Origin of the sequence: Amycolatopsis lexingtonensis (assembly GCF_014873755.1) — a bacterium.
Taxonomy (GTDB): Bacteria; Actinomycetota; Actinomycetes; order Mycobacteriales; family Pseudonocardiaceae; genus Amycolatopsis; species Amycolatopsis lexingtonensis.
Map to the genome: position 1 here is coordinate 741,822 of NZ_JADBEG010000001.1, position 55,152 is coordinate 796,973.

55 protein-coding genes (2 of these 55 running past the window's edge) are annotated in these 55,152 nt (G+C 72.7%); 33 read left to right on the top strand and 22 right to left on the bottom strand.

The window, feature by feature from the left end:
- Positions 1 to 44 carry the start of a DinB family protein gene (locus tag H4696_RS03455; RefSeq protein ID WP_086864980.1) on the bottom strand. The gene continues 463 nt to the left of window position 1, outside the view, so the window shows 44 of its 507 coding nt (coding positions 1-44); the start codon lies at positions 42 to 44; its stop codon lies off the left edge, out of view.
- Positions 45 to 98: 54 nt separating this feature from the next.
- Between H4696_RS03455 and H4696_RS03460 the strand changes: the two genes are divergently transcribed.
- The 3 genes from H4696_RS03460 to H4696_RS03470 are packed head-to-tail and all read left to right on the top strand — an operon-like array spanning position 99 to position 2,627.
- On the top strand, positions 99 to 1,178 hold the full coding sequence (locus tag H4696_RS03460; protein ID WP_192782037.1) for an ATP-dependent DNA ligase: 1,080 nt from the start codon (positions 99 to 101) through the stop codon (positions 1,176 to 1,178).
- Positions 1,175 to 2,179, top strand: coding sequence for a DNA polymerase domain-containing protein (locus tag H4696_RS03465; protein ID WP_086864978.1), 1,005 nt, complete (start codon positions 1,175 to 1,177; stop codon positions 2,177 to 2,179). The genes H4696_RS03460 and H4696_RS03465 overlap by 4 nt, the downstream gene beginning before the upstream one ends.
- A gap of 1 nt (position 2,180) precedes the next feature.
- Positions 2,181 to 2,627, top strand: a complete 447-nt coding sequence (locus H4696_RS03470) for a GNAT family N-acetyltransferase (RefSeq protein ID WP_086864977.1) — start codon at positions 2,181 to 2,183, stop codon at positions 2,625 to 2,627.
- Here the strand turns inward: H4696_RS03470 and H4696_RS03475 are convergent.
- Positions 2,624 to 2,887, bottom strand: coding sequence for a hypothetical protein (locus H4696_RS03475; protein WP_086864976.1), 264 nt, complete (start codon positions 2,885 to 2,887; stop codon positions 2,624 to 2,626). The genes H4696_RS03470 and H4696_RS03475 overlap by 4 nt on opposite strands.
- A 59-nt stretch (positions 2,888 to 2,946) precedes the next feature.
- Complete coding sequence (locus tag H4696_RS03480) at positions 2,947 to 3,954, bottom strand: CobW family GTP-binding protein (RefSeq protein ID WP_086864975.1); 1,008 nt, start codon at positions 3,952 to 3,954, stop codon at positions 2,947 to 2,949.
- A 439-nt stretch (positions 3,955 to 4,393) separates the two neighbouring features.
- Between H4696_RS03480 and H4696_RS03485 the strand changes: the two genes are divergently transcribed.
- The 3 genes from H4696_RS03485 to H4696_RS03495 all read left to right on the top strand — a co-directional run bounded on the left by H4696_RS03485 (position 4,394) and on the right by H4696_RS03495 (position 7,527).
- Positions 4,394 to 5,539, top strand: coding sequence for a nitric oxide synthase oxygenase (locus tag H4696_RS03485; protein WP_086864974.1), 1,146 nt, complete (start codon positions 4,394 to 4,396; stop codon positions 5,537 to 5,539).
- 105 nt (positions 5,540 to 5,644) lie between these two features.
- Positions 5,645 to 6,151, top strand: coding sequence for a flavodoxin domain-containing protein (locus H4696_RS03490; RefSeq protein WP_086864973.1), 507 nt, complete (start codon positions 5,645 to 5,647; stop codon positions 6,149 to 6,151).
- 77 nt (positions 6,152 to 6,228) lie between these two features.
- On the top strand, positions 6,229 to 7,527 hold the full coding sequence (locus tag H4696_RS03495) for an MFS transporter (RefSeq protein ID WP_086864972.1): 1,299 nt from the start codon (positions 6,229 to 6,231) through the stop codon (positions 7,525 to 7,527).
- Here H4696_RS03495 and H4696_RS03500 read toward each other — a convergent pair.
- Positions 7,520 to 8,041, bottom strand: a complete 522-nt coding sequence (locus H4696_RS03500; protein ID WP_086864971.1) for an STAS domain-containing protein — start codon at positions 8,039 to 8,041, stop codon at positions 7,520 to 7,522. The genes H4696_RS03495 and H4696_RS03500 overlap by 8 nt on opposite strands.
- A gap of 152 nt (positions 8,042 to 8,193) precedes the next feature.
- Here H4696_RS03500 and H4696_RS49730 point away from each other — a divergent pair, with 152 nt between their 5' ends.
- Together H4696_RS49730 and H4696_RS03510 are read left to right on the top strand one after the other, a co-directional pair.
- Entirely contained in the window at positions 8,194 to 8,661 is a 468-nt protein-coding gene (locus H4696_RS49730; protein WP_225955568.1) for a helix-turn-helix domain-containing protein, read from the top strand.
- Positions 8,658 to 9,512, top strand: a complete 855-nt coding sequence (locus H4696_RS03510) for an IS3 family transposase (RefSeq protein ID WP_086864085.1) — start codon at positions 8,658 to 8,660, stop codon at positions 9,510 to 9,512. The genes H4696_RS49730 and H4696_RS03510 overlap by 4 nt, the downstream gene beginning before the upstream one ends.
- A gap of 64 nt (positions 9,513 to 9,576) precedes the next feature.
- Here H4696_RS03510 and H4696_RS03515 read toward each other — a convergent pair whose 3' ends face one another.
- On the bottom strand, positions 9,577 to 11,070 hold the full coding sequence (locus H4696_RS03515; protein ID WP_192782038.1) for an exo-alpha-sialidase: 1,494 nt from the start codon (positions 11,068 to 11,070) through the stop codon (positions 9,577 to 9,579).
- A gap of 204 nt (positions 11,071 to 11,274) precedes the next feature.
- Between H4696_RS03515 and H4696_RS03520 the strand changes: the two genes are divergently transcribed.
- From H4696_RS03520 to H4696_RS03530, 3 genes are all read left to right on the top strand, one after another.
- On the top strand, positions 11,275 to 11,493 hold the full coding sequence (locus H4696_RS03520; RefSeq protein ID WP_143265528.1) for a hypothetical protein: 219 nt from the start codon (positions 11,275 to 11,277) through the stop codon (positions 11,491 to 11,493).
- 150 nt (positions 11,494 to 11,643) lie between these two features.
- Positions 11,644 to 12,507: a PadR family transcriptional regulator gene (locus H4696_RS03525; protein WP_225955581.1), complete on the top strand. Its 864-nt coding sequence runs from the start codon at positions 11,644 to 11,646 to the stop codon at positions 12,505 to 12,507.
- A gap of 64 nt (positions 12,508 to 12,571) precedes the next feature.
- Entirely contained in the window at positions 12,572 to 13,609 is a 1,038-nt protein-coding gene (locus H4696_RS03530; protein ID WP_192782039.1) for a class I SAM-dependent methyltransferase, read from the top strand.
- Position 13,610: 1 nt separating this feature from the next.
- Here the strand turns inward: H4696_RS03530 and H4696_RS03535 are convergent, their stop codons facing one another.
- From H4696_RS03535 to H4696_RS03560, 6 genes are all read right to left on the bottom strand, one after another.
- On the bottom strand, positions 13,611 to 14,930 hold the full coding sequence (locus H4696_RS03535) for a M14 family zinc carboxypeptidase (protein WP_086865447.1): 1,320 nt from the start codon (positions 14,928 to 14,930) through the stop codon (positions 13,611 to 13,613).
- Between the two features lie 126 nt (positions 14,931 to 15,056).
- The gene (locus tag H4696_RS03540) at positions 15,057 to 15,728 is read right to left on the bottom strand and encodes an ESX secretion-associated protein EspG (RefSeq protein WP_192782040.1); all 672 of its coding nucleotides are present in this window, start codon (positions 15,726 to 15,728) and stop codon (positions 15,057 to 15,059) included.
- Positions 15,729 to 15,742: 14 nt separating this feature from the next.
- The gene (locus H4696_RS03545; RefSeq protein WP_192782041.1) at positions 15,743 to 16,987 is read right to left on the bottom strand and encodes a hypothetical protein; all 1,245 of its coding nucleotides are present in this window, start codon (positions 16,985 to 16,987) and stop codon (positions 15,743 to 15,745) included.
- The gene (locus H4696_RS03550) at positions 16,987 to 17,292 is read right to left on the bottom strand and encodes a hypothetical protein (protein WP_086858168.1); all 306 of its coding nucleotides are present in this window, start codon (positions 17,290 to 17,292) and stop codon (positions 16,987 to 16,989) included. The genes H4696_RS03545 and H4696_RS03550 overlap by 1 nt, the downstream gene beginning before the upstream one ends.
- 124 nt (positions 17,293 to 17,416) lie before the next feature.
- A complete protein-coding gene (locus H4696_RS03555) occupies positions 17,417 to 22,888 on the bottom strand; it encodes an ATP-binding protein (RefSeq protein WP_192782042.1) in 5,472 nt (1,823 codons plus the stop codon).
- 275 nt (positions 22,889 to 23,163) lie between these two features.
- On the bottom strand, positions 23,164 to 23,403 hold the full coding sequence (locus H4696_RS03560) for a hypothetical protein (RefSeq protein ID WP_086865420.1): 240 nt from the start codon (positions 23,401 to 23,403) through the stop codon (positions 23,164 to 23,166).
- A 190-nt stretch (positions 23,404 to 23,593) separates the two neighbouring features.
- Between H4696_RS03560 and H4696_RS03565 the strand changes: the two genes are divergently transcribed.
- From H4696_RS03565 to H4696_RS03575, 3 genes are all read left to right on the top strand, one after another.
- Complete coding sequence (locus H4696_RS03565; protein ID WP_192782043.1) at positions 23,594 to 23,920, top strand: hypothetical protein; 327 nt, start codon at positions 23,594 to 23,596, stop codon at positions 23,918 to 23,920.
- A gap of 99 nt (positions 23,921 to 24,019) precedes the next feature.
- Positions 24,020 to 25,531, top strand: coding sequence for a CehA/McbA family metallohydrolase (locus tag H4696_RS03570; protein ID WP_192782044.1), 1,512 nt, complete (start codon positions 24,020 to 24,022; stop codon positions 25,529 to 25,531).
- Positions 25,532 to 25,618: 87 nt separating this feature from the next.
- The gene (locus tag H4696_RS03575; RefSeq protein ID WP_338078650.1) at positions 25,619 to 26,407 is read left to right on the top strand and encodes a hypothetical protein; all 789 of its coding nucleotides are present in this window, start codon (positions 25,619 to 25,621) and stop codon (positions 26,405 to 26,407) included.
- An 81-nt stretch (positions 26,408 to 26,488) separates the two neighbouring features.
- Here H4696_RS03575 and H4696_RS03580 read toward each other — a convergent pair whose 3' ends face one another.
- Genes H4696_RS03580 through H4696_RS03590 form a run of 3 tightly spaced genes read right to left on the bottom strand, consistent with a single transcriptional unit; the run spans position 26,489 to position 29,200 of the window.
- On the bottom strand, positions 26,489 to 27,514 hold the full coding sequence (locus H4696_RS03580) for an NAD(P)-dependent alcohol dehydrogenase (RefSeq protein ID WP_086861830.1): 1,026 nt from the start codon (positions 27,512 to 27,514) through the stop codon (positions 26,489 to 26,491).
- Positions 27,511 to 28,185, bottom strand: a complete 675-nt coding sequence (locus H4696_RS03585; protein WP_086861831.1) for an iron-sulfur cluster assembly protein — start codon at positions 28,183 to 28,185, stop codon at positions 27,511 to 27,513. The genes H4696_RS03580 and H4696_RS03585 overlap by 4 nt, the downstream gene beginning before the upstream one ends.
- Position 28,186: 1 nt before the next feature.
- Positions 28,187 to 29,200 carry an amidohydrolase family protein gene (locus H4696_RS03590; RefSeq protein WP_086861832.1) on the bottom strand — a complete coding sequence of 338 codons (1,014 nt, stop codon included), beginning with the start codon at positions 29,198 to 29,200 and terminating at the stop codon, positions 28,187 to 28,189.
- 138 nt (positions 29,201 to 29,338) lie between these two features.
- Here H4696_RS03590 and H4696_RS03595 point away from each other — a divergent pair, with 138 nt between their 5' ends.
- A complete protein-coding gene (locus H4696_RS03595; protein WP_086861833.1) occupies positions 29,339 to 30,787 on the top strand; it encodes an AAA-type ATPase lid domain-containing protein in 1,449 nt (482 codons plus the stop codon).
- On the opposite strand, the gene H4696_RS03600 is transcribed toward H4696_RS03595, so the two are convergent.
- The gene (locus tag H4696_RS03600) at positions 30,762 to 31,970 is read right to left on the bottom strand and encodes an MFS transporter (protein WP_086861834.1); all 1,209 of its coding nucleotides are present in this window, start codon (positions 31,968 to 31,970) and stop codon (positions 30,762 to 30,764) included. The genes H4696_RS03595 and H4696_RS03600 overlap by 26 nt on opposite strands.
- Positions 31,971 to 32,052: 82 nt before the next feature.
- On the opposite strand from H4696_RS03600, the gene pdxR reads away from it, so the two are divergent.
- Positions 32,053 to 33,456 carry a MocR-like pyridoxine biosynthesis transcription factor PdxR gene (gene pdxR, locus H4696_RS03605; protein WP_086861835.1) on the top strand — a complete coding sequence of 468 codons (1,404 nt, stop codon included), beginning with the start codon at positions 32,053 to 32,055 and terminating at the stop codon, positions 33,454 to 33,456.
- Here pdxR and H4696_RS03610 read toward each other — a convergent pair.
- Together H4696_RS03610 and H4696_RS51115 are read right to left on the bottom strand one after the other, a co-directional pair.
- The gene (locus H4696_RS03610; RefSeq protein WP_086861836.1) at positions 33,384 to 34,817 is read right to left on the bottom strand and encodes an MFS transporter; all 1,434 of its coding nucleotides are present in this window, start codon (positions 34,815 to 34,817) and stop codon (positions 33,384 to 33,386) included. The two genes, pdxR and H4696_RS03610, sit on opposite strands and share 73 nt — an antisense overlap.
- Before the next feature lie 81 nt (positions 34,818 to 34,898).
- Positions 34,899 to 35,372: an SRPBCC family protein gene (locus tag H4696_RS51115; RefSeq protein WP_086861837.1), complete on the bottom strand. Its 474-nt coding sequence runs from the start codon at positions 35,370 to 35,372 to the stop codon at positions 34,899 to 34,901.
- Between the two features lie 160 nt (positions 35,373 to 35,532).
- Here H4696_RS51115 and H4696_RS03620 point away from each other — a divergent pair, with 160 nt between their 5' ends.
- A complete protein-coding gene (locus H4696_RS03620; protein ID WP_086861838.1) occupies positions 35,533 to 36,048 on the top strand; it encodes a bifunctional nuclease family protein in 516 nt (171 codons plus the stop codon).
- Between the two features lie 48 nt (positions 36,049 to 36,096).
- Complete coding sequence (locus H4696_RS03625) at positions 36,097 to 37,050, top strand: sigma-70 family RNA polymerase sigma factor (protein WP_086861839.1); 954 nt, start codon at positions 36,097 to 36,099, stop codon at positions 37,048 to 37,050.
- Here H4696_RS03625 and H4696_RS03630 read toward each other — a convergent pair.
- Positions 37,014 to 37,493 (bottom strand): DUF2087 domain-containing protein, encoded by a 480-nt coding sequence (locus H4696_RS03630; protein WP_086861840.1) that lies wholly within the window; start codon positions 37,491 to 37,493, stop codon positions 37,014 to 37,016. The two genes, H4696_RS03625 and H4696_RS03630, sit on opposite strands and share 37 nt — an antisense overlap.
- 81 nt (positions 37,494 to 37,574) lie before the next feature.
- Here H4696_RS03630 and H4696_RS03635 point away from each other — a divergent pair, with 81 nt between their 5' ends.
- Genes H4696_RS03635 through H4696_RS03670 form a run of 8 tightly spaced genes read left to right on the top strand, consistent with a single transcriptional unit; the run spans position 37,575 to position 45,712 of the window.
- Positions 37,575 to 38,018 (top strand): MarR family winged helix-turn-helix transcriptional regulator, encoded by a 444-nt coding sequence (locus tag H4696_RS03635; protein WP_086861841.1) that lies wholly within the window; start codon positions 37,575 to 37,577, stop codon positions 38,016 to 38,018.
- Entirely contained in the window at positions 38,015 to 39,406 is a 1,392-nt protein-coding gene (locus tag H4696_RS03640) for an MFS transporter (protein ID WP_249027054.1), read from the top strand. The genes H4696_RS03635 and H4696_RS03640 overlap by 4 nt, the downstream gene beginning before the upstream one ends.
- Positions 39,393 to 39,980 (top strand): cysteine hydrolase family protein, encoded by a 588-nt coding sequence (locus H4696_RS03645; protein WP_086861843.1) that lies wholly within the window; start codon positions 39,393 to 39,395, stop codon positions 39,978 to 39,980. The genes H4696_RS03640 and H4696_RS03645 overlap by 14 nt, the downstream gene beginning before the upstream one ends.
- A 10-nt stretch (positions 39,981 to 39,990) precedes the next feature.
- Positions 39,991 to 41,631: a fatty acyl-AMP ligase gene (locus H4696_RS03650; RefSeq protein WP_086861844.1), complete on the top strand. Its 1,641-nt coding sequence runs from the start codon at positions 39,991 to 39,993 to the stop codon at positions 41,629 to 41,631.
- On the top strand, positions 41,624 to 41,887 hold the full coding sequence (locus H4696_RS03655; protein WP_191984048.1) for an acyl carrier protein: 264 nt from the start codon (positions 41,624 to 41,626) through the stop codon (positions 41,885 to 41,887). The genes H4696_RS03650 and H4696_RS03655 overlap by 8 nt, the downstream gene beginning before the upstream one ends.
- Positions 41,884 to 42,201: a hypothetical protein gene (locus H4696_RS03660; RefSeq protein ID WP_086861846.1), complete on the top strand. Its 318-nt coding sequence runs from the start codon at positions 41,884 to 41,886 to the stop codon at positions 42,199 to 42,201. The genes H4696_RS03655 and H4696_RS03660 overlap by 4 nt, the downstream gene beginning before the upstream one ends.
- Positions 42,201 to 45,329 carry a WXG100 family type VII secretion target gene (locus H4696_RS03665; RefSeq protein ID WP_192782045.1) on the top strand — a complete coding sequence of 1,043 codons (3,129 nt, stop codon included), beginning with the start codon at positions 42,201 to 42,203 and terminating at the stop codon, positions 45,327 to 45,329. The genes H4696_RS03660 and H4696_RS03665 overlap by 1 nt, the downstream gene beginning before the upstream one ends.
- Before the next feature lie 8 nt (positions 45,330 to 45,337).
- Positions 45,338 to 45,712: a hypothetical protein gene (locus H4696_RS03670; protein WP_086865055.1), complete on the top strand. Its 375-nt coding sequence runs from the start codon at positions 45,338 to 45,340 to the stop codon at positions 45,710 to 45,712.
- Here the strand turns inward: H4696_RS03670 and H4696_RS03675 are convergent.
- Positions 45,696 to 46,487 carry a class I SAM-dependent methyltransferase gene (locus tag H4696_RS03675; protein ID WP_249027259.1) on the bottom strand — a complete coding sequence of 264 codons (792 nt, stop codon included), beginning with the start codon at positions 46,485 to 46,487 and terminating at the stop codon, positions 45,696 to 45,698. The two genes, H4696_RS03670 and H4696_RS03675, sit on opposite strands and share 17 nt — an antisense overlap.
- 40 nt (positions 46,488 to 46,527) lie before the next feature.
- Here H4696_RS03675 and H4696_RS03680 point away from each other — a divergent pair, with 40 nt between their 5' ends.
- The 5 genes from H4696_RS03680 to ligD all read left to right on the top strand — a co-directional run bounded on the left by H4696_RS03680 (position 46,528) and on the right by ligD (position 50,768).
- Positions 46,528 to 48,087, top strand: a complete 1,560-nt coding sequence (locus tag H4696_RS03680) for a glycoside hydrolase family 13 protein (RefSeq protein WP_086865053.1) — start codon at positions 46,528 to 46,530, stop codon at positions 48,085 to 48,087.
- A 101-nt stretch (positions 48,088 to 48,188) separates the two neighbouring features.
- Positions 48,189 to 48,377 carry a hypothetical protein gene (locus H4696_RS03685; RefSeq protein WP_086865052.1) on the top strand — a complete coding sequence of 63 codons (189 nt, stop codon included), beginning with the start codon at positions 48,189 to 48,191 and terminating at the stop codon, positions 48,375 to 48,377.
- The gene (locus H4696_RS03690; RefSeq protein ID WP_086865051.1) at positions 48,377 to 48,562 is read left to right on the top strand and encodes a hypothetical protein; all 186 of its coding nucleotides are present in this window, start codon (positions 48,377 to 48,379) and stop codon (positions 48,560 to 48,562) included. The genes H4696_RS03685 and H4696_RS03690 overlap by 1 nt, the downstream gene beginning before the upstream one ends.
- Positions 48,563 to 48,612: 50 nt before the next feature.
- On the top strand, positions 48,613 to 49,164 hold the full coding sequence (locus H4696_RS03695; RefSeq protein WP_086865050.1) for a hemerythrin domain-containing protein: 552 nt from the start codon (positions 48,613 to 48,615) through the stop codon (positions 49,162 to 49,164).
- Positions 49,165 to 49,193: 29 nt separating this feature from the next.
- Complete coding sequence (gene ligD, locus H4696_RS03700) at positions 49,194 to 50,768, top strand: non-homologous end-joining DNA ligase (RefSeq protein WP_192782046.1); 1,575 nt, start codon at positions 49,194 to 49,196, stop codon at positions 50,766 to 50,768.
- A 77-nt stretch (positions 50,769 to 50,845) separates the two neighbouring features.
- Here the strand turns inward: ligD and H4696_RS03705 are convergent, their stop codons facing one another.
- A complete protein-coding gene (locus H4696_RS03705) occupies positions 50,846 to 51,688 on the bottom strand; it encodes a PfkB family carbohydrate kinase (protein WP_086865704.1) in 843 nt (280 codons plus the stop codon).
- Between the two features lie 178 nt (positions 51,689 to 51,866).
- On the opposite strand from H4696_RS03705, the gene H4696_RS03710 reads away from it, so the two are divergent.
- The gene (locus tag H4696_RS03710) at positions 51,867 to 52,634 is read left to right on the top strand and encodes an ANTAR domain-containing protein (protein WP_086865706.1); all 768 of its coding nucleotides are present in this window, start codon (positions 51,867 to 51,869) and stop codon (positions 52,632 to 52,634) included.
- 94 nt (positions 52,635 to 52,728) lie between these two features.
- Positions 52,729 to 53,124 carry an STAS domain-containing protein gene (locus tag H4696_RS03715; RefSeq protein WP_192782047.1) on the top strand — a complete coding sequence of 132 codons (396 nt, stop codon included), beginning with the start codon at positions 52,729 to 52,731 and terminating at the stop codon, positions 53,122 to 53,124.
- Between the two features lie 27 nt (positions 53,125 to 53,151).
- Here H4696_RS03715 and H4696_RS03720 read toward each other — a convergent pair whose 3' ends face one another.
- A complete protein-coding gene (locus H4696_RS03720) occupies positions 53,152 to 54,552 on the bottom strand; it encodes a PP2C family protein-serine/threonine phosphatase (protein WP_192782048.1) in 1,401 nt (466 codons plus the stop codon).
- A 6-nt stretch (positions 54,553 to 54,558) separates the two neighbouring features.
- A protein-coding gene (locus H4696_RS03725; RefSeq protein ID WP_086861884.1) for a GAF and ANTAR domain-containing protein crosses the window boundary here: on the bottom strand, positions 54,559 to 55,152 show its 3' portion. 144 nt of this gene lie beyond the right edge of the window; 594 of the gene's 738 nt are visible here — the last part of the coding sequence; its start codon lies off the right edge, out of view; it ends in the stop codon at positions 54,559 to 54,561.

Sequence of the window (55,152 nt, forward strand, 5' to 3'; positions counted from 1 at the left end):
CGCTCGCCCCCGGTCAAGGGTGGTTCTGGGCGTTCGGTCGTCACGAGTCAGTGTGTATCACGCCCAAAAATGTCGTACCCGTGTTTTAAGCTCGCGCGGTGGACTTGCCCGTGATGCCGCCGGTGCGGCCGATGCTCGCGAAAGCCGTGCACGAGGTGCCTCGTGACCCGGGGCTGCTCTACGAGCCCAAGTGGGACGGCTTCCGCTGCGTCGTGTTCCGCGACGGCGACGAGATCGAGCTGGGTTCGCGCAACGACCGCCCGCTGACCCGCTACTTCCCGGAGCTGGTCGAGCTGCTGGCCGCCGCGCTGCCGCCCCGCTGCGTCGTGGACGGCGAGATCGTGCTGGTCACGCCCGCGGGGCTCGACTTCGAGGCGCTGCAGCTGCGGCTGCACCCGGCGGCCTCGCGCGTGCGCAAGCTGGCCGAGGAGACGCCGGCCAGCTTCATCGCGTTCGACCTGCTCGCCCTCGGCGACACCGACCTCACCGAGGCGCCCTTCCGGGAGCGGCGCGAACAGCTGGAAAGCATCCTCCGCGCCGACGCCGAAGGCCTCCAGCGCGTCCACCTGACCCCGCTCAGCGACGACCCGGCGCAGGCCGAGGACTGGTTCACCCGGTTCGAGGGCGCGGGCTTCGACGGTGTCATGGCGAAGCCCGCGGACCTGCCGTACGAGCAGGACAAGCGGGTGATGCTGAAGGTCAAGCACGAGCGCACGGCCGACTGCGTCGTGACCGGCTTCCGCTGGCACAAGGACGGCGCGGGCATCGGTTCGCTGCTGCTCGGGCTGTTCGACGGCGAGGGCGTGCTGCACCACGTCGGCGTGGCCAGCAGCTTCACCAAGGCGCGGCGGGCCGAGCTGGTCGACGAGCTGGCGCCGCTGCGCGAGAACGCGCTCGAGAACCACCCGTGGCGGTCGTGGGCGGAGTACCAGCCCGAGCCCGGCAGGCAACCGGGCGCGATGAGCCGCTGGGCACCGCAGAAGGACCTCTCCTGGGAGCCGCTGCGGCCCGAGTGGGTGGCGGAGGTCCGCTACGAGCACCTGCAGGGCGGCCGGTTCCGCCACGGCGGGCGGCTGGTCCGGTTCCGGCCCGACCGCACCCCGGAGTCCTGCACGTACGCCCAGCTCGACGAGGCGCCGCCCGCCGAGCTCGCCAAGCTGTTCGGGGAGGCGCGATGAGCGAGGCCGTGCTGCTCGACGTCGACGGCGTCGAGGTCAAGATCAGCAGCCCGGACAAGGTGTACTTCCCGGAGCGCGGCGAGACGAAGCTCGACCTCGTCGAGTACTACCGCGCGATCTCGGGACCGCTGCTGTCCCGGCTCGGCGGGCGCCCGCTGCTGCTGGAGCGCTACCCCGACGGCGCGGGCGGCAAGAACTGGTTCCAGAAGCGCGTGCCGAAGGGCGCGCCGCCGTGGCTGAGCACCACCGTCGTCTCGACGCCGAACGGCACGACGAGCGACGCGCTGGTGGCGAAGGATCTCGCGCACATCCTGTGGGCGGTGAACCTCGGCTGCCTCGGCTTCCACGTGTGGCCCTACCGCGCGGACACGCCCGAGGTCACCGACGAGCTGCGCGTCGACCTCGACCCGTCACCCGGGATCGGCTTCGACGAGCTGCGCGAGGCCGCGGTGCTGACCCGGGAGTTCCTGGCCGAGCACGGCATCGAAGGCCACCTGAAGACGTCCGGTTCGCGGGGCCTGCACCTGTACGTGCTGCTCGAACCGCGCTGGGACAGCTTCCAGGTCCGGGCCGCGGCGGTCGCGCTGGCGCGGGCGCTCGAACGCCGTCACTCGGCGAAGATCACCGCGCAGTGGTGGAAGGAGGAACGCGGCTCGCGCGTGTTCGTCGACTTCAACCAGAACGCCCCGCACAAGACCGTGTTCGGCACCTGGTGCGTGCGGCCGCGGGTGGGCGGCCAGGTGTCCACGCCGATCGGCTGGGACGAACTGGACACGGTGGAGCCGGACACACTCACCCTGAGCACGGTTCCCGCGCGAGTGGCCGAACGCGGCGACCCGTGGGCCGGCGCGGGGGAGCGGCCGCAGTCGATCGAGCCGCTGCTGGCGATGTCCGAAGCGGACCTGGCGAACGGCCTGATGGACGCGCCGTGGCCGCCGGTCTACCCGAAGATGCCCAACGAGCCGCCGCGGGTGGCGCCGAGCCGCGCGAAGAAGGCGTGAAGTGGCCACCGTCGCGGAGTGCCCGGCCGACGACGGGTTGCTGCTCGCCCTGATGACGGCGATGACGGCCGAACTGATCGTGGTCTACGACCTGCCCCCGGACGCCCAGCCCCGCCCACTGGCCCCGGCCAGCCGCTACCTCCTGGCCCGCGACGGCCCCCGCGCGATCGGCTGCTGCGCGGTCGAACCGGTCGAGCCGGGCCTGTCCGAGCTGAAGCGCCTGTTCGTCGCCCCGGACGCCCGCGGCACCGACGTCTCGGGAGCCCTGGTCGCCGAGTCCGAACGCCTCGCCCGCCACCAGGGCGCGGTCCGCCTCCGCCTGGAAACGGGCATCCGCCAGCGGGCGGCGATGCGCCTGTACGAGCGTGCGGGGTACCGGCGGGTGCCGAACTTCCCGCCGCACGAAAGCGATCCCGAGTCGGTCTGCTACGAGAAGGCGCTCGCTTAGACCTCGAGGTCCAGCGACAACTGCGCACGGTCCTCGCCGTCCGCGGACGCGCCCGACAGCGTGGCGACGCACCCCGGGCAGGGCGTGAGCTCCGCCGTCGTCAAGTCGACCGGTTTCCAGCTGCGGGATTCGCGCTCGCCGCAGGCGGAGCGGCGGTAGCGGAGGTCGCCGGAGCGGGTCATCAGGTGGGCCAGGGGGACGTCTTCGGGCAGCACGCCGACCCGGTACCAGCGGGGTGTGCTCACCGCGGTGGTCGTCATGGGCGACAGTCTCCGCCGCGGTGGGCGGGGCGGGAGCGCATTTGCCGGTCGTCGGCGTGTCAGGCCTGGTCGGGGAGGTAGCGGAGGATGTGCAGCAGGCCGCGCTCGTCGACCACCGACGGATCCGGGGCCACGCACCCGCGCAGCTCGGCCAGGACGGCGTCGGTGTCGAGGCCGGCGCCGATCAGCACCAGCTCGGTGCGGTGCGGCTCCCGCGCGGGCCACGGCGAACGCGCCAGCTGCACGAAGCCGCCGACCGTGTGCAGGTGGAAGCGGGCGTCGATGCCGAAGTCGGCCTGGCCCTTCATGCGGTAGAGCCCGGCCGGGCGGCGCTCCAGGAAGTCCACGAACGCGCGGGGCGCCAGTGGCGTCTCGGCCGTGAACGTGACCGTCTGGTAGCTCGCGTGCAGGTGCTCGGCGTGGTCGTGCTCCTCGCGCAGGTCGTCGAACGACAGCTGGCCGACGCGCTCACCGCGGGGTTCGGGGTCGAAGAACAGCCTCGGGTCGACGCGGCCGTGCTCGGTGACCAGCAGCGGACGGCCGGGTGCCAGCTCTTCGACGACCGCCGTCAGCTTCGCGAGCGTTTCGGCGGACACCCGGTCGGCCTTGTTCAGCACCACGAGGTCGGCCAGCCGCAGGTGGTCGGCCAGTTCGGGGTGGCGCTCGCGGGCCGCTTCGAACTCGGCCGCGTCCACGACCTCGGCGAGCCCGCCGTAGCGGATGTCCGGGTTCTCGCTGGCGATCATCAGCCGGATGAGGTCGCGGGGCTCGGCGATGCCGCTGGCCTCGACCACGATGACGTCGATGCCCGCTTCGGCCGAGGAGAGCCGGCCGAGCATCGCGTCCAGGCCGCTCGCGTCGACCGCGCAGCACAGGCAGCCGTTGCCGAGCGAAACCATCGTGTCGACCTGGCCGGCGACCGCGAGCGCGTCGACGTTCACCTGGCCGAAGTCGTTGACCACGACGCCGACCCGGGCGCCTTCGCGGTTGGCGAGCAGGTGGTTGAGCAGCGTCGTCTTGCCCGCGCCGAGGAACCCGGCGACGAGGACCACGGGAATCGGGCTCACGCACCCGACTCTAACGGCGCGCGCGGGCGCGCTGATACATGGGGGACCGCGGCCGCGAAAGGCCGTCCGCCGAAATCCCACGAAAAGGTGAAAGGCCGTTTCCGGGAAAGGATCACGGTGCTCGCGCAGTCCACTGTGATCGATTGACTGGAAATGCGCAGCGCCATGTCCGAATGACGCTTGGTAGCAGTGATTCTCCCGGAGTTTTCCCTGGTTGAAGCCTTATTCAAGCATTGTCGGTGTGGAATTCACGATCGGGGGAGTGCGGCACGCGAATCGTGGGGTACTCTCCTCCGCCTGGCCGGAGGTGCCGGGGGCGGCAGTACCTCCAGGCCCGCTCGTCGTCGGCGACCATCGGAGGAACGGTGAACCTTTTCGTCGGGATGCAGAGCACGATTCCGGAGAGTGGGGAAGCACGGTGACCGTTACACCTGAGCGGGTGACGGCACCGCTGCCGCTTTACCCTCAGCGCGTCTCGGGGGAACAGAGCGTCAATTCCGCGGAAGCGGAAGAATTCCTGGACCGGATGTTCGCGGAGGGCGCCGCCGAAGAAGGCGACCGGTTCGAGAACCGGCTCGCCGAAGTCCGGGCGGAAATCGCCGAAACGGGAACCTACCGCCACACCGCGGCCGAGCTGGCGTACGGCGCGCGCACCGCGTGGCGCAACTCGGCCCGCTGCATCGGCAGGCTGTACTGGCGCAGTCTCCGGATCCGCGACCGGCGGCGGGTCACCGACCCCGCGGCGATCGCCGGCGAATGCGTCGCCCACCTGCGCCAGGCCACCCGCGGCGGGCGCATCCGGCCGACGGTCACCGTCTTCGCGCCCGACACGCCGGGCACGCCGGGGCCGCGCATCCACAACGAGCAGCTGATCCGCTACGCCGGCTACCGCCTCGACGACGGCTCGGTCCTCGGCGACCCCCGGTACACCGGGTTCACCGAACGGGTGCGAAGACTCGGCTGGCGCCCGCCGGAGCGCAGAGGCTCCTTCGACGTCCTCCCGCTGCTGGTCGAGGCGCGCCCCGGGGAGCCGCGGCTGTTCACGCTGCCCGCGGACGCCGTGCTGGAGGTCCCGCTCACCCACCCCGACCACCGCTGGTTCGCCGGTCTCGGCCTGCGCTGGCACGCCGTGCCCGCGATCAGCGACATGCCGCTGGAGATCGGCGGGGTCACCTACCCCGCGGCGCCGTTCAACGGCTGGTACCTCGGCACCGAGATCGGCGCCCGGAACCTGGCCGACGAGCAGCGCTACGACCTGCTGCCGGTCGTCGCCGAGCTGATGGGCCTGCCGACGTCGTGCGAGCGCACGCTGTGGCGCGACCGGGCGCTGGTCGAGCTGACCCTGGCGGTCCAGCACTCGTTCGACGCCGCCAGCGTGACCATCGCCGACCACCACACCGAGTCGCGCCGGTTCCTGGCCCACCTCGAACGCGAGGAGCGGGCGGGCCGCCGGTGCCCGGCCGACTGGAGCTGGATCGTGCCGCCGGTGTCCGGTGGCCAGACCGCCGTGTTCCACCGCTACTACGACGAGCCCGACCCGGCGCTGCGCCCGGCGTTCTTGCCGCCCGCGGCCACCGGAGGGTGAACGGGCGGGGCCACGGAACCACGAAGAGCAACGTAAAAGCGCCCGTATGGCGGATCGTGCCCGTCCCGCGGCGCGGCTCGGTCCGCCAAGGCCGACAATGGGGGAATGTCCCTGGTCCTCGTCGCCTACGCCGGGCGCCACGGCGGAACCCGGCAGATCGCCGAGGTGATCGCCGCCGAGCTCGGCGGGACCGGCCTGACCGTCGACGTGCGCGACGCCGCCGACGTCGCCGGGGTCGAGGACTACGCCGCGGTCGTCGTCGGCAGCGCCCTGTACTACCACCGGTGGCGCCCGGAGGCGGTCCGGCTGCTGGAGCGCAACGCCCGGGCGCTGGCCGAGCGCCCGGTCTGGCTGTTCCACAGCGGACCGTGCGGCCCGGGCGCCGCCGGACGGCAGGTCAGCCTGCCGCCGAACGTGGCGCTGCTGGCCGCGCGCATCGACGCCGAACGCACCGCGACCTTCGGCGGGCGCCTCGACCCGGCGACCGTGCGCGGCCTGGTCCCGCGCCTGTTCGCGGCCGGGCGGCGGGCCGGCGACTTCCGCGACTGGGACCGGATCAAGGCCTGGGCCCGGGACGTCGGGCGCCGGGTCCGCACCCGCGTCTCGCTCTGACCCTTGCCCGCCCCCGGCGGTGAGTGCTAAACCCTGCCTGCGGTCTTCCGGTGAACAACCGACGGGACGGGGCAAACGTGACGGAACGCAAAGCGGAAGCGGAATCGGCTCCGGCGAAGAAAGCGCTTACATCCGATCAGCGCAACGCCTTCCTCGCGGCGCTGCTCGGCTGGAGCATGGACTCGTTCGACTACTTCCTCGTCGTCTTCGTCCTGGCGGACATCGCCAAGGACAAGTCGTTCGGCGCGACGGCGACGCAGCTGGCGTTCATCACCACGGCCACGCTGGTGATGCGCCCGGTCGGCGCGCTGCTGTTCGGCCTGTGGGCCGACCGGGTGGGCCGGCGGATCCCGCTGATGGCCGACGTCCTGCTGTACTCGGTGGCCGGCCTGCTCTGCGCGTTCGCCCCGAACTTCACCGTGCTGCTCGTCCTGCGGTTCGTCTACGGCATCGGCATGGGCGGCGAGTGGGGCCTCGGCGCGGCACTGGCGATGGAGAAGATCCCGGTGGCCCGCCGCGGGTTCTTCTCGGGCCTGCTGCAGGTCGGCTACTCGATCGGCTACCTGCTCGCCGCGCTCGCGTACCTGCTGTTCCACTCGCTGCTCGACCTCGAATGGCGCTGGATCTTCGTGCTCAGCATCTTCCCGGCGCTGATCAGCCTGCTGATCCGGGCACGGGTCCGCGAGTCGGAGGTCTGGGAGGTCGCCCGCGAGAAGCTGCGGGTGACGCGGACGTCGGTCAAGGACATCCTGCTGAACCCGAAGGTCATCCGCCGCTTCGGCTACCTGATCCTGCTGATGACGGCGTTCAACTGGATGAGCCACGGCACCCAGGACGTCTACCCGAGCTTCCTGAAGGCCCACGAAAACGGCGGTGCCGGGCTCAGCGCGTCGACGAGCACGTGGATCGCCGTGCTGTACAACGTCGGCGCCATCATCGGCGGCCTGACCTTCGGCACCCTGTCCGAACGCCTGGGCCGCCGCCGCACGATCGTCACGGCGGCGGTGCTCGGCCTGCCGGTGATCCCGATCTTCGCGTTCGACCACGGCGCGGGGATGCTCGCGCTCGGCTCGTTCCTGGTGCAGATCATGGTGCAGGGCGCGTGGGGCGTGATCCCGGCGCACCTGACCGAAATGTCGCCGGACGCCATCCGCGGCTTCTACCCGGGCGTCACCTACCAGCTGGGCAATCTGCTGGCCGCGTTGAACCTGCCGATCCAGCAGGCCATCGCGGAGGCGCACGGGTACACCTCGGCCCTCGTGTGGACGGTGGTCCCGGGCCTGATCGCGGTCGCGGTGCTGACGGCGATCGGCAAGGAGGCCAAGGGGATCAAGTTCGGTGAGTCGGCGGTGGCCACGGCACCGGCGGCTAAGTAGCGTCGGCCGCCCGCAGCCGGGCCAGGATCCCGAGCCATTCGACGGCGTCTGCCGCGGTGAGGTGCAGCGGCAGCGGCGGGCTCAGCCGGAGGGTCTCGATCGCCCGCCGCACCACCGCGGGACAGCCGGCCAGGGCGAACGGGACGCCGGTGCGCAGGGCGCGGCCGGCCACCTCGTGCAGGAGCGCCACCCCGCGCGCGGAGCAGTGGCGCACCCCGGTCAGGTCCAGGACGAGTCCCCGCGGGGCCAGCCCGATCTCTTCGGCGAGCCGGTCGCGCAGCCGGTCTCCGCAGGCCAGGTCGATGTCCCCGGTAACGGCGACGACGGTGGTTTCGGAGGTCGCGGTGAGCACCAGCGACGCGGCGGGCGGCGCTTGCGGCCGGCTCTCGTAGTGGCGGTCCAGCAGCGCGTCGATGTCGAGCTTGGCGGGGTAGGGAACGGAATCGACCCCGCGCGCCCACTCCCGCAGCGCCGCGACCAGAGCGCGGTGCTGTTCGTCGTCGGGGCGGACCATACTCGTTACATCGCTTTCCGGGGCTCCGGTGCAACACCCGGCTCAGTGGGTACGGTCGAGGGGACCCGGCCAGGTGAACCGCTCCCCGGAAGTTGGACTGGGAATCCAGTTCCGACTTTCCGGGGAGCGGTTTGGTGTATCCAGGAAGTTCGTTGTCTGAGCAGCAGCGGGAGTCCGCTGTTGCGTTGTTCGAGGCCGGGTATGGCGCGAAGGTGGTCGCGACCCGGTTGGGCGTGTCGCCGATGGCGGTGCGACGCTTGCGTGATCGTTGGAGGTTGCGGAGCGCGGGAGCGCTGATGAGGGAGCCGGGTAAGCGGTCGTTCACCTTCGAGTTCAAGCGTGAGGTCGTGCGCCGGTTCGTCGATGGTGAGGCGTCGGCGATGGAGCTGGCGCGTGAGCATGATCTGTCGTCGCCGAAGCTGGTGGAAAACTGGGTCAGGGTGTACCGGCGTGAGGGCGAGGACGCGTTGCGGCCCAAGCCGAAAGGCCGGCCGGGCAAGCCGGTTGACCCAGCCGGGCTCAGCGAGCTGGATCGCCTGCGGCAGGAGAACCTGGAGTTGTCGGCGAAGGTGGCGTTGCTGGAAAAATTGCGGGCCTTGAAGGAGCAGGGGCGAGGGTGAAAACCCAGGTCATCGCCACCCTCAAGGCCGAGTATCCGCTGGCGGTGCTGCTGGCGGCCGCCGGGCTGGCACGCTCGACGTTCTTCTACCACCAGGCCCGGCTGACCCGGCCCGACCCGCAGGTCGAGCTGAAGGCGGCGGTCACCGAGCAGTTCGAGGCCGCCCGCGGCCGCTACGGGCATCGGCGTGTGCACGCGATGCTGCGCCGCGGGGGCTGGCGGGTAGCCAAGAAAACGGTGTTGAAGCTGATGAACATGCTGGGCCTGTTCTGCCAGGTCCGGCGGCCGCGCCGCTATCGGTCCTGGCTCGGGCAGATCGGCACGGTCGCGGCCAACGTGCTGGATCGCCAGTTCACCGCGGCGGCTCCGGACACGAAATGGGTCACCGACGTGACCGAGTTCCGTATCGGCGACCGCAAGGTCTACCTGTCCCCGGTGATCGACTTGTTCGACCGATCCGTGATCGCCTACAGCCATGGCCCGTCCCCGAGTTTGGAACTGACGAACTCGTCGCTGCGCGCGGCGATCGCGACCCTCGACGGCGCCGCCAGGCCGTTGGTGCACTCCGACCAGGGGTTCCAGTACCAGCACGTCTCCTGGCGGAGGTTGATCGAGGACGCGGGCCTGGCCCAGTCGATGTCCCGGCGAGCGAACTGCCTGGACAACTCCATGGCCGAGAACTTCTTCGGTCATTTGAAGGAAGAACTGTTCCACCACAACAGCTTCGACACCGTCGAGGAGTTCACCGCCGAGCTGGACGAGTACATCGACTGGTACAACACGATCCGCATCTCGACCACGCTTGAAGGCCTGAGCCCGGCCGAATACCGAGCCCAGGCCCTCAAGCCCTAGCTTTACCTAGCCAGTCCAACTTCCAGGGGTCAGTTCACCAGGTGGCGGGTCCCCTCGTTCCGCGTCAGCCGCAGTGTTCGAACTCGCTGTTGTAGGCCTGGCCGTCGGCCGCGCCGCCCCACTTCACGCACTTGTCCGCCGCCGCGGCGGAGACCGGGCCGGCGAAGTAGGAGAACGCGCCCGAGTCGGTGAGCCGCGTCGAGCCTTGGACCTCCAGGTAGGCCGAGGTCTGCGTGGCCGTCCCGGCGCTGGCGCTCTTCATCGCGCTGACGCAGTTCTTTCCGGTGGCGGAGTTGTACGACAGGTAAGCCGTGCCCGCCGTGCCGAGCGGCGCCGAATCGATGACGCCGTAACCGAGTCCGCAGGCCGGGGCGCCCAGCGCGGCGTCGGACACCGTGGCGAAGCGGATCGTGTCGTTGGCGTGGAACTCCGGACCGGCTTCGAACAGCACGCCGACCGACGCCTGGGACAGCTGCACCATGTCGGAGTACGCCGCGTCCTGGCCCCACACGAGCAGGCTGCCCGCGGTGCCGGTCCAGTTCGCGCCCTCGTCGAACGACGAGTGCACCCGCAGCTCCTTGCGACGGTCGCAAGTGGACGGTGCGGCGAACACCACCCGGTTGTACTTGCCGCCGGTGTCGGAGGCGCTCATCCGCGCCGTCGAGCCCTGGACGGTCGGCGCGACGAGATCGGTGGCGAAGGCGAACTTGGAACTGAAGCTCGCGCCGCCGTCCGAGCTGATCGCGAAGGCGCGGTTGCGCGTGCCGCCCTCCAGGCACTTGTCGTCGTCGTTGGCCTGGTTGCGCGCGGCGGCGTAGACCCGGCCGTCGAGCAGCTCGGTGACGCTGATTTCCTGCGGGTTGATGGCGGTGGTCGGCGAGTCGGTCGCGCCGCGGTGCCACGTGCCGCCCTGGTCGTCGCTGTAGACCAGCGCGCCGGTGTTCTTGCCGCTGATCGTCCAGCTGACCCCGGCGACGAGCCGCCCGGCGTGCGCGCCGCGGGTGAGCACGATCCCGTGCGACGGCCCGGTGGCGAGCCAGCCCGGGGCGCTCGCGAACCCGAGCTCCGTGGTCAGCACGCGCGGCGCGCCCCACGTCTTGCCGTTGTCCTCGCTGATCGACACGCGCGGGACGCGGCCGCACGAAGGGTTGGTGTAGCACTGCATGGTGGACAGCAGCACGATCCGGTTGCTGCCCGGGATGACGATCGGCGCCGGGTTGCCCTTGGTGTCGCCGTTGGCCTTGATGACCGTCTGCAGCGCGCTCCACGTCTTGCCGCCGTCGGTGGAGCGCTTCATGACGAGGTCGATTTCGCCGAGGTCGTTGCAGAAGCTGGCGCCGCCGTTGCGGCCCTCGGCGAAGGCGAGCAGGTCGCCGTTGTTCGCCTTGACGACGGTCGGGATGCGGTAGCAGTCGTGGCCTTCGGTGTTCTTGTTGAACACCAAGGTGCTGCTGACGTCGGCCTGCGCGGTGGCGGTGCCGATGGCCGCGGGGACGGCCACGGCGGCGCACCCCAGCAGCCCGGCCAGGAGGCCTCTGGCGATCCGGGTGAGGTTCACGGTTCTCCCTACGGGTTCGTTCTACGTCCTACGTCTCGGCGGTAGCGTCGGCGCGGTCCGTACAAGACCCGTACAACCCGGCGTATAACGAACTATTCATGGCCGGGAGGGAAAATCCTGGTGAACGCGGATCAGGTCGCCGGGAGCCGCAGGGCCGCGGCTTCCGGACCGGTCAAATGGGCTTCGAGGGTTTTGCACGCCGCCGTGACCAAGCGGTTGCGGTCGCCGGCGCGGGTGGCCATCACCACCTGGCACGGGTCGACGCCGACGAGCGGCACCGTCGTCACGTCGGGGCGGAGGCGGCTGAACCGCACGCCCGCCGGGACGATCGAGACCAGCTGGCCCGCCGCGATCAGCGGCCCGTCCGGGGCGCGGGCGTTGGGGCTGGTGGCGGACTTGGAGGCTGGTTACTACCTCGAGTAGGTTGCTGGCGATCCAACGGCGATATATCGTGTGAATGTCGGCGATACGACTACACGAGGAGATCGCATGGAGATGTCTGCGGGAGCGGGACGGATCTTCGCCGGGTTCGGCGGGGGGCACTTCGGACACGGGCCGGGTCACGGTCACGGGATGCACGGTGAGCCGGGTCTGCACGGCTTGTTCGGCCGCGAACCGGGCGGGCTGGGCCACGAGCCGGGGCTCCACGGGCTGCCCGGCCACGGGCCCGGGGTGCACGGCGGACCCGGCTTGCACGGCCACGAGCCGGGCGGTCACGGCGGACCGGGGCACGGACCGGGTCCGCACGGGATGCCGGGACACGGGCCGGGTCCGCACGGAGTGCCGGGGCACGAGGACTGGGACGGTGGGCCGGAACTGGCGCGCGGGGGTCCGCCGGGCGGGTTCCCGCCCCAGCCGCCGCAGCCGCCGGGCTTTCCCGGGTTCCCAGGTGGCCCCGGCTCGTTCGGCGGCCCGGGTGGCTGGGGCGGTGGCGGCCCGTGGCAGCGGGTCCGGGAGTTCCGCGGCGGGCGGCCCCCGGCGCGTCCGGTGCGTCCGGCCGTGCTGGCGCTGCTCGCCGAGGAGCCGATGCACGGCTACCAGCTGATGCAGGAGATCCGCCGCCGCACGAACGAGCGGTGGCGGCCCAGCCCCGGCTCGGTGTACCCGATCCTGCAGCAGCTGGAGGACGAAGGCCTGGTCCACACGGTCGAGACGGCAGGCCGCCGCGTCGCCGAGCTGACCGACGCGGGCCGCGAGCACGTCGCCGGGCGGGAGGTGGAGTTCGCCGAGCTGTGGGCCGAGCCCGAGGAGGAGCCCAACGCCGATCGCTTCGCGACGCTCTGGCACGCCTTGGGCGAGCTGTCGGGCGCGGCCGCCCAGGTGGGGCACAGCGGCACCGAGGCCCAGGTGGCCGAGGTGAAGAAGATCCTCGCCGACGCCCGGCGCCGGGTGTACGCGGTACTGGCCGACGCGGGCCTCGAGGACGAGGAAGCCTGACGTCACCCGCACGGCCGGATTGTCCACATCGGACACTTCGGCCGTGCGGGTAAGCTCACCTCCCATGGAGGAAAAGGACTTCGCCGCCCACCTGACGGCGACCATGACCGGCAGCGCGCTCACCATGCTGATCGGCGTCGGCCACCGCACCGGGCTCTTCGCGGCCGCCGCGCGTGGGCCCGCCACCAGTGCCGGGCTGGCCGAGCGGGCCGGGCTCCAAGAGCGTTACGTCCGCGAGTGGCTCGGGGCCATGGTCACCGGCGGCATCTTCACTCACGAAGCCGGCGAGTACACCTTCCCGCCCGAGCACGCGAAGTTCCTCCTCGGCGAAACGGCATCGAACCTGATGCCGTCCCTGCTCACCCTCAGCGCGTTCACCGGCATCCTTCCCGACCTGGAACGCGCGTTCGCCGAGGGCGGCGGCGTCCCGCGCGAGGCGTATGGGCCCTACCTCGAGACCCTCGGCGCGAAAACCGGCGACAGCTGGAAGCACATCTACCGCGAACACCTCGTCGACGGCTTCTTCGGCGCGGTCCCCGGCCTCAACGAGCGGCTCACCGCCGGGGCACGGGTGCTCGACCTCGGCTGCGGCACCGGCAACGCCATCGCCGTTGCCGCGCGGGCGTTTCCCGCGTCGCGGTTCACCGGGATCGACATCAACCCCGGGGTCGTCGAGCAGGCCTGGGAGCTCACCGCGGACCTGCCGAACGCCGAGTTCGCCGTCGGGGACGCCGCCGAGCTCACCGCCGATCCGCCGTACGACGTGATCACCGCCTTCGACGCCGTGCACGACCAGGACCGGCCGGACGTCGTGCTGCGGCGGATCCGCGGCGCATTGGCGCCGGACGGCCTCTTCTTCATGGTGGACACGAACTTCTCCAGCGACGTCGCCAAGAACGTCGGCAACCCGCTCGCCGCGCTGTGCTACTCGATCAGCCTGATGTACTGCACGACGACGTCGCTGGCCGAAGGCGGCGCCGCGCTGGGCGCCATGTGGGGCACCGAAAAAGCCCGCGAAATGCTCGCGGACGCGGGGTTCCGGCACGTCGAAGTGCTCGGGTCCCCGCGTCCGCAGAACTGCGTTTACGCCTGCCGGCCTTGAACTACTGCTGGTACGGCGCCGCCGCGGCCTTCGCGGCCGTGATCAGCGCGCCCTTGTTCTTCGGCCAGAACGTGCTGTCGACGCAGGTGTACTTCGGCAGGAAGCCACCGCAGGTGCCGCTCGAGCTGCCGACCTCGAACGTCACGCTGGCGACGCCGAGTTCGCCGTAGGTGAAGTCGTCGGTGGTGCCGGTCGTGTCGTAGCCGACGGTTTCCTCGTTGGTGCCGACGAGGTAGCCGTTGGACGCCGCGTACTTCGCGCCGAGCTTGCGGTACTGCGCGTCGTTCGGCGAGGTGTCCTGGGTGAAGCCCCACGGGATGATGATGTCGTTGCCGTAGCTGTGCAGCGTGATCATCGTGCCCTTGGCGGTGGCCGGCGCGGGGTCGTTGTTCCCGGTGCCGCGCTGGTCCGGGAAGATCGCGCGGGCCAGCTTCTCCAGCGCCTGCGTCTCCGGCTCGGAACCCGCGCTCACGCCCTGGTAGGTCTCCGAGCAGGCGGAGTTGGAGTCGCCGCCCCACTTGAACGTGGAGTTGCGGTTGAGGTCGATGCCGATGTTCGTGCCCGTGCAGCTTCCCCGCGAGTTGTCGGCGTTCTTGCGCTGCAGCTTGGGCGAGTTGCCGCCGGAGGCGACGATGTCGACGCCGTCGGGGTTGGCGATCGGCACCACCCACACCTCGGTGGTGTCCAAAATGGACTTCGCGGTGGCGTCGGTGGCGTAGCCGTCGGCGAGGTAGTCGATCCAGCGCCAGGCGAGCTCGCCGGTGGACAGCTCGCGCGCGTGGATCTGGGCCATCAGGAAGAACTTCGGCTTCGGCGACGTCGTCGACAGCGTGCAGTCGCCGGCCTGCTTCTTCGTCAGGCAGAGCGCCTGGACGTCGTGACCGCCCTGGCCCTTGGTCTTCTTCCACGACTGGCCGATCGTGTACTTCGTGGCCAGGTCCGGGTGCGCGGAAGCGACCTGCGCGAGGTGGTTCTCGTGCGCGGTGACCGTCCGGTACCCGCCGTAGTAGGTGTCGGCCGCCAGCTTGTTCGTCTCGGCGGGGAGTTCCTTGTAGACGGTGTCGAAGAACGACGGCCGGTAGCCCCGCGCCCGCAGTTGGTTCGCGACGCCCTGGCCACCGACGACGTACACGGCACCCGCGTCGCCTTCTTCGACGTCGAAGCCGGCTTCGGTCAGCGCCTGCGCCTGGGCGGCCGTGGCCGACACGCGCCAGAAGACCGGCGTGTCCGCCGGCTGCGCGGTGGCGGTGCCCCCGAGCAGGGTGGTGAGCAGGACGCCGGTCGCCGCGAGGGCGAGCCGGGACAGGGACCTTGACGCCATCTGGGGATCTCCTCACGCCGCACGGATGGAGGTCCGGCGGGAACCCTTGGTCACCGCACCGGCACGCACAGTGTGTCGGTGCGGGCAAACCCGGCACACCCCCGAAAGTCGCGAAACCGGGCGCGCTCAGGCCAGCCCGGCGTGCGTCTCGTTCAGCAGGGCGATGATCAGCCGCGGGGTGCCCGGCGCCACCACGACGGCGTCCTCGCCGGCCGGGTACGTCAGCACGCGGCCGCGGTCGAGGTCGAGCAAGGTGGCCGGGTTCGAGCGGATCCGGACCCCGCGGTGGCGCCGCGCGGTGTAGAGCTGGTGGACCGCTTCGCGCGGTTCGTGCAGCGGTTCGGCGTCCGCAGGCTGCACCCGGTCCGGGACGTCGGCGCCGTCGAGCTCGGGCAGGCCGTCGAGGAGGCTGGTCGCGAGCCGGATGGGGCGCACGGGTTCGACGAGCACCGCCACGTCGTCGGCGACCAGCCGGATCGCGTCCTCGCCGCGCGCCGCGACCAGGACCGCGCCGTGCCCGCCGTCGCGGCGCGTCGTCCAGGAGTAGAACTCGTGGTCGGCGTGCGCGAGGGTGCGCAGGGACGTGCGCCAGAGCCCGTTGAGGCGGTCGTTGCGCGCGAGCCCGAGGCGGGTGAGCGTGCTCATCGTGCGCTGCTCCAGCTCGGCCGCGGCGTCTTCGCGGACCCAGTGGTGGTGGCCGGTGCCGAGTGCCGCGGGTGGTTCGCCGAGGTCCAGCAGGCGCCAGGCGGTGAGGAACGCCGGCCGGGGCAGGACGACGGGTTCGTCGAAGACGGGCATGCGGTTCTCCCCGGTCAGGCACCGATGGTGGGGTCGACGGTGGTCTGCCCGGTGGCCGGGTCGACCCAGCCGTACCGCTCTTCGTCGGTGAAGAGGGAGCCGTCGTCGAGGACGTACTTGCGTTCGTGCACCCCGTCGCCGTCGCGGCGCGAACGTCGGCTGGAGCCGCTGGTGGCGGGGGACGCGCCCGGTGCTCCGCCGCGGGCGTTGCCGGGGGCCGGCGGGATGCCGCGGGGGTTGCCGGGGCCTGCGGGAGTGGCGTGGAAGGTGCCGGTGAGGCCTGGTGGGACGGTGCCCGTCGCCGATCCGGCGGGTGGGGGAGCCGGTGCCGTCGTGCCGGGCGACCAGCCCGGGGGCTCGGCGGGGACGAAGCCGGTCGTGCTCGTCGCGCCGGGTCCGGCCGGATCGGTGCCGAACGGTGGCCCCGATGCCAGGGCGGGCGCCGCCGCTGGAGGGGCGGGCGGACCGGTGGGTGCCGGGGAACCCTCGGGCCCGGCAGCGGTCGTCGCGGGGTAGCCGGAGTGCGGCTGGGCCCAGCCGTCGGCGCCGTAGCCGCCGGCGGCGGCCGGAATGCCGACGGGGCGATCGGTGGCCGGAATGCCGGTGCGGTCACCGTCGGCGGGCGGAAGGCTGGAGCGGCCACCGTCGGCGGCGGGGTCGCCGTCGTCGTACCTCAAGGCGCGGGCCTGGCCGTCCAGCTGGGCGGCATAGGCGTGATAGTGCTCCAGATACCGCGCCGCGTTCGCGTTGTACGCGGTGATCGCCTTCTCGGTGTCGGTGTCCCACGGCGTGACGTGGTCCCACAGGCTCTTCTCCGGACGCGGCCCCAGATCCGCCAGCTCGGCGTGGAGCCGCCGGTAGTGGTGGTCCGCTTCGGTGATGTTCAAGCCGTTGCGGACGTACCTCGCTTCGGTCGTGTCGAGCGCGCCCCCGAACGCGCGGGTGGTCGCGCCGGCGGCGTCGGCCGCCTCCCCGCGCCACGCCGAGCCGAGGCGGTTGAGGACCGAATGCAGCAGGTCGGCCACTTCGCGGTGTGCCATCGCCACGCGCTGGGCCGCCTCGGCCGCGTCGGCCCAGCCGGTGCCGGGGCCGCGGTGCACCAGGTCCACGAGGTCCTCCAGCGAAACGACCCGCGCCTCGACGTCCTGGTGCGCCAAGCCCGCGGACCACCGCTCGGCGGCTTCGGTCGTGTGCACGGACGCCGGCCCGGCGCGGTCGGCCGCGGCCCGTACCCGGGGGTTCGACCAGGGGAACAGCATCAGCCGGCCAGGTCGCCGGCCGCGGTGGCGTCCTGCTCGCGCAGCCGCCCGGCCGACGCGCCGACCTTCGCGACCAGCTCGTGCAGGAACGCGATGCGGCGCCGCAGGTGGTCGCGGTCGGCGGCGAACAGCATGCCGAGGCGCGCGGTGTAGGCCTCGCTGGCCGGATCGCCGGCCGGGGAGCGCGAGGCGAGCAGCAGGTCGGTGTCCGCCGACGCCTCGGTCAAGCGGTCGTTCGCGGTCTCGAGCCGCTCGAGGAGCACCCGCAACTCGTCAGGGTCCAGCGCGAAGTCGGTGTGCGTCAACGGGTCCCCTCTCCGGCTCGCGGTGAAAGCCGCAAGTGGACAGTCGCGGGGCCCGCCCGGCCCGTTACGGCCGGAGAACGCGAAAACCGGGGCCGGTGACCGGCCCCGGTTTCGGCGGGAAGAGCTACTTCTTCAGTCCGTGCTCGATGGCCTCGATGATCCGCGGCCGCAGCTCGGCCGCCGAGATGATCGCGTCCACCGAGCCGACCTCGACCGCGCGCTGGATGCTGTGGACGCGGTCGAACTCCGCGGCCACTTCGCTGACCTTCTCCGCGCGCACTGACGACTGGAGCTCGGCCAGCTGGGCGTTGAGCGCCGCGCGGGCCGCGCCGCCGGCCGCCCCGACCTGGGCCTGCAGCTCGGTCACCCGCGGGTCGTTCGCCGTGCGGTTGTTCACTTCGCCGGCGAACACCACCGCGGCCGCCGGGGCGCCGCCGAGCACCGACGCGAACGAACCCTCGAGGGCCAGCACCGTCATGTTCGGGTTGAGCGTCTTGGAGAACACCACGAACGCGCCGCCGTGGTACCGCGAAATCACGGTGAACACGATCGGGCCCTCGAAGTTGACGATCGCCCGGCCGATTTCCGCGCCGTACTCCAGCTGCAGCTTGCGCAGGGACTCCGGCGAGCCGTCGAAGCCCGACAGGTTCGCCAGCACCACCAGCGGCCGGTTGCCCGACGCCGCGTTGATCGCGCGGGCCGTCTTCTTCGACGAGCGCGGGAACAGCGTGCCCGCGGTGTAGGTGTCCGGGCCGTCGGTGGGCGGGAAGCCGCGGCGCGGCACCGACCGCGACTCGATGCCGATCAGGCAGACCGGGCGGCCGCCGATGTGCACGTCCTGCACCGCCGAGGTGTCCGCGTCCGCCATGCCCGCCCAGCGCTCCAGCACCGGGTGGTCCTGGTCGGACAGCGCGCGCATCACCGTGCGGATGTCGAACGGCTTCTTGCGGTCCGGGTTGTGCTCGGCCGAGAAGATCTCGCCGACGGTCGTGAAGTCGCTGCCGACGACGGCGTGCGGGAACGACGAAACGTCGCGGCCGACCGGGTCGCTGGTGGCCACCTTCCGCGGCCCGGACTCGCCCGGCGCGATGTAGGTGTGCTCGTAGTGCGCCATCAGGACTTCGCGCGCGGCAGGCAGGTTCGGCGCCCAGTACTGCGCCTGGCCGTTCGGGCCCATCACGCGGTCGTAGCCGCCGATGCCGAAGTTGTCCTCGGCCGACACGCCGCCGGAGAAGTCCAGCGCCTGCTTGCCGGTGAGCACCATCGCCGAGTCCGGCGTCATCACCAGGATGCCCTTGGTGTGCATGAGCATCGTCGCTTCGGCGTTCCAGTACGGCTGGGCGCCGACGTTGATGCCGTTGACCACGATGTTGATCTCGCCGCCGTCCTGGGTGAACGTGACGATCCGCTTGAGCGCCGCGGCGACCCAGTCCATGTTCTCGGTGCCCGAGGACATCGAGATCCGCGCACCGGACGACAGCGCGAGCCACTCCAGCGGGACGCGCATCCGCTCGGCCAGGTCGAGCGCCGCGATGACGCGCGAGCACTCCGGCTCCGACAGCGCGCCCAGCGACTTCGTCGGGTCGCCGAGGAGCACGACCCGCGTGACGCCTTCGGGGTGCCGCTCGGTCGGGGTCGAGACGACGCCCGCCACGAGCGCGGCGGTGTTCTTGCCCTTCGGCCGGTCCACCGGGACCAGCGCGCCGCCCTCGTCGAGGTCGTGCTCGGTGAACGTGCCGCCGGGACCGGCGAGCAGGTCGGTCAGCTCGTACGGGTACACCGTCCCGCGCCGCGCCGCCCGCAGCACCTTCAGGCGGTACTCGTCCAGCGGCTTCACCGGCTCGGTCGACGGGTGGTCGACGTGCAGCCGCGCGCCGTGGCCGGGGTCGAAGGTGATCCGGACGGCGAGCTCGGTCAGCCTGCCCGCGTCCGTGCGCCGCCGCGCCAGGAACTGGACCTCCTCCAGCCCGGCGCCCACCGACGTCGGCAGGATGCGCTGGACCAGCGTGTTCAGCTCGTCGGTGGTGAGCTCGGTCGGCGGCCAGACGTACATCATGATCCGGTTGGTGTCGAACCGCTTGTTCTGCGGCCGCTGCGCCTGGATGTTCCGGATCGCGTCGAGGCAGGCGGTGACCGCGTCCTCGAGCGCGGGCAGCGCGACCAGGCGGCCGTCGGCCTCGCGCAGCGGCGTCAGGTCGCGGACCTGGCCCATCGCGATCAGCCGCTCGTCGGCCGGGTTGGTCTTCGCCACGGCCTTGAAGAGGTAGATCTCCTCGTCCGCCGACGGCAGCCGCGTGAGGTCGAACTCGCGCAGGCGCTGCAGCTGCAGGCGCTGCGCGATCTGCGGGTGCAGGCCGCGGATCAGCCGGTCTTCGGCGAACGTCTCGCCGTCGCGCTCGAACGTGAAGTGGTGGTGCATCACCGCGCCGCCGGTGCCGGCCACGGTGACGACGACCCGCCGCACGCTCGCGGGCACCGGGTGCTCGGCCAGCAGCGCGCCGAGCCGCGCGGCGGCCGCGTCGACGTCCGGCTGGTCCTCCCAGCGCAGGTACAGGTCGGCGACCGCGCCTTCGGTGGCCACCTCGCCGAGCGCGCCGAGGGCTTCGGGCAGCGCGGAGATGTCGACGGCGGTGGTGACCAGCGGCAGCACGCCGTCGGCGGTGTCCAGCCGGGCGGTCAGCCACCGGGAGCCGCCGGCGTCGCGCACCTCGACCCCGGACAGCCGCCGGTTGCCGTAGTAGCGGCGGGTCAGCACTTCCAGCAGCGGCGCGTGGTCGCGGCCCGGGCGCCCGATCCGCTGGCCGACCAGCCGGACGAGGGGCTGGGAGCCGGTGATCATCGCCTGGATCCGGTCGGCGCGGTCCGGTGCGTCCGGGTGCTGGTCGAGGTACCGCAGCTCGGTGCGGACGGCGGCGTACACCTCGGCGCGGTGCCGGCGCAGCAGCGGCTGGGCGAACCAGCGGAACACGACACCGCGGGCGAGGTCGGACACCGCGGGGAAACGCACCTGCGTGGCCTCGACGAGGTGCTCCAGGGTCAGCCCGGCGCGCTCGCTCAGCGACTCCACCGGCGGCGCGCCGGTCAGCCACTGCCGCAGCAGCTCCGAAACGACGGCGACGTCGGCCGCCATCCGCTGCTGCGCCAGGAAGATCCGGAAGACCGCGGCCTCCAGCTCCGGCGTGCGGTCGAGGTCCGCGACGCCGTAGTGCGCGAGCACCTGGCGCAGCCGGGCCTGGAAGCCTTCGGTGACGCCGGCGCGTTCGACGTCGAGGCTCTGCAGGTAGCTGTGGAAGAACTCGCGCGAGCTGTGCACGGCGCCGTTCGACTCGGCGTCGAGCTCGCCGCCGGGGGTGTTGCGGCTCAGCTCGGACAGGTCGGCGAAGACGGTGAGCAGGTCCAGCTCGCCTTCGACCGGGCGGTTGCCCAGTTCGGTGCGCGCTTCCAGGTAGGCCGCGACGAGCCGCTTGCGCTCGGCCGGGTCGACGTCGAAGCCGAGCAGCAGGCTCTTGAGGTCCTGCAGGCCGCGTTCGACGCGCTTGGCCGCGGACACGCCGTCCGGCACGGTCGGGAGCTCGATCTCGACGGTCTCGGTCTCTTCGGCCGCCTCGTCCTCGGCGCCGTCGGACAGCGGCTCCAGGCGCATCAGGGGCGCGCCGGTTTCGACCTGGCTGCCGACGGACACCGGGCATTCGCGGACCCGGGCGCGGAACGGCGCGCGCAGCACCGTCTCCATTTTCATGCTCTCCAGCACGAGGATCGGCGCGTTCGCCTCGACCTCGTCGCCGACCGCCAGCGGGGTCGCGACGACCAGCGCGGGCGCCGGGGAGCGGACGACGCCGCCCTCGTCGCGGCTGATGCGGTGGGTGATGCCGTCGACCTCGACCAGGTGGATCGGGCCGTGGGTGGCCGAAACCAGGCGGAACCGCCGCCCGTTGACCAGGATCTGGCCGCTGTGTGCGTCGAAGCGGTCGATCTCGACCTCGGCGTGGTGCACGTCCGACGTGCCCGCCGAGACACCGACGCGGAAGCGCTTCCGCCCGGCGCGCGCGACGCTGACGCGGTAGCCGACGCCGCGGAGCTTGAGGTCGAGCGGGCGGCTGCTTTCGTGCTGCACCTGCGGGCGGCCGCCGTGCGCGGTCGAGAGCAGCCGCTGGACGGAGACCTCTTCCTCGTCCTGGTAGGCCTCGATGGCGGCCGCGGCGAGCGCGATCGCGGAGTGCCGGTGGGTGACCAGGCGGCCTTCGGCGCGGACACGGTCGATCCAGCCGGTGTCGGCGCTGGCGTCGATCACCTCGGGCTGGTCGAGCAGGTCGAGCACGAAGCTCTTGTTGGTGGCGCCGCCTTCGATGATGACGGTCGTCTCGGCCATGGCGCGGCGCAGGCGGCCGAGCGCCTCGTCGCGGTCGCGGCCGTAGGCGATGATCTTGGCGATCATCGAGTCGAAGTCGGCCGGGATGGTGTCGCCTTCGCTGACGCCGGTGTCGACGCGGATGCCGGGGCCGGCGGGCAGGGCGAGCCGCGCGATGCGGCCGGGGGAGGGCGCGAAGTCGCGGTCGGGGTCTTCGGCGTTGAGCCGGGCTTCGATCGCGTGGCCGAGCTCGGCGGGCTGGGTGCCTTCGAGCTTGCCGCCGCCCGCGACGTGCAGCTGCAGCTTGACCAGGTCGGTGCCGGTGGTGATCTCGGTGATCGGGTGCTCGACCTGCAGGCGGGTGTTGACCTCGAGGAAGGCGAACAGCTTCTCGCCCGGGTGGTACAGGAACTCGACGGTGCACGCGCCGCGGTAGCCGACCGCGACCGCGAGCCGCTCCGCCGACGTCTTCAATTCGGCGGTCTGCTCCGGCGCGAGGACGGGGGAGGCGGACTCTTCGATGATCTTCTGGTTGCGGCGCTGCACCGAGCAGTCACGGACGCCGAGCGCCCACGCCGTCTCGCCGTCGGAGATCACCTGGACCTCGACGTGCCGGGCGCCGGTGACCAGGCGCTCCAGGAACACGACGCCGGAGCCGAACGCGCGCAGGGCTTCCTGGCTGGTGCGCTCGTAGGCGTCGGCGAGGTCTTCGCCGGAGGCCACCATGCGGATGCCGCGCCCGCCGCCGCCGGCGGTGGCCTTGAGCATCAGGGGGTAGCCGATCCGGTCGCCGGCCTCCAGCGCGGCTTCGAGCGTCGCGACCTCGCCGCGGCTCCACGGCGCGACCGGCACGCCGACCTCTTCGGCGATCAGCTTCGCGCCGATCTTGTCCCCGAGCTTGCGCATCGCGTCGGCACTGGGCCCGACGAAGGTGACACCGACCTTTTCGCACAGTTCGGCGAACGCCGGGTCCTCGGCGACGAAGCCCCAGCCGACCCACGCGGCGTCGGCCTTCGTCTCGACGAGCGCCTGCTCGAGCTTGGCCAGGTCGAGGTAGGGACGCGCCGACGCCGGACCGAGGTCGTAGGCCAGATCGGCCTCACGGACGAAGGTGGCAGTGCGGTCCGCGTCGGTGTAGAGGGCGACCGTCTCGATCCGCGTCCCGGTTTCCGCCGACAGATCCCGGACGGCGTGGATGAGCCGCATCGCGGCCTCTCCGCGGTTGACGATGGCGACACGACTGAACACCGGCTGAGCCTCCCAAGTACCCACGCACAGAAGGCGACGCACCTGTCCTGGAGCGTCGCCTGCACCTGTCTACACCCTGCTGGATTACCGCGGGGTAGACCAATGTCCGCCATGGCGCATGCCGAGGCGGCTGCGTTGTGGGAACCCCACAAAAAGCGACCCGCGCCACACTGCCGGGACCGCATTTCTCGCGAGGGCTGCCACAAAGCACGGTGCGCAGCCTACGGCGGGCGGGACCCGGAAAACATCCAGATCCGCGAAAGTAGGGGCCCCGGTCAGGAGGCCAGCAGCGCGGCCGGATCCAGGACCTGCCCCAGCTCGCGGCGTTCGGCCTCCGACAACGGCACGGCGGCGACCTCGGACCGCCCGTCCGGCCCCGGCGCGGTGGTGATGGCCAGCACCGGGCGCCCGTCGATCTCGCGGAGGGTCACGCGGCCACCGCACGAGAGGTCCACCGTGACGCCCGGCTGTTCGCGATGCCGGCCCAGCCAGCGGCCGACGAAGTCGAAGGTCATCGCGGTCTCCCCTCGGTGCGCGCTCTCCCCGTGGAAACAGGTGTCGGTTGTTAATGCCCCGGATACACGCGGTTCACACCTCCGCCTCGCGGCGGCCTCCGGCGGGCACGCGCCGCCGCCGGTGATTCGTCCACAGTGGACAGCGCGGTGGGAGGTGCGCGCGGTGGCCCGGTGCGGCCAGGATGGCGGGATGAAACTCGGGCAGCTGGCCGCGTCGGCACGGGACCTGTTCTCCGCGAAGCTCGTCTACGGCGAGCCCGTCGAGCGGGACGGGGCCGTCGTCATCCCGGCCGCGGCGGTGTTCGGCGGCGGGGGCGGGGGCGGTGGCGACACCGGGGCGCTGCCGGTGCGCGAAGGCGCCGGGTTCGGGGTGTTCGCCCGGCCCTCGGGCGCGTTCGTCATCCGGGGCGGCAGCGTGACCTGGGTGCCCGCGGTCGACGTCGCGCGGCTGGGGCTGGCCGCCGCCGTCACCGTCGTCGCGCTCGCGAAGATCCTCGCCAAGCGCGCCAGGTCCTGACCTGACGCGAGTGTCCCTCGCCGAAAGTTCACCGCCGGTTCTTGTCCGCGTTCGCGTTCGCGGCCTAGCGTCGGGTCGTCTTTCGATGCGGAGGTACGCATGAGTTCTGGGGACCTGAGCCGCCGGGCGCTGCTGCGCGCGGGCGGTGTGGCGGCGGCCGGGGCCGCGATGGGGATGCTGCCCGGCGTCGCGTTCGCCGACCAGCCGGGCGGTACCGGCAGCCAGACCCGGACCGTCACCGGCACGCTGAAGCCGGACGTCCCGGACTGGTACTACCTGCCCGTCGACGTCCCGCGCGGGGTGCGGCAGATCGACGTCGTCTACTCCTACGACAAGCCGCAGGTGCCCGCCGGCACCCGCGGGAACGCCTGCGACATCGGCATGTTCGGGCCCGAAGGCCACGAACTGGGCAACGCCCGCGGCTTCCGCGGCTGGTCCGGCGGCTTCCGCGACCGGTTCTCGATCAGCGCGTCCGAGGCCACGCCCGGCTACCTCGCCGGCCCGATCAGGCCCGGCCGCTGGCACGTCATCCTCGGCCCGTACACCGTCGCGCCGCAGGGCCTGAACTACAAAGTGGACATCACGCTCACCTTCGGCCCGGACGCCGCGCCGTTCAAGCCGGACCCGGCGCCGGAGACCGCGCCCGCCCGGGAGCGCGGCCGCGCCTGGTACCGCGGCGACGGCCACCTGCACACCGTCCACTCCGACGGCCGCCGCACGCCCGAGCAGCTGGTCGCCGACGCGCGCGCCGCCGGCCTCGACTTCATCGTCTCGACCGACCACAACACGTCCAGCTCGCAGCTCGTCTGGGGCCGGTACGCCACCGACGACCTGCTGATCCTCAACGGCGAAGAGGTGACTACGCGGTCCGGGCACTGGCCCGCCATCGGCCTGCCCGCCGGCACGTGGATCGACTGGCGCTACCGCGCGGCCGACCCGCAGGACTTCCGCCGGTTCACCGACCAGGTGCACCGCGCGGGCGGCCTGGTCACCGCCGCGCACCCGTTCGCCAACTGCTTCGGCTGCACCTACGAGTTCGCGTACGAGATCGCCGACCTGGTCGAGGTCTGGAACGGCCCGTGGACCCAGGACGACGAAGCCAGCGTCATCCACTGGGACGGCCTCCTGCGCGGCGGCCGGTTCATCCCGGCCATCGGTGACTCCGACGCGCACAACCCGGACCAGCGGGTCGCGCTGCCGCACACGGTGGTGCTCGCCGACCGGCTGCGCCGGAAGGAACTCCTGGCCGGGCTGAAGGCCGGGCGCTCGTGGCTGGCCGAGTCGGCGGCGGTCCAGCTGGACTTCACGGCCTCCGGCGGCGGCCGCACGGCCGGGATCGGCGACCGGCTGCCGCTCGGCACCGGGGAGCCGGTGACGGTGCGCGCGGTCGTCGGCGGCGTCCCGGGCACGACCGTGACGTTCCTCGACCAGCTCGGCCCGGAGCACACCGAGACCGTCGGCGACGCCGGCGCGGCCACGGTCACCTGGACGACCTACCCGCGCTACTCGCGGTGGGTGCGCGTCGAGGTCCGCCGCCCGTCCGGGGGCCCGAACACCACGCAGCCGAACGCCATGGTCGCGTTGTCGAACCCGATCTTCCTCGGCGCCTGAACCTCCACCCGCCGCGCCGCGTCCTGGTTTTGGCAGACTGGTGCGAACGGGTGAAGGCGAGGCAGGGTGCGCGGGTGTGGCCTGAAGGTGGCGATCTTCCTGGGGGCGGTCGTGGTGTTGACCGCGGGGATCGTCGTGGTGGTGGTGCTGACGCGCAGCCCGGTGCGGACGCCGGGCTGCACGGTGGCGCAGCCGGGGCAGGACGGCTACACGTTCACGCCGGAGCAGATGAACAACGCGGCGACGATCTCGGCCGTCGGGACGAAGCTGGGCCTGCCCGCGCACGCGGCGACGGTCGCGCTGGCCACCGCGTTGCAGGAGTCGAAGCTGCGCAACCTCGAGGGCGGTGACCGCGACTCGGTCGGGCTCTTCCAGCAGCGGCCCAGCCAGGGCTGGGGCACGGTCGCGCAGCTGCGTGACCCCGTCTACGCGGCGACGGCGTTCTACGAGAAGCTCGAGAAGCTGCCCGGCTGGGAGACGCTGCCGATCACCGAGGCCGCCCAGGAGATCCAGCGCTCGGGGGTGCCGGACGCCTACGCCCAGTGGGAGTCGCAGGCCCGCGCCATGGCTGCGGCGTTCAACGGCCAGTTCCCGGCCACGCTGACCTGCCGCAACCTGACCCTCGCGGCCCCGGCCGACCTGGCGGCGGCCGCCACGGCGGAGCTGGGCACGGCGGCGCTGAGCGGCGCCCACCCGGCCGCGCAGGGCTGGACGTACGCGAGCTGGCTGGTCGGCCGGGCGGAGGCGCTGGGCGTGGACAAGGTGAGCTTCGCCGGGCAGACGTGGACGGCGGAGTCCGGCGCCTGGGCCCAGGACTCCGCCGCCGGTCAGGACCTGTCGCTGCACCAGGCCCCGGCACCCCAGCCCAGCGAGTAACACCGCGCTTTCACGTGAAAGTGACCCGGAGTGCGTACTCCGGGTCACTTTCACGTGAAAGTGGCGCCGGGACCAGCCGGCTCACGGGACGAGGATCGCGCGGCCGCGGATGCGCCCGGCGTCGAGGTCGTCGAGGGCTGTCTGGAACTCCTCCAGCCGGTAGCGGGCCGTGTGCAGCTTCACGCGGCCCTGCGCCGCCAGCACCATCAGCTCGCACAGGTCGTTGTACGACCCGACCAGGTTGCCGATCAGGTTGATCTCCGTCGAGATCACGTCGATCGTCGGGACGTCGATGTTCTCGCCGTAGCCGACGACGTGGTAGTCACCGGCCCGCCGCAGCATCGCGATCCCGTCGCGGGTCGCGCCGCCCTCGCCGACGAAGTCGATCACGGCTTCCGCGCCGTGGCCGCCGGTCAGGTCGAGGACCTGCGAAACCTGCGAGCCGTCGCCGATGACGCCGTGGTCGGCACCGATCGAGACCGCCAGCTTGACCGCGTCCGGGTTGCGGTCGACGACGATCAGCTCCGCGGCCGAGATCGCCTTGAGCACCTGGATGCCGATGTGGCCGAGCCCGCCCGCGCCGATGACGACGCACTTGTCGCCCGGGCGCAGCCGCCGCGCCGCTTTCGCCGCCGCGTGGTACGCCGTCAGCCCCGCGTCCGCCAGCGCCGCCACGTCGGCCGGTTCCAGAGAGTCGTCGATCTTGACGACGCTGCGCGCGGACGTCTTGAGGTACTCCGCGTACCCGCCCGCGGTGTCGATGCCGGGGAACTGCGACTGTGCACAGTGGACGTCGTCGCCGAAGCGGCACGCCCGGCACAGCCCGCACGTGATCAGCGGGTGCACGATCACCTTGTCGCCCTCGGCGACGTTCGTGACCGCGCTGCCGACCGCATGCACCCAGCCCGCGTTCTCGTGCCCGATCGTGTAAGGCAGCGTGACGCCCGACTTCTCCTTCCACTGCCCCTCGAGGATGTGCAGATCGGTGCGGCAGACACCGGCGCCGCCGATCCGCACGATCACGTCGTACGGCCCGCTGACCGACGGCTCGGGGACGTCGGCCAGTTCCAACGGCGCGTCGTACCCGACGACCTGGACGGCTTTCACGCTGGTACCTCCACAGTGGATTCGGGGTAGCGGGTGCGGAGCAGGCCGCGGCAGAAGTGGGAGTTGCCCTCGATCGAAATCCGGACCGACCGGGCGAACCGCAGCCGCAGCGGGATTTCCTCGCGGGGGAACGGGGTTCCGTCGTGGTCGACCAGCACCGGCGACGCCGGGTCGGACGGCAGCCCGAGCGCCTCGCGACGCCGGAGCAAGGCCTGTGTGGACACCGCGTCCGGCAGGTCCGCGAGGGTGACGCCGTGCAGGTCGACGTCCTCGTTCGCCCGCAGCAGCACGCTCAGCGCGCGTTCCATCGCCGCCTGGTGGGCCTTGCGGCGGAACGTCGCCCGCAGCTCCTCCAAGTCCTGATCGGCTTCGTGACCGAACGTGCCGCGGTAGCCCGCGTCGGCGGCGAGACCGGCGTTGATGAGGTCCGAGTCGTGGTGGTCGTCCAGCTCCACCACCACTTCGGTCGTCCACGGCAGCGCCGTCAGTGCGTCCTTCGCGTCCGACGCCATGAGGTAGGCGAAGTTCGGCGCGCAGAACGACGTCGGCAGTCGCAAGTGGACGGTCACCCGGCCGCCGTCGACGTCGAGGGACTTGACGAAGCCGAGATCGGTGATCGGCTCGTCCAGCTCCGGGTCGAGTACCGCGTCCAGCGCGGCGTAGGCGTCCATGTCAGGCCACCGAGACGGCCTGCGGCTCGACCGGGGCCAGCTGCAGTTCCGAGGGCACCGGGATGTCATACATCGCCGCCGCGTTGAGGCCGAGGATTTTCTTCTTCTGGTCGACCGTCAACGGCGCGTACTCCGGCATGTCCTCCGGGATCTGGAAGTCGACGAACCGCTCGATCAGCCAGCGAGGCGTCCAGAGCGCGTAGTCGCTGGAGAACTGGATGCGGTCCTCGTCCAGCCAGTACAGCAGCTCGCCGATGATCTGCGCGAAGTACCGCGGCCGCGTGTGGATGAACGGGATGGCGACCGCGAGTCCCGCGTGGACGTTCGGCTCCTGCGTGGCGATCCAGCAGAAGTCCTCCAGCCGGGGCAGGCCGCAGTGCTCGACGACGAAGTTGAGGTCGGTGAAGTCGGTCGCCGCGTGGTCGACGTCGGCGACGTCGAAGGCGTCGCGGTCGAGCGGCCGGATCGTCGGTCCCTTGTGGACGTGGATGTTCTTGATCCCGAGTTCCTGGCAGGCTTCGAAGTACTTGTACGTCCACTTGCCGTCGAGCTTGTAGCCGCGCGAATCGCCCTGCCACTCGGCGGTGTAGAGCTTCACGCCTTTGAGGTCGAAGCGCTCGGCGTCGCGGCGCAGCTGGTCGATCCCGGCCTGCTCGAAGCGCGGGTCGAAGAAGTGGTTGTAGGTGAGCTTGCCTTCGTGCTTCTGCGTGAGTGCGAAAGCTTCTTCGGTCTGCCCGAAGCCGTTTTCGTAGAACGCGCCGAGGTACGCGGGCTGGAAGATCGCGTGGTCGACGTAGCCGTTCTCGAACAGGTCGCGCATCAGCCGCTCGCCGCCCTGGTAGAGGTAGTCCTCGTAGGGCCAGACCTCGGACTCGGGGCTGAGGTTGCGGTGGTAGTCGTAGAAGCAGTCGATGAACTGCTTGCCGTGGATGTTGCGCTGGTTCTCCGGGCGTGCGTCCCACAGGGCCACGTGGGCGTCCACGATGAAGTAGGTCTCGCCGTCTTTGCTGTACATGCCCGGGACGCTAGGGACGTCGGGGCTGGTCAGGGACCCGTCGGCTGTCTCGATATGAGACAGCTCGGGCCGCCGTCACCCGGGCGGCGGACGTAGGCTGGACGGAGTCCCACGCAGCGGCGCGTTCCGGGAGGTCGAGTGGAGAACCCGCAGGTGTCCGTCACGCGGTCGTTCGACGCCGCCCGGCTGCGGGCGTCCTGGCAGCGCAGCGAGCGCTACGGCGTCCCCGAAGACGAGGTCGTGCCGGTGTTCTCCGGCGCGGTCGACACCGGCTCGCTGCTCTACGAATGCGGCACCGAGGTGCTGCGCGGGCTGCAGGCGACGCTGGCCAACGAGCCGATCAGCCTGATGATCACCGACAGCGAAGGCCTGGTGCTGAGCCGCCTGTGCACGGACGCCGGCATCAACCGCTCGCTCGACAAGGTCCACCTGGCGCCCGGGTTCTACTTCGCGGAGAGCAACGCGGGCACCAACGGGCTGGGCCTGGCGCTGGCCGACCGGGCGCCGTCGCTGGTGCGGGCCGCCGAGCACTACTGCACCGACCTGCGCGGCTACACCTGCGCGGCGGTGCCGGTGCTCGACCCGCTGACCGGCGGGCTGGCCGGCAGCGTCAACCTGACCACCTGGTCGGAGCAGTCCTCGGAGCTGCTGCTCGCGCTGGCCCAGGCCGCGGCCGGGAACACCGCCGCGCTGATGCTGGCCCGCGCGTCCGGCCGCACCGCCCGCCCGACTCCGCGGGGCGAGGTCTTCCGCGTCTACGCCGACCGGGTCGACCCCGGCGACCTGCCGCGGCTCTCGGCCGCCTGGACGACGGCGGTCGCCGAAGCGCGGACCGCGCTGGGTGGTGGCCGGGTCGTCGCGGTCGTCGGCGAGCCGGGCGCGGGCAAGACGGCGCTGGCGTCGCTGGCGCGGCGGGAGCTGCGGCCCCGCGAGCGCGTCCTCAACGCGCGCCCGCCGGCCCCCGACGACGTCGACACCTGGCTGACGCTGTGGACGCCCGAGCTGGCCAAGGAGGGCACCTGCGTGATCGTCTCGGGCGTGGACGCGCTGCCCGCGTGGGCGGCCGAGGAACTGGCGCGGATCTTCGCCGAAGTCCGTCACGACGAGCTGCCGCCGTTCGTCCTCACCGCCGAGGACGCCGCTTCGGTGCCGGCCGCGCTGAGCCCGCTGGTCGACCGGGTCGTCGAGGTCCCGGCGCTGCGGTTCCGCCCGGACGACGTCCTCCCGCTGGCCCGTCACTTCGCCCGGCGCGACCGCGGCCGCGACGTCACTTTCACGCCCGCGGCGGCTCGTGCGCTGACGGCGTACGACTGGCCCGAGAACGCGAAGCAGCTTCGCCGCGTTGTGCGCGAAGCCGCTTCACGGTCACAGGTGGTAGACACGCCGCAGCTGCCCGCCGAGGTGTTCACCGGGGTCGGGCACCGGCTGAGCCGGCTGCAGGCCCTCGAACGCGACGAGATCGTCCGCTGCCTGGCCGAGCCGGGGGCGACGGTCGTGCGGGCCGCGGCGAAGCTCGGCATGGGCCGGGCGACGCTCTACCGGAAGCTGGCGCAGTACGGGCTCAACGCGCGGCGACTGAAATCCTGACCGGCCGCGAGGCCTGGGCCCAGTGGACCGCCGGGCCCATCGCGCAGCCCGCGGCGAGGAAGACCGCGCCCAGCAGCAGCCAGCCCGGCAGACCCCAGCCGATCACCACGGTGGACAGCAGCACCGGCCCGAGCGCGCGGGCCACCGAGACCCCGGTGCCGAAGAAGCCCTGGTACTGGCCCTGCTGATCGGCCGGCGCGAGCGCGAAGCCGATCTCCCACGAGCCCGCCGACTGCAGCATCTCCCCGGCCACCTGCACCAGCGCGCCCACGACCAGCACCGCGAACGCGATCCACGGCGAAGTCCCCGACGCCGAAACCGCGAAGGCCACGCACGAGGCGAGCAGCAGCACCCCGGACCGGCGGACCATCCGCGCCGCCGAGCCGATGCTCGCCAGCCGTCCGGCCACCCGGACCTGCAGCAGCACCACCACGACCGTGTTGAGCACGAACAGCGCGGACACCGTCCAGCCCGGCGCGGCCGTGCGTTCGACGATCCACAGGGGAATCGCGACGCTCAGCAAGGGCATGCGCAGCAACAGGATCGCGTTGAGCAGCGTCACCAGCGCGTACGGCCGGTCGCGCAGCACGGCCAGCTTCGGCTCGCCGGTGCGCGGCGCCGACACCGGCACGGCGGGGAGCGCGAGCAGGAGCACCGCGGTGACCGCGAAGCTCGCGGCGTCGAGCACGAACACCGTCAGGTACGCCGACGCCGTGTCGGCCGACAGCGCGAGCCCGCCCAGCCCGGCGCCGACGGCGAGCCCGGCGTTGCCCGCGGACTGCAGCCGCGCCCGGATGCGCGTCCGGCGTTCCGGGTCGGCGAGCGCGGCCAGCAGAGCCTGGCGGGCGGCGGCCAGGCCGGTCTGGCAGCTGCCGTAGAGGCAGGCGGCGAGCGCGAACAGCACCGGCGAGCGGACCAGCAGGAACGTCAGGATCGACGCGCCGGTGGCCAGGGCCAGCAGCACGGCCGAGCCCCGCGCGCCGTGGCGGTCGGCGAGGTGACCCAGTGGCACCCCGGCGACCGAGCCGACCGCCCAGCCGAGGGTGAGGCCGAGCCCGACCTGCGCCGGGGTCAGCCCGGCGATCCGGGTGAAGAACAGCACCGAGCACGTCAGGAACGCGCCGTCGCCGAGCGAGCCCACCAGCTGGGCGGCGGCGAGCAGGCGGTCCGGAGTCTTCGTCATGAGGATGACGTTAGAGCGGAACTTGGCCCGATCCCAGATCCAATTATGGCTCCGTGGATTGGGCCAATGCTAGGGTCGCGCGATGGACTTCCACGTCAGCCTGGCCGGGCGTGGCGACCTGAGCGTCCGGATCTACCGCCAGCTGCGCGACGCCGTCCTCGACGGCAGGCTGCGGGCGGGGGAGCGGCTCCCGCCGACCCGCGAACTGGCGCGGCGGCTGGCGGTGTCGCGGAACACCGTCGCGGTGGCCTACGACCGCCTCACCGCCGACGGCTTCCTCACCGGCCGCGTCGGCGCGGGCACCTACGTCTCGGCTTCGCTGCCCGCCCCGCGGCCGCGTTCGGCACCTTCGGCGGCGGGCCCGCGGCCGAAGCCGGTGTGGCGATCCTTGCCGCCACCGGTCGCCGCTCCCACGCAGACACCCGCGTTCGACTTCCGCGTCGGCATCCCCGACGCCGCGCTGTTCCCCTTGGAGACCTGGCGGCGCTTCCTCGCCCGCGAACTCCGCGAGAGCGTCACCCACTACGCGGGCCCGGAAGGTCACCCGGCCCTGCGCGCGGCGATCGCCCGGCACGCCGGCGTTTCCCGTTCGGTGCGCGCGGGCGCGGACGACGTCCTCGTCACCCAGGGCGCGCAGCAGGCGCTGGACCTCCTGTGCCGCGTGCTGCTTTCCCCGGGCGACCGCGTCGCCGTCGAAGAGCCCGGTTACCGGCTGGCGAAACTGCTGTTCGCTTCGCACGGCGCCGAAGTCGTCGGCGTCCCGGTGGACGGCGAAGGCCTCGATGTCTCGGCGCTGCCGCCGCGCACGAAGCTGGTGTACGTGACGCCGTCGCACCAGTTCCCGCTCGGCACCCCGATGTCCCTGCCCCGGCGCACGGCGCTGCTGGCGTGGGCTGCGCGAGCGGACGCGCTCGTGGTCGAGGACGACTACGACAGCGAGTTCCGGTTCTCGGACCGGCCGCTGGAGCCGTTGCAGAGCCTGGACCGCGACGGGCGGGTGGCGTACGTGGGGTCGTTCTCGAAGACACTGCTCCCGATGCTGCGCTTGGGTTTCCTGGTCGCGCCGGCGTCGCTGCGGGAGGCGTTGTGCCATGCCCGGCAGCTGTCCGACTGGCACGGCGACCTGTCGGCGCAGGCGGCGCTGGCGCGGTTCATCGACGACGGTCTGTTCGCGCGGCACCTCCGCCGGGCGACGAAGGTGTACGCGGAACGGCATGAGCGTTTGGTGTCCACTTTGGACCGGGTGTTCGCCGGTCGGCTGCGGGTGGTTCCTTCGGCGGCGGGGTTGCACTTGTGCGCGTTGGCGGACGCCGACCTGGAGCCGATCGCCGCCCGGGCGGCGGCCGCGGGGGTGGCGGTGCAGACGCTTTCCGATCTGTGCGGCGGTTTTCCGTTACCCGGATTGGTGCTGGGTTACGGCTCGATCCCGGTGGAGAGGATCGACGATGGACTCGCGGCGCTGGACGCCGCCTGGGGTTCCACGTAATGGTCCGTGCGCCGCCGCGCCGTGATCAGCAGCCCGCCCAAGCAAGTTGCCGCCGCCGTCGCGACCACCACCAGCCAGCCGCGCCGGAAGTCCGTCAGATCGGGCGTCCCGGCGAAGACGGCCACCAGCACCGCCGTCCCCAATACCGTGCCGATCTGCCGCATCGTCGTCACCATCGACGATCCCGCGCCCCACCTCGCGGGCGGCAGGACCGTGCCCACCACTCCCGACAGGCTCGGCAGGATCAACCCCACCCCAACACCCGTCAACAACTGCCCCGGCAGCATCGACGCCGCGTAGTCCGGGGTCGCGCCCATCCGCAGCACCCAGATCAGCGCCCCCGCGCCGAACGACACGCCGCCGAGGGCGACCACCGGGCCCGGGCCGAAGCGGTGGACGAACCGGCCGCCGAGGATGGACACCGGGACCACCATCAGCGGGCCCGGGGCCAGCGACAGCCCCGCGATCAGGATCGAGTCGTGCCAGATCGACGTCAGGAACAGCACGTTGCCGAACAGCATCGCCGCGAAGCCGGCCGCGAACACGCCCGTCGTCGCGCACGCCAGCCACAGCGTCGGGACGCGCAGGGCCGGCAGGTCCAGCACCGGGACCGCGTGGCGCGCCGAGCGCAGCGGGACCCACGCCAGCGCCAGCGCCGCCACCGCGAACGCCGCCAGGACGCCCGCCGAGCCCCAGCCGTCGTCCGGGGCGGTGACCAGCGCGTAGGCCAGCGCGCCCACGCCGACGAGGAGCCCGGCCGCGCCGAGCAGGTCCGGGACGCCGGTCGACGTGTCCCGCGACTCGCGCAGCACCCGCGGGCCGGCCAGCAGCGTCGCCGCGCAGATCGGCAGGTTCACCAGGAACACCCAGCGCCAGGACGCCTCGACGAGCAGGCCGCCGACCGGCGGGCCGAGGGCCGCGGCCGCCGCGCCCACCGACGCCCAGACGCCCACCGCCAGCGGACGCCGGTGCGGCGGGAACGCCGTCAGCAGCAGGGCCAGCGACGTCGGCATCACGAGCGCCGCGCCGATCGCCTGCACCGCGCGGAAGAGGACGAGGACCGGGATCGACGGCGCCGCCGCGCAGGCGGCCGAGGCCAGCGTGAACACCGCGACGCCGGCGAGGAACAGCCGCTTGCGGCCGTAGCGGTCGGCCAGCCGCCCGGCCGGGGCCAGGCACGCGGCGAACAGCACCGTGTAGCCGTTGAGCACCCACGACAGCGTCGCCAGGTCGTCGCCGGGGAACGCGGCCCGGATGCCGGGGAAGGCGATGGTGACGATGAACGTGTCGAGGCTGGCCAGGAACGCCGCCGTCGAGACGACGAGCAGCACGAGGCCGGGCTTCGGCGCGGTGTCGGTCATGTCCCTCCTAGGTCCGAAAAAACAACCTAGCCGGATGACATGAGTTTCAACAAGAGACTGACCTGTTCGGAGCGACCCAGCTCACGCGGCGGCCCGCTCCTCCGCCCGCGCCTTGAGCGCCGCGAGGGTGTACTCGATCGACTCGACGTTGTAGCCGGGCCGGTCGGCGCGGCCGGTGACCCGCGGGCCCATGAACTTCCGCACGATCCAGCTGCCGATCCGGTACCAGTTCTCGGTCACCACGCAGCCGCCCGGATCCGGCGTCAGCACGTACTCCCAGTGCGAAACCCGCGAGCCGAACGGCGTCCGCACGTCGAAGGCGAACCGGCGCTCCGGCTCGAACGCGACCACCCGCACCCGCGTCCACCACTGCAGGGCGCCGTTCTCGTTGCGGCCGCGAAAGCGCGCGCCGAGGGCCGGGCCGGTGCCGTCGAGCCAGCGGCCGCCGACGTTCTCCGGGCTCAGCTCGCCCATCCGCGGCAGGTCGGTGACCCACGACCACACCGTGCCCGCGTCGGTAGGGACGGTGACGCTGCGCGAAATCGTCGGTTCCACCCTCTGACGGTGACAGCGTTGCGGGCGCCCGGGCAAGGCGTCCCGGCGTTGTCCGCAGCCCAGGAGAGCCCGCGTTGAAAAAACTCCCCGCGCCGGACCGGTTGCGGGTCCGACATTCTGGGTACCTGGCGCGCGGAGGAATATTGACACGGAGGGTGCGGTGGTCAGCGTGATCCCGATCGAGGTCGTGGGGATGGCCGTTCCGGTGCCGGGGGAGGCGCCCCTGATGTTGCTCCGCGAACCCGACGGCGCCCGCCGCTGGCTCGCCATCATGATCGGCTACGGCGAGGCCGAAGCCCTGGTGCGGGCGCGGGAACAGATCGCGCAGCCGCGCCCGGGCACGATCGAGCTGCTCGGCGACGTGCTCGCGGCGTTCGGCCAGGGCGTCGCCGCGGTCGAGCTGACCGAGGTGCGCGACGGCATCTTCTACGCCGACCTCGTGCTCGCCTCCGGCACCCGCGTGTCGGCCCGCCCCAGTGACGCGGTCGCGCTCGGCCTGCGCCAGGGCGCGCCGATCCGCGTCGCCGAAGAGGTGCTCGACGTCGCGTCCGTGCAGCTGGAGGTCGAGCAGGAGACCGAAGGGCCGGCCGCCGACGTGCTGGACACCGAGGCCGAGGTCGCCCGGTTCCGCGCCGAGCTCGACGGCCTGCGGCCCGAGGACTTCGACGACCTGTGAGCGCTCCGCTCCCTCCCGCCGGTACATTTCGCGGCGGGAGGGACGCCGATGCCGGACTTCGCCGCGGCCGTCGAGCCGCACCGCCGTGAGCTGCTGGCGCACTGCTACCGCATGCTCGGTTCGGTCCATGAGGCGGAGGACCTGGTGCAGGAAACCCTGGTCCGCGCCTGGAAAGCGTGGCCGGGCTACGACCCGGCGCGGGCTTCGGTGCGCACCTGGCTCCACCGCATCGCGACCAACGCCTGTCTCACCGCGCTCGAAGGGCGAGCGCGGCGCCCGCTGCCGTCCGGGCTCGGTCACCCCCGCGACGACCCGGCCGCGCCGCTGACGCCGTCGTTCGAAATCCCGTGGCTGCAGCCCTTTCCGGACGCGTCGGCGGACGACCCCGGCCGGGGCACGCTCCGGCTGGCGTTGCTGGCGGCGATGCAGACGCTCCCGCCGAAGCAGCGCGCGGTGCTGATCCTGCGGGACGTCCTGGAATTCAGCGCCGCGGAGGTGGCCGGGTTCCTCGACACCACCCCCGCGGCGGTCAACAGCGCGCTGCAACGGGCTCGCGCCGGCCTCGGCGGGGTGTCGGTGGAGGAGGTCGCCGAACCGGCCGACGCGGCGGTGGCCGCGGTCCTGGACCGGTACGTGCGGGCGTTCGAACGCGCCGACGTCGCCGGGCTGGTCGGGCTGCTGGCCGACGACGTCGTCATGGAGATGCCGCCGGTGCCGCTGTGGTTCCGCGGCCGCGACGACTACGGCCGGTTCCTCGAGCGGCTGTTCGCGATGCGCGGCCCGGACTGGCGGATGACGCGCACGTCGGCCAACGGCCAGCCCGCGCTGGTCGCCTACTGCCGCGACGACGCCGGGATCTACCGGCTGCACACCCTGCAGGTGTTCACCGTGACGAAAGCGGGCGTGGCGCACAACGTCGTGTTCGCCGATCCCGCCGTGCTGGCGGCGTTCGACCTTCCCGCGACTCAGCCGGCGGCGCGGGCCTCCGACGGGCGGCCGTAGGCGCCGCCGTCGTTGCTGCGCTGCAGCAGGCCTTCGTCGATCAGGTAGCGGCGCAGGGTCGCGTGGTCGTCGTGGACCATCACGAGCTTCTCCCGTACCTCCTGCTCGGTGTACAGGCGGCCGGGCTCGAACCGCTCGGCGAGGGTGGCCAGGAGCAGCTGCCGCCGCTTGCCCGAATGCGGGATCGTGACGAGCCTGCCGTGCCGGAACAGCCCGTCGAGCGGGTCGGCGGGGCCCTTCACGAGCGCTTCGCGGAAGACGCCGGGCACCGGGCGGTAGCGGTCGCCGTCCGCCGTCACCAGGCCCGCGTCGGTCAGCCGTCTGACGAGCTTGGCCGGGACCTCGCCCGCCGGCAGCCCTTCGGGCGCGGCGCAGATGCGGGCGAACAGCAGCAGCCGTTCGGGATCCGAGAGAGCGGAGACCAGTGCTTCCGGTGCGGCCATGGCCCGGAAGGTACCGGAAAACGCGGGCGCCGTCGTCGGCGAAAACTCGACAGGGTTACCTGATCAGTTTACCCTGTCGATATGGCTCCGAAAACGGTTCCCGCACCGGCGGTGGCGGCCGCGCAGACCTTGCGCGTGCTCGTCGGACGGCTGCGGCGGAAGATGATGGACGCGACGGAGGTCGGGGACCTGACGTCCGCGCAGGCCTCGGCGCTCGCCCGGCTCGCGAAGCTGGAGCCGGCGACGGCGAGCGTGCTGGCCGGCGCGGAGCGAGTCCGCCCGCAGTCGATGGCCGCGACGGTGGCCGCGCTGGAGAAGCTCGGCCTGGTCCGCCGTGAGGACGACCCCGAAGACGGTCGCCGCCAGCTCATCTTCTTCACCCCCGAAGGCCGCGCGTACGGCCGGGGAGCCCGCGCGTCGCGGGAGGAATGGCTGGCGCGGGCTCTCGCGGAGCGGCTCACGGAGGACGAACTGGCCGTCGTCACCGAGGCGCTCGCCCTGCTCGGCCGCATCGCCGAACCGTGACGACGCGCGAACGGGCGAAGGCCGGGTTCGACCGGAAACTGCTGGCCCCGCTCATTTCGGGTGCGGTGCTGAACCCGGTCAACTCCACGATCATCGCGGTCGCGCTGGTGCCGATCGGCGTGGCGTTCGGCCAGCCGGCGTCGGCGACCGCGTGGCTGATCTCGGCGCTGTACCTGGCCACGGCGGTCGGGCAGCCGGTCGTCGGGCGGCTGATCGACCGCTACGGCCCGCGGCGGCTGTTCCTCCCGGCGACGGCGCTGGTCGGGGCCGCCGGCGTGCTCGGAACCCTCGCGCCCAACCTCGGGGTGCTGATCGCCGCGCGGGTCGTCCTCGGCTTCGGCACCTGCGCGGGCTACCCGGCGGCGATGCGGCTCATCCGCGACGAAAGCGAGCGCACCGGCCGCGACAGTCCCGCGTCCGTGCTCACCGTGCTGGCGGTCTCGACCCAGACGATCTCGGTGCTCGGCCCGGCGCTGGGCGGGCTGCTGATCGACGTCGGCGGCTGGCGCGCGACCTTCGCCGTCAACATCCCGATCGCGCTGGCCGCTTTCGTCCTCGGCGCCCGCCGCTTCCCGAAGGCGCCGAAGCGCGCGTCGGCGGGCCGGTTCGACCTCGACTTCCCCGGCATGGCGCTGTTCGCCGGCACGCTCGTGGCACTGCTGCTGTTCCTGATGCACCCGGCCGCGGGGGAGTGGTACCTGCCCGTGCTCGCCGCCGCCGGTGCCGCGGGGTTCACCGTGCGCGAGCTGACCTGCGCGCACCCGTTCATCGACCTGCGGCTGCTCGGCCGCAACGGCCCGCTGCTGCGCACCTACGGCCGCGCGCTGCTCGCCTACGTCGTGGCGTACAGCTTCCTCTACGGCTACACGCAATGGCTCGAGCACGCCCGCGGCCTGTCGGCGGCCCAGACCGGGCTCGCGACGCTGCCGCTGTTCGCGACCGCGATCGTCGTGTCGCTCGTCAGCGGCCGCCGGGAAGCCGTGCGCGGCAAGCTGATCGTCGCCGGGCTCGGGCAACTCGCGGGCTGCGCGCTCCTCCTGGCGCTCGACGATTCGGCCGGGGTGTGGCTGCTCGTGGTGCTCGCGCTCGTGTCGGGGGTGCCGCAGGGGCTGAACAGCCTCGCGCTGCAGAACTCCGTGTACCGCCAGGCGAATCCCGCCGACATCGCCGCGTCCGCCGGGCTGCTGCGCACCTTCGGCTACCTCGGCGCGATCGTCTCTTCCGCGCTGCAAGGCGCTTTCTTCGGCCCCGCCGCCGAAACCGCCGGCCTGCACGGCTTCGCGCTGCTGCTCATCGGCATCGGCGTCGTGTTCCTGCTGCTGACCGTTTTCGACCGTGCCCTGACCAGAAACACCACCCGACCCGAGGACGAAGATGACCACGCTTGACCCGAACCGCACCACCCTGCTCGTGATGGACTACCAAGAGGGGATCCTCGGGCAGCTGCCCGATACGGGCCCGCTGCTCGACCGCGTCATCGCCGCCATCGACGACGTCCGCACGCGGGGCGGGCACGTCGGCTGGGTGCGCGTCGCGTTCGAAGACGCCGAATTCGACGCCATTCCCGAGACGAGCGTGTTCGCGGCCGTCGCCACCCCCGACCGCCGGGCCGCGATGCACGCGGACGCGCCCGGCACGCAGCTCCACGCCCGGCTCGCGCCGAAGGACGAAGACGTCCGGGTGCGCAAGATCCGCGTCGGCGCCTTCACCACCACCGACCTCGACCGGCAGCTGCGCGACCGCGGGATCACGACGCTCGTCCTCGCCGGGATCAGCACCAGCGGCGTCGTGCTGAGCACGGTCCGCGAAGCGATGGACCGCGACTACCGCGTCGTCGTCCTGCGCGACGCCTGCGCCGACCGCGAGGAGGCGACGCACGAGTTCCTCACCGGCACGCTGTTCCCGCGTACCTGCGTGGTCGTGGACGTGGCCGGGCTCGAGGAGCTCTGGGCCGCGCGGTAGGTTCCGCGGCGTGCCCCGTCCGACCGCGCCGGTGACCGTGCCCGAGGACGTCCTGCGCGTCTCGATCGTGGAGCGGCTCTTCGCCCGCGCGGACGACCCGCGGCCGCTCTACACCCACCAGGACCACACCCACGCCGCCGAGCACACGCTGACCTGGGCCGAGTTCGCCGCCCGGGTCCGCGTGGTGGCGGGGGAGCTGAGGCGGGCCGCCCAGCCGGGCGAGCGGGTCGCGATCCTCGCGGGCCAGGAGCTCGCCTACCCGCTCGCGTTCTTCGGCGCGCTGGCCGCCGGCCTCGTCGCGGTCCCGCTGATGGTGCCGTCGAACGCCACGCAGGCGGAGCGGCTCGCCGGGGTCCTGGCCGACTCCGGCGCGCGCGTGTGGCTGACGTCGTCGGCTGTGGCGGCGCGGCTGCCCGCGCACGACCACGTCGTCGTGGTGGACGAGCTGACCGGGCCGGGCGCCGATCCGGTGTTCGCCGACCCGGAGACACCCGCGTACCTGCAGTACACGTCGGGGTCGACACGTGAACCGGCCGGCGCGGTGATCCCGCACCGGGCGATCGTCGCCGCCTGCTGGCAGGGCAGCCAGGCTTACGCCGTCGACGAAGGCACGACCTGCGCGGGCTGGATCCCGTTCTTCCACGACATGGGCCTGATCCAGCTGCTGTGCCTGCCGGTGTTCGCCGGTGGCCGCGCGGTGTTCATGTCCCCGGCGGAGTTCGTTCACCGCCCGCGAAGGTGGCTGCGGCAGCTCGCCGACTACCCCGCCGTGTTCACCGCGGCCCCGAACTTCGCCTACGACCTCGCGGCGGACGCGGGCCCCGAGGACGGCCTGGACCTCTCGGACGTGCGGGTCGCCCTCAACGGCGCCGAACCCGTCCGCCCGGCCACGGTGGAGCGCTTCCTCGCGGTCTTCGGCCCGCACGGGTTCCGGCGCGAGGCGTACCGGCCGTCCTACGGACTCGCCGAAGCCACCGTGTACGTCGCGAGTGCCGGGCCGGAAGGGCCGCGCGGTGCCGTCTTCGACCGCGAGACCCTCGCGCAGGGGCAGGCCGTCGAAACCGTCGACGGGCAGGAACTCGTGTCCGTCGGGCGGCCGGTCGGGCAGCGGGTGCGGATCGTCCACGACGGACACGAGCAGCCCGAAGGCGCCGTCGGCGAGATCTGGATCCACGGCCCGAACGTCGCGACCGGGTACTGGGGGCGCGGCGACGCCTCCGCGTTCGGCGCCAGCCTCGACGGGCTCGGCGGCTGGCTGCGCACCGGCGACCTCGGCGTCGTGCACCGCGGCGACCTCTACGTCACCGGGCGGCTCAAGGACCTCATCGTCATCGACGGCCGCAACTTCCACCCGCAGGACATCGAGGCCGCGGCCGGGGAGGCCCACCCGGCGGTCCGGCGTGACCGCGTCGCCGCGTTCGGCGTGACCGACGACGACGGGGAGGGCGCGGTGGTGGTCGCCGAATGGGCCCGCGGCGCCGAGGCCGACGTCAAGGAAGTGACCCGGGCCGTGCTGCGCGCGGTGTCCGCCGAGCACGGCCTCACCCTCCGCACGGTACATCTGGTCCCTTCCGGTGGACTTCCGCGCACCTCCAGCGGGAAGGTCGCCCGGTCGGCCGCGAAGGCACGTTATGGTGGCGACCGTGGGTGATCACCGCGCCGAGGTCACGAAGGTCGTCAGCGAGACCTTCCGGCTCGACCCGGCCCTCGTCGAGCCCGACGCCCCCTTGGAGGAGCTGGGCATCGACTCGAAAGGCCGGATCAAGCTGCTGGCGGCGCTGGAGGTCTACTACGGCGTGACGATCGAGCTGGACCAGCTCGACCGGTTCACCGACGTGGGATCGGTGGCCGCCGTGCTCGCGGAAGCCCTGGGAACTGGCGGAGCTACAGGAGAGGCGCTGAAATGAGCGGCGGGGGGTACACCGCGACGACCGAGGCGTTGTCGACGGCCTCGAAGACGATCGGTGACCTGGCGGAAAACCTGCTGGACGACAACCCGGACCTGCAGAATTCGCAGGTGACCGCGGAGAAGTTCGGCCGGGCGCACGGCACCCACGCGACGAAGTACACCGCGGGCGCGCAAGCGCTGTGGGCCGCGGTCTCCGGCTACAGCAGCACGCTGGGGTCGTTCGGCACCAACCTCGGCACCGCCGGGTCGAGCTACGGCGCCAACGAAGACAACCAGGCCGGAGCGATCAACAACGCCGGGAGCGGTCTCTGATGGCGGACGAGAAGAAGAAGTGGTCCGACGTCAAGGCGCTGCTGGACGACCCGAGCGTCCCCGCGCCGCAGAAGAGCGCGCTGATCAGCAGCTGGCTGCGGGAAAACCCGCCACCGCCGCCGTTCCTGGCCGACCAGGAACCGGACGACATCAAGCAGAAGCGGCAGGAAGCCGAGAAGTACGCGAACGCGTACAACGCCAACCCGCTGTTCGCCGGGCAGTCGGTCGACGAAGCCTTAGACAAGGCCAAGCAGAGCGGCGACCAGAACTCCTACAACGAAGACCAGGAAAAGAAGGCCGTCGACGAGGGCAAGTCGAAGCTCGACGGCACCCAGCCGCCCGCGACCGGTGACGACGGGAGCACCAGCGGGACGAAGACGTCCGACGAGATCTTCGACGCCGCCGCGCCCGCGCTGAAGCTGTTCGAGACGTTCGGCTCGCTGCTGGCGAAGATCCCGGACGACTGCCGCGGCAACACCCGCGCGCTCGACCTCGACAAGGACATCCGCGCGCCGTTCGACGAGCAGCGCGGCATCAGCTTCGCGGACTTCATGGCCGACGCCGCGCACTTCAAGCGCGGTTCGGAGACGGTCGACCGGACCGTGCAGGACACCGGCTCGCAGCTGGGCACCCTGTACCAGACCTGGAGCGGCGCGGGCGCCGACGCGGCGTCCGACACCTACAACGACAAGATCCAGCCCAAGGCCGCCAAGCTGTCCCAGACGCTCGGCAACGCCAGTGAGGCCACGAAGAACACCGCCACCACGGTGTTCCAGCTGTGCAAGGGCAAGGCCGACGCCGTCATCGGGATGTACACCGACCTGGTCGGCAAGGCCGACTACACGATGGCGCAGAAGGTCGTCGCGGTCGCCAGCGGCGAGCACGGCAACGAGCAGGACCTGGCCCAGATCGCGGGCTGGATGGACCTCAACTTCGGCACCAACCTGGTCAAGACCCTCAACGACCAGGGCTGCTGCGACGGCGACGAGATCAAGAAGCACGGCCAGGACCTGGCCAAGCAGTGGATCCAGAACCAGTTCAACCCCGACATGTGGGACCGGCTGTACAAGGGCTTCGAGAAGACCTGCAAGGACACGAAGGACCTCGTCGACCAGGCCTACGACGCTCTCGACAAGGTCATGGGCGGGATCAAGAACGAGTTCGAGGGCGTCTCGATGCCCGGTGGTTCGGGCAGCGGCGGATCCGGGGGCTCCGGCACGGCCGGCGGCTCGGGCGGCGGCCAGGGTGGCTCGGGCGGCGGGTCCGGCTCTGGTGGGTCCGGCGGCGGGTTCGGGTCCGGCTCGGGCGGCGGGTCTGGTTCGGGTAGCGGCTCGGGCGGTTCGGGTGACGGGTTCGGATCCGGCTCGGGCGGTTCGGGCGGTGGCTCCGGTTCGGGGTCCGGTGGTTCGGGAAGCGGCGGGGGCGGTGGCCCGGTGCCGTCGATCCCCGACACCGGCTCGGGGTCCGGCACGCCGGGCGCGGGGGTCGGCGGTGGCTCCGGCACCGACCTGCCCAGCGGCGCGGACGGCGGTTCCGGCAGCGGCTCGGGCGGAGGTTCGGGCAGCGGCTCCGGGGCGGGCGGCGGTGGCTCGATCCCGCCGATCCCCGAGGGGTCCGCCGGTGGCGGTTCCGGTTCGGGTGGCGGTTCCGGTTCGGGCGGCGGCGGTGACGACGGCGCGGCCCAGGCGGAGGCGGCCAAGCAGCAGGCGGCCCAGGCGGCGGAGGAAGCCAAGCAGAAGGCCGCGGACGCGCTGAAGGAGTTCAGCGGTCCCGGCATCCAGACCGATTCCGGCGCCGGCGCGGGCAGCCTCGGTGGCGGCTCGGGTTCGGGTGGCGGTTCGGGCTCGGGCGCGGGTTCCGACGACACCTCGCCGTCGTCGACGCCACCCCCGTCCGCGAGCGGCCAAGACGCCGCGGCCGCGGCCGCCGAAGCGGCCAAGCAGAAGGCCGCGGACGCGTTGAAGGAGTTCAGCGGTCCCGGCATCCAGACCGACGACGGCGCCGGTGGCCTCGGCGGCGGTTCCGGTTCGGGCGGCGGCGACTCGGGCTCGGGCTCGGGTGACGACGGCAAGGCCGCGGCCGAGCAGGCGGCGGAAGACGCCAAGAACAAGGCGGCCGACGCGCTCAAGGGCCTCGACGGCGACCCGATCAAGACCGAGCCGGGCGGCACCGGCCTCGACACCGACGGCGACGGCAAGCCCGACAGTCTCCTCGGCGACGGCAAGGACACCGACGGCGACGGCAAGCCGGACGCCAAGGGCGACGACGACCCCGACGTTCTCAAGGTCAAGCAGGGCGACAAGACCTTCGAGATGACCGAGCCGGACCACGACGGCAAGATGGACATCAAGGTCGGCGACGGGCCCGGCGACCCGAAGGACTTCAAGCTCGACTGGTCGGGCGACGGCAAGTCCGCCGACGGTCCACAAGGGACGGACGACGACTGCTACCGCCCGGGCCCGGACGGCAAGATCCACATCCAGGACGGCGACCTGAAGATCACCGCCGAGCGGCCCGATGGCGCGGACGGCCCGACGGTCGTCACCGTCGACGACGGCACCGGGAAGCCGACGACCTACACCCTCGGCGAGGACGGCAAGCCCTCGGACGCGCTCGGCGACACACCGTCGAAGAAGCTCGACGACGACCTGCCCACCCACCGCGGCACCCTCGACGACCTCAAGCCCCACGGCGGCGACGACCTCAAGCCCCACGGCGGCGACGGCGCCGGTGCACACGGGGGCGGGGGCGGCGGTGCGCACGGTGGCGGGATCGGCGGCGGTGCCCACGTAACCGGCGCGGGCTTCGAGGCGGGCGGCGCGGGACTCGGCGACTCGCCGGTGTCCGGCGGCGCGCACACCGGCGCCGGGGCCGCGCAGCCGCAGCCCGCGGGGGCGTTCGCACCCGCGGCCGCCGGGGCGAGCGGGGCCGCCGGTTCGTCGATGGCCGGGATGCCGGGCATGGGCGCGATGGGCGGCCACGGCGCCGGCGGCGGGGACACCGAACGCAAGTCGCCCGCCTACCGGATCGAAGGCGCGGTCTTCGACAACCTCGGCGAGCCCGGGCGCCGGATCATCGGCTCGCTCAACGACGACGAAGACCCGCCGTCCGCCCGCCGGACCTGGTGAGGAGAGGCATGAGCGACATCGACGGGATGAAGGCGGAGCTGGACGGCCTCGTCCGCGAGCAGGCCGATCGACGTGCCTTGCGCGAACAGCAGGGCGAGGAGATCAAGGCCCGCTCGCAGGAGTACATGACCAAGCAGGTCCAGGCGGCCGAGCGGTACGTGCAGCACATCCGCGAGGTCGCGCAGCGCAAGACGAAGTCCGGCTGGAGCACCGACCGCTCGCACGCCGAGCCGGCCTCCGCCTTCGACGCGGAGGAGTATCCCGGCCCCGGCGGGTTCGCGCCGTCGGCCCCGGTCCCGCGGCCGGTCCGGGACGAGCCTCGGCACGCCCGCCGTCCCCGGGCCGCCGTCGAGGAGGAAGAGGACTTCAACAACCCCTGGTGACCGGCGTCCAGACGTCGACGGCGATCTCGCCGAACCGTTCGGTGTAGGTCCCGCGCAGCAGCTGCCGGAGTTCCGCTTCGAACTCCGGCAGCCGGTCGCCGAACAGGTGGGGTGCCGCGCTGGACAACGAGAAGACGCTGTCGACGACCTCGTCCGCGGTGCGGGTGACCGCTTGCCCGGGGACCTCGAATCGCCTCGGCCCGGTGAACCCCGCGGCGCGGTAGATGTCCGCTTCACCGCCGGCGGTGCCACCGGGCAGGGCGCCCCGGCCGGCCCGCCGCACCGGGCCGAGGTACTTTCGCACCAGCTCGGTGATCGCCGCCCGCGGGACGGTTCCTTCGGCGCCTTCGTGCGTCGTCGCGTGGACGTGGGCGAGGACGCCGCCCGGCGCCAGCATCCCGCGCGCCGCCGCGGCCACCCGCGGCCGGTCCAGCCAGTGGAACGACTGCGCGAACGTCACCAGCCGGAACTCCCCGAGCCCGGCCGGCAGCGCTTCGGCCCGCCGGTGCACCCACCGGCAGCTCCCGGAGCCGAGCCGGGCGGCCTCGCGGAGCATGTCCGCGTCCGCGTCGAGCCCGACCGCTTCGGCGAAGTACGGCGCCAGCACCAGCGTCAGCGAGCCCGGTCCGCAGCCGACGTCGAGCAGCCGCCCGGTGCCGTCCAGCCCCAGCTCGGCGGCGAACGCCGCGCCGAGCGCCGCCGGGTACGGGAGCCGGCCGCGGACGTAGTGCGCGGCGCTGCCGGCGTACAGCGTCTCGTCCCACTCCCAGGTCACGCGCCGAGCGTAGGCCGGCCGGTCCCGGATACTCGGTGTCATGGACGCGAATTGGTGGCGGGACGCCGTGGTTTACGAAGTCTACGTACGCAGCTTCGCCGACTCGAACGGCGACGGCACCGGCGATCTCGCCGGGCTGCGCTCCCGGCTGGGGTACCTGGCCGAACTCGGGATCGACGCCGTGTGGACCACGCCGTGGTACCGCTCGCCGATGGTCGACGGCGGGTACGACGTCGAAGACCACCGCGAAGCCGACCCGTTGTTCGGCAGCGACTACGACGTGCCGGAACTGGTCGCCGAAGCGCACCGGCTCGGGCTGCGGGTGCTGATCGACGTCGTGCCGAACCACACCTCCGACCGCCACCGCTGGTTCCGGGCCGCGCTGGCCGCCGGTCCCGGCGCCCCCGAACGCGCGCGCTACCACTTCCGGCCGGGCCGCGGCCCCGGCGGCGAGCTGCCGCCGACCGACTGGCGCAGCGTCTTCGGCGGGCCCGCCTGGACCCGCGTGGCCGACGGCGAGTGGTACCTGCACCTGTTCGCGCCGGAGCAGCCCGACCTGAACTGGGACCACCCCGAGGTCCGCGCCGAATTCGAAGACCTGCTGCGGTTCTGGTTCGCCCGCGGGGTCGACGGCGTCCGCATCGACGTCGCCCACGGCCTGCTCAAGGACCCGGCGTTCCCCGACCTCGGCGCCGACGAGGAGGAGATCGCGCAGCCGCCGGACCGCAGCCGGCACCCGCACTGGGACCTCGACGGCGTGCACGACATCTACCGCGCGTGGCGGAAGGTCGCCGGCGAGTTCGGCCCGGACCGGGTGTTCGTCGCCGAGGCGTGGGTCGACCGGCCGGACCGCCTCGCCCGGTACGTCCGCCCCGACGAGCTGCACACCGCGTTCAACTTCGACTTCCTGCGCTGCGACTGGGACGCCGCCGCGCTGCGCGAGGTGATCGACCGGACGCTCGAAGCCCTCGGCGCGGTCGGCGCGCCCGCGACCTGGGTGCTGTCCAACCACGACGTCGTCCGGCACGTGACGCGCTTCGGCGACCTGCGCCGGGCCCGGGCCGCGGCGCTGCTCATGCTCGCCCTGCCCGGCGGCGCCTACCTGTACCAGGGTGAGGAGCTGGGGCTGGAGGAGGTCGAGGACCTGCCCGAGGAGGTGCTCGCCGACCCGACGTGGGAACGTTCCGGCCACACCCGCCGCGGCCGCGACGGCTGCCGCGTGCCGCTGCCGTGGTCGGGCTCGGCGCCGCCGTTCGGCTTCACCGGCGGCGACGCGCCGACGTGGCTGCCGCAGCCCGCCCACTGGGGGAAGCTGACCGCCGAGGCGCAGGCGGCGGACCCGGATTCGATGCTCCGCCTGTACCGCGCGGCTCTCGCCCAGCGCCGGGAACACCCCGCGCTGGGCGACGGGACGCTGACGTGGCTGCCCGCCCCGGACGGCGTGCTGTCCTTCACGCGCGAGCCGGGGTTCGGGTGCGTGGTGAACCTGTCCGCCGAGCCGTACGCGCTGCCGGACGGCGCGCGGGTGCTGCTCGCGAGCGGTCCGCTCGACGACGGCCGCGTGCCGCCGGACGGCGCGGTGTGGCTCGCCGGGAGTTGACCGGGCACCACCCGGAAGAGTGGGCTGGAGCGGTGTGAACGCGGGCGCGGCGGGGTAACCGGTCGCGTCCGCCGTACCCCGACCGAGCCGGAGGTCCTCCGATGCCCGTGCGCACCGTCGCCCCGCCCGCCACCGACGTCGTCGGCCTGGCGCTGGAAGTCCTTGCGGCCCAAGGGTTGAACCGGACGGCCGCGCACGCGGCCCTGGTGTCGATGGCGCGGGAGCGGGGCCTGCCGCTGACGCGCTGCGCGGCGCTCGTCGTGGCCGCGGTCGACGGGCAGGTGGGCTGATGGCCGTCGCCGGAGGGTTTTCGAAGGCCGGGAACGGCGAGACGGCTTCGGTCGGCGGGGGAGTGCTGCTCGCCGTCGGGCTGGTCGTCGCGTTCTTCGGCTGGTGGTCGTGGTGGACGGTGGCAGGGCTCGCGCTGGCCGCCGCCGGTGCGGTGTGGCTCACGGTCGCGGGCCGGCGCGAGTAACCCGCCGGTTACGGGGAAAGCCTGCCGCAACCGAATGAGGGAGGCTTTCCGTGCCGGACCACGAAGAAGACGTCATCGAGCTGCTGCAGCGCCAGCACCGGGAGATCCGCGAGCTGTTCGCCGGGCTCGAAACAGCCGAAGGCGACTTGCGCCAGGACCTGTTCCACGACCTCGTGCGGTTGCTCGCGGTGCACGAAACCGCCGAGGAACTGGTGGTGCACCCCGAAATCCGCGACCTCGAGCCGGCGGCGGTGCCGGTCGTCGAGGCGCGGCTCGGGGAGGAGCACCGGGCCAAGGAGCTGCTGACGACGCTGCAGAAGATGGGGCCCGAGGCCGACGGCTTCGACACGCTGCTCGTGCAGCTGCGCGACGACGTGCTCGCGCACGCCGAGCACGAGGAGCGGGAGGAGTTCCCGCTGCTGCGCGCCCACCGGCCGCCGGAACGGCTGCGCGCGATGGCGGCGACGGCCAAGGTGGCCGAAGCGGTGGCGCCGACGCGGCCGCACCCCGGCGTCGAGAGCGCCAAGGCAAACCTGCTGCTCGGCCCGCCGGCGGCGATCGCGGACCGGGTGCGCGACCTCATCCGCGGCGCGCTGGGCTGACACCGGGAGCGACTGGGTACCCCGTCTCCATGGCAGCCGCCCCGGGCCGCAAACTGCGGCGTTACCAGGAGATGCGCGACTTCGGGCGCACCGCGGAGCCGTCCGGCGGGGCTGCGGCCGCGCCGGACGGGCACCGGTTCGTCGTGCAGCGCCACCGCGCGCGCCGGCTGCACTACGACTTCCGGCTCGAGCTCGGCGGCGTCCTGGTCAGCTGGGCGGTGCCGAAGGGGCCGACCCTGGACCCGAAGGCCCGCCGGCTGGCCGTGCACGTCGAAGACCACCCGGTCGAGTACGCCGACTTCGAAGGCGTGATCCCGCACGGCGAATACGGCGGCGGGGACGTCATCGTCTGGGACCGCGGCGAGTGGCGGCCGGTCGACGCCGACCCGGCGAAGGCGATCGAGGACGGCACCCTGCACTTCGACCTGGACGGCGAGAAGCTGGCCGGCCGGTTCGTCCTGGTCCGCACGAACCGCGGGGAGAAGGACCAGTGGTTCCTGCTGCACAAGCAGGATGAACACGCCCAAGCCGGCTGGGACGCCGAAGACCACCCGCGGTCGGTGAAGAGCGGCCGCACCAACGACGAGGTGGCGGCCGCGCCCGACGCGTTGTGGCACGGCGACCGGCCGGCCGGCGAGGCGGAGGAGGCGGTGGGCTTCCCGGCCGCGACCGACGCCGAACTGGCCGCCCTCGACGCGCTCGGCGCGAAGGGCAAGTGGTCGGTCGCGGGCCGGGAGCTCGCCCTGACGAACCTGGACAAGGTCCTCTTCCCGGCGGCGGAGGGCGAGCCGGTGACGAAGCGGGACCTCATCCGCTACTACGCCACCGTCGGGCCGGTGATGCTGCCGTACCTGGCGGGCCGCCCGCTCAACACCCAGCGCTTCCCGCAGGGCGTGACCGAACCCGGCTTCTGGCAGAAGGAAGTCCCGCGGCACGCGCCCGAATGGCTGACGACCTGGCACAACGAGCGCGCCGAGCCGGGGGAGAGCCGGCGGTACGTCGTGGCGGACAGCGTCGCGACCCTGGCGTGGCTGGCGAACTACGGTGCCCTGGAGCTGCACGCCTGGACGTCCCGCGCGGCGGACGTCGACCACCCGACGTGGGTGCTGTTCGACATCGACCCCGGCCCGGAGACGACGTTCGCCGAGGTCGTGGAGCTGGCGCGGCTGCACCGCACCGCGCTCGAGCACTTCGGCCTGACCGGGCGGCCGAAGGTGACCGGGCAGCGCGGGATCCAGGTGTGGGTGCCGATCGCGGCGCACTGCACGTACGAGCAGACCCGCGCGTGGGCCGAAACCGTGTCGAAGACGATCGGGCGGGTGCTCCCGGACCTGCTCAGCTGGGCGTGGACGAAGGACAAGCGCCGCGGGCGGGCGCGGCTCGACTACACGCAGAACGTGCTGAACAAGACGCTGGTCGCGCCCTACAGCGTGCGGCCGCGGCCCGGCGCGCCGGTTTCGGTGCCGCTGGAGTGGGACGAGCTGGACGACCCGGAGCTGGCCCCGGACCGGTGGACGGTCCGGGACGTCCCGGACCGGCTGGCCGAGCGCGGTGACCCCTTCGCGGCGCTGCTGGGTCTCGAACAGCGCTTGCCCGGTCTGTAGCCGCGCGTCTTGAATGAGTCATTCAGGACCTCCGGTGACCTGAATGACTCATTCAAGACCTTTGCCGGCCGCGCGGGTCAGGCGTGGACCGTCTCCAGCCGCCGGGGTTGCAGCCGCTCGAGGTCGGGGCGGGACAGGCGGGGGCGCCCGCCCGCGTGCTCGGTCGTCGCCGCGGCCGCCGCGACGGCCAGGCTCGCCGCCGTCTCCAGCGGGTGGCGGCGGGTGAGCGCGGCGGTCAGGGCCGCAACCAGCGCGTCCCCGGCGCCGGCCGGGTCGACGACGTCGGTCTCGACGTGCGGCACGAACCAGGTGCCCTCCGGCCCGGCGAAGAGGTTTCCTTCCGCGCCCACTTCCAGCACGACCAGCGACGGCCCGCGCCGCCGGAGCTCGGCGGCGGCCCGGGCGGCCGCGGCGACGTCGGGCACCGGCTGCCCGGTGAGCAATTCGGCGTCCGGGCCGTCCGCGCACACGACGTCGGCGAGGGCGAGCAGGTCCGGGGTGAGTTCGTCGTCCCGCGGTGCGCCGTCCAGCACCACGCGGGTGCCCGCGGTGTGCGCCAGCCGCGCCGCCAGTAACGCGACGGCGGCGGGCTGCCGCAGCTGCACGATGAGGGACCCGGCGGCCGAGATCGGCGCCGACGCCGCGAAGACGTCGGTCTCGGTGAGCAGCGTCGCGTCCGGCTCGTCCCCGAGCCGCGCGGTCTCGGCGCTCGCGCGGCGGACGACGTGCGACGTGCCGATCCGGCCGGCTCTGGCCTGGGCGAGCAGCGAATCGCCCGCGCGGTCGCGGCCGACGACGCCGACCAGCGCCACCGACGTCCCGAGCTGGCTCAGGGCGAGGGCCTGGTTGGCGCCCTTCCCCCCGAGCAGATCCTGGCGGTCGCGGGCGATCTGCCCGACGACCACGACCTCGCTGAACATCACCGGTACCGCCGGTCGGTCATGGTGCCCTCCTCGGGTCCACCGCCGGGATACCCGCCCGCGAGGGGCCGGAAAACCGCTCGTTCGGGTTGTGCGGCGCCCCGGTGCGTCCGGCCGATGGATGTGGACGAGGACGTCTTGCGGTAAATCAAGAAGCGGAACACGGGTGGAGGTGTCGGTGACCGAAACGCTGGCGAACGCGGCCGACCGGTGGAAGCCGCTGACCGAGCTGCTGCAGGCGCTGCTCGAACGGATCGCCGTCGAGGTGCCGGGGTGCCTCGGCGCGGCGCTGACCGTCAGCCAGGGCGACCGCCCGCCGCGGGTGCTGGCCGCCGCGGGCGTCGCCGAGCACCTCGTGCCCGCGCACCTGGCGCACGGCGGCCCGGTCGCCGTCGCGGCCGCCACCGGCGAGCCGGTCACGACGGACGACCTCTTCGGCGACCCACGCTGGCCGGAGCTGACCCGGGACGCCGTGTTCGCGGACGTCCGCTACGACGCGGTCCGCGGCGCGGTCGCGCTCCCGGGGTACTGGGACGACAGCGGGATGTTCGTGCTGTCGGCGTCGCTCGACCGGCCGCCCGGCCCCGGTCCGCTCGCGATCCTGCGGCGGTACGAGAAGCTCACCGAGCTGACCCTGGTGGTGGCCGAGACCGCCACCGCGGGGGATCCCGACCAGATGCTGGAACTGCTGGCTTCCCGCGCCGCCATCGAGCAGGCGAAGGGCGCGATCATGGCCGTCCGGCGGTGCCCGCCCGACGAGGCCTGGCAGACGCTGCGCCGGGCGAGCCAGGAGTTCAACGTCAAGGTCCGCGAGCTGGCCGTCGCCCTGGTGGAGCACGTCGGCGGCGTGGCCGTGTCGCAGCCCGAAGGCACGCCCGAGATCCGCCCCGGCGAGCCGGCCCACCGCGCGGCCGAACGGCTCTGGTCGGCGTTCACCGCGAAATAGAGCGTTTCCCGGCCGGCGGTTTGGGTACCAAGACCCCGTCGTTGATCACCCGTCGCGTCGCCGGCCCGCCCGGCGCGGAAGGCCTGCCGAACCCGTGTCCCCCACTCCACCGGTCCCGACCCGGTCCGCGCCCCTCACGGCGCGCCGGACGGCGTACCGCCCCGGTCTCCTCGTGCTGACCTTCGCCGGCGAGATCGACGCGCTGACCCTGCCGATCCTCGAGCGCGAACTGCGCTCGGCCCCACCGGGGACGACGGTGGCGGATCTGACCCACGTGGCGTTCGTCGGCTTGGCCGGCGCCCGCGCCCTGGCCGCGGCCGCGGCGCGCGCCGACGCCGAAGGCCGCCGGTTCTGCGTGGTCGCGAACAGCCGCACGCTCGCCCGGCTGTTCCGGGTCACGGGGCTGGCGGCGGGGGTCCCGATGTTCGCGTCGTTGTCCGACGCGCTGCGCGAGCTGCTGGCCACGGGCGTCCACGGCGCGGCCGGCTGACCACGGCTGCCTGGGGCGCCGCAGGCTTCAGCGGGGCACCCAGCGGGCCACCAGCACACCCGCGTCGTGCCGCAGCTCGTCGCCGTGGCTCAAGACCGCCCGGGTCAGGCGGCGGGCGATCTCCGGCGGCAGCTCGCCGGGGTCAGCACCGAGCTGCGCCGCGATCCGCGCGCGGCCGAACGGCTCCCCGGCCGCATCCCGCGTATCGCCGACCCCCCGCGAGCACAACGCCACCAGATCACCAGGCTCAAGGCGAGCTTCCACCACCGGCCCACCACCGCCCCCGAACCCCGCCGCCGCGGACCCCACCGCAGGCAGAACCTCACCGCCCCGGACGAGCAGCGGCGCGGGATGCCCGGCGGCCAGCCACCGCAGTACTCCCGTCCGCACGTCCAGCTCGGCAAGCACCCCCGTCACAGCAGGCCCCGCCCCGACCTCGGCGCCGACCGCCGCGAACTGCCCGGCGAGAGCGGCTCCGTCGTGACGCGCGGCGCGGTAAGCGGCGAGCGCAGTCACCACGGCCGTATACGCACCCCCAGCGCGCGGGCTCGCGTCGAACAGCGCGAGCTGCGCCCGGTTCTCCGAAAGTGCGTAGTCGAACACGGTGCCGCAAAGGTCATACGCCGGCTGGACGCTCGCGCCGACCACGACACTCTCCGTAGCCCCGGTGAGCGGCGGCAGGCTCTGCCACAGCAGCTCGGCGGGGGAACTGCGCTGCCGCCGCCGTCGTCGCGCGTCGAGGCCGTCGCCGTACTGGGTCGTCACGGTGACGAGGTGGCCGAGCAGCGTGGCCAGCCAGCGGCACTGCTCCTGCAGCACCACGTCGTCCGGGTCGGCGCCGTCCGCCGGGACGATTTTCAGCACGCCGAGGCGTTCCACGCCGTCGAGCAGGATCGTCCACAGCACCGGCGCGGGTCCGTCGCGCGCCACGGTGGTGCCGGCGTGGCGGAACACCTCGCCGGCCAGCGTGGTCTCGATGTCGAACTCGGCGGCGCCCGGGCGCAGCGGCACGAGCGTCCGCTGGTCGTAGTCGGCCAGGTAGACGTCGATCGCCAGGTCGAGGGCGCGGCCCGCCTCGGCGACGACGGCGGGGAGCCGCTCGGGCGGGGCCCGGTGCGCGCCTTCGAGCAGGTCGACCAGCGCCCGCAGCGGGCCGTGCAACGGCTTGCCGTCGCGGGCGGGGTGGCTGTAGGGCGCGCGGGCCGGGCCGGTCAGCTCGTCGAGCCGCTCGTTGACGGCGTGGGCGAGCATGTCGCGGTCCACCCTCGGCAGCGTGGTCAGGCCGTTCAGGTAGGCGTCCAGCTCCAGCAGGCTGAGGCTGCCGCCGAGCGCGAAGTACCGCACCCACAGCTGTTCCAGCGTCAGCTCGCTCCGGGGGAAGCAAGCCGCGAGCCGGCGCCGCTGCTCCTCTTCGGGCAGGAAGCGCATGCGTGGTCACCCCTCCCGGGAGGCCGGAGCGACGAGCTCCGCGGCGGTCTCGGCCGGGGTGCGGCCGCGGGCGCGCGCCAGCGCCAGCAGGCGGCCGAAGGCGGTGTCCTCGTCGAGACCGTCGCGGCCCATCAGGAAGCCCTTCGCCATGGTGATCCGGTCGCGGTCGCGGAGGGTGTCCTTGAACCGGTCGCTGTACCGGGCGGCCCGCGCGTAGGCCCGTGCGTTCGCGACCAGCACGGCGGCGCGCTCGGCGAAGGTCACCAGCGCCCGTTCGTCGACCGGCCCGAACGCGCCGGGCGTCGTCGCGTAGACCTTGATGGCGCCGTGGCAGCCGTCTTCCGTGCTCATCGGGGCCGAGAGCACCGAGCGCAGCCCGGAGCCGGCCGCCGCGGCGCACCACCGCGGCCAGCGCCGTTCGGTGGTGACGTCGCCGATCCGGATCGGCGCGCACTCGCGCAGCGCGGCGAGGCACGGCCCTTCGCCCAGGTCGTACTGCAGGGTGTCCGCGGCGCTCACGAGCGGTGCCGACGCACTGGTCGTGGTGAGGCCGCCGGCGCCGTCGACGAGCGTCACCCCGGCCCCCGCGGCGGCGCGGAT

Excerpts from the sequence above, each read along its gene's own strand:
- H4696_RS03680 (WP_086865053.1), top strand. The coding sequence starts at position 46,528 with ATGGACGCGAATTGGTGGCGGGACGCCGTGGTTTACGAAGTCTACGTA.
- H4696_RS03705 (WP_086865704.1), bottom strand. The coding sequence starts at position 51,688 with ATGTTCAGCGAGGTCGTGGTCGTCGGGCAGATCGCCCGCGACCGCCAG.
- pdxR (WP_086861835.1), top strand. The coding sequence starts at position 32,053 with ATGGACTTCCACGTCAGCCTGGCCGGGCGTGGCGACCTGAGCGTCCGG.
- H4696_RS03665 (WP_192782045.1), top strand. The coding sequence starts at position 42,201 with ATGGCGGACGAGAAGAAGAAGTGGTCCGACGTCAAGGCGCTGCTGGAC.
- H4696_RS03535 (WP_086865447.1), bottom strand. The coding sequence starts at position 14,930 with ATGGCGTCAAGGTCCCTGTCCCGGCTCGCCCTCGCGGCGACCGGCGTC.
- H4696_RS03585 (WP_086861831.1), bottom strand. The coding sequence starts at position 28,185 with ATGGACGCCTACGCCGCGCTGGACGCGGTACTCGACCCGGAGCTGGAC.
- H4696_RS03660 (WP_086861846.1), top strand. The coding sequence starts at position 41,884 with ATGAGCGGCGGGGGGTACACCGCGACGACCGAGGCGTTGTCGACGGCC.
- H4696_RS03530 (WP_192782039.1), top strand. The coding sequence starts at position 12,572 with ATGGAGGAAAAGGACTTCGCCGCCCACCTGACGGCGACCATGACCGGC.
- H4696_RS03720 (WP_192782048.1), bottom strand. The coding sequence starts at position 54,552 with ATGCGCTTCCTGCCCGAAGAGGAGCAGCGGCGCCGGCTCGCGGCTTGC.
- H4696_RS03600 (WP_086861834.1), bottom strand. The coding sequence starts at position 31,970 with ATGACGAAGACTCCGGACCGCCTGCTCGCCGCCGCCCAGCTGGTGGGC.
- H4696_RS03630 (WP_086861840.1), bottom strand. The coding sequence starts at position 37,493 with ATGGCCGCACCGGAAGCACTGGTCTCCGCTCTCTCGGATCCCGAACGG.
- H4696_RS03465 (WP_086864978.1), top strand. The coding sequence starts at position 1,175 with ATGAGCGAGGCCGTGCTGCTCGACGTCGACGGCGTCGAGGTCAAGATC.
- H4696_RS03610 (WP_086861836.1), bottom strand. The coding sequence starts at position 34,817 with ATGACCGACACCGCGCCGAAGCCCGGCCTCGTGCTGCTCGTCGTCTCG.
- H4696_RS03565 (WP_192782043.1), top strand. The coding sequence starts at position 23,594 with ATGAAACTCGGGCAGCTGGCCGCGTCGGCACGGGACCTGTTCTCCGCG.
- H4696_RS03685 (WP_086865052.1), top strand. The coding sequence starts at position 48,189 with ATGCCCGTGCGCACCGTCGCCCCGCCCGCCACCGACGTCGTCGGCCTG.
- H4696_RS03625 (WP_086861839.1), top strand. The coding sequence starts at position 36,097 with ATGCCGGACTTCGCCGCGGCCGTCGAGCCGCACCGCCGTGAGCTGCTG.
- H4696_RS03690 (WP_086865051.1), top strand. The coding sequence starts at position 48,377 with ATGGCCGTCGCCGGAGGGTTTTCGAAGGCCGGGAACGGCGAGACGGCT.
- H4696_RS03475 (WP_086864976.1), bottom strand. The coding sequence starts at position 2,887 with ATGACGACCACCGCGGTGAGCACACCCCGCTGGTACCGGGTCGGCGTG.
- H4696_RS03525 (WP_225955581.1), top strand. The coding sequence starts at position 11,644 with ATGCACGGTGAGCCGGGTCTGCACGGCTTGTTCGGCCGCGAACCGGGC.
- H4696_RS03670 (WP_086865055.1), top strand. The coding sequence starts at position 45,338 with ATGAGCGACATCGACGGGATGAAGGCGGAGCTGGACGGCCTCGTCCGC.
- H4696_RS03560 (WP_086865420.1), bottom strand. The coding sequence starts at position 23,403 with ATGACCTTCGACTTCGTCGGCCGCTGGCTGGGCCGGCATCGCGAACAG.
- H4696_RS03635 (WP_086861841.1), top strand. The coding sequence starts at position 37,575 with ATGGCTCCGAAAACGGTTCCCGCACCGGCGGTGGCGGCCGCGCAGACC.
- H4696_RS03590 (WP_086861832.1), bottom strand. The coding sequence starts at position 29,200 with ATGTACAGCAAAGACGGCGAGACCTACTTCATCGTGGACGCCCACGTG.
- H4696_RS03570 (WP_192782044.1), top strand. The coding sequence starts at position 24,020 with ATGAGTTCTGGGGACCTGAGCCGCCGGGCGCTGCTGCGCGCGGGCGGT.
- H4696_RS03645 (WP_086861843.1), top strand. The coding sequence starts at position 39,393 with ATGACCACGCTTGACCCGAACCGCACCACCCTGCTCGTGATGGACTAC.
- H4696_RS03490 (WP_086864973.1), top strand. The coding sequence starts at position 5,645 with ATGTCCCTGGTCCTCGTCGCCTACGCCGGGCGCCACGGCGGAACCCGG.
- H4696_RS03500 (WP_086864971.1), bottom strand. The coding sequence starts at position 8,041 with ATGGTCCGCCCCGACGACGAACAGCACCGCGCTCTGGTCGCGGCGCTG.
- ligD (WP_192782046.1), top strand. The coding sequence starts at position 49,194 with ATGGCAGCCGCCCCGGGCCGCAAACTGCGGCGTTACCAGGAGATGCGC.
- H4696_RS03540 (WP_192782040.1), bottom strand. The coding sequence starts at position 15,728 with ATGCCCGTCTTCGACGAACCCGTCGTCCTGCCCCGGCCGGCGTTCCTC.
- H4696_RS03545 (WP_192782041.1), bottom strand. The coding sequence starts at position 16,987 with ATGCTGTTCCCCTGGTCGAACCCCCGGGTACGGGCCGCGGCCGACCGC.